The sequence below is a fragment of the Pseudomonas sp. BGI-2 genome, assembly GCF_004310295.1.
In the GTDB taxonomy this organism is placed as follows: Bacteria; Pseudomonadota; Gammaproteobacteria; order Pseudomonadales; family Pseudomonadaceae; genus Aquipseudomonas.
Genome location: NZ_SISB01000031.1, coordinates 1 through 55,863, shown reverse-complemented (window position 1 = coordinate 55,863; position 55,863 = coordinate 1). Strand labels below are relative to the sequence as shown.

Below are 55,863 nucleotides of genomic sequence, written 5' to 3'. Positions count from 1 at the left end.
GATTCATCGGGCGCTGTGGGAACGACTGGCCACACAGGTCGCGGTCAAACTCTACAAAGGCGAAATGACCAGCGACGGTTCACCGCTGCACGAGATGAACGCCTGCATCTCCGCCGGCATTCACTCCCATCTGATCCGGGTAGAAGGCCGGATCGTCGGGCATCCCGAACAGCAGGCCGGGCTGGTGATGCAACTGATCGACCCGAGTTACCGCAATCTGGCCGGACTGCCGAGCCTGGCGTCCTGTACCCGTGACGTCTATGCCGATGACACCCGTTTCAGTGCCGATGTGGCGCTGCGCATAGCTCGCGGCATCGCCTCGGTGGCCGAGCATTTGCACCGCCAAGGCATCACCCACGGTGATCTCTATGGCCACAATATTTTGTGGAACGAGCACGGTGATTGCCTGTTGGGGGACTTTGGCGCGGCGTCTTTTCATGCGACATGCGACAGCCTCGAAAGCCGAGCGCTGCAACGGATCGAAGTGCGGGCGTTTGGGGTTTTGCTGGGGGAATTGCTGGAGCGGATCGACTCGGGGTTGAGCGATGAAAGGCGCTTGCAGCTGGAGGAACTGGAACAGCGTTGCTGTCAGCCGGATGTCCTGGCGCGGCCGGGGTTCAGTGAGATTGTGGGATTACTTGATATCCAGTGACCGCTTCGCGGTCATTCGCGAGCAGGCTCGCTCCTACAGGGGTTTTGTGTCGTACACATGATTTTGTGATCAACACAGACCTACTGTGGGAGCGAGCCTGCTCGCGATGGCGGTATCACTGAAGAAGCAAATTACCCGGCCAAACCAACAAACATATCCTGCACATCATCATGGTTATCGAGGCCTTCCAGGAACGCCTCGACTTCAGCCATCTGCTCATCGCTCAAACCCGTCACCGGGTTTTTCGGCTGATAGCCCAACTTGGCCGACAACACGGTAAAACCTTGCTCAGGCAGTGCTTTCTGAACGGCGTCCAGGTCACCTGGCTCGGTCAGGAACAGGGTCGTGCCCTCTTCTTCACCTGGCTCAAAATCCTGGGCACCGGCTTCAATCGCGGCCATTTCCGGATCGGCGTCAGGGCTGTCCGGGGACGCTTCGATCATGCCCACATGGTTGAAGTCCCACGCCACCGAACCGGAAGCGCCCAATTGGCCCTTGCGAAATGCCACGCGGATTTCAGCGACGGTGCGGTTGATGTTGTCGGTGACGCATTCAACGATCAGCGGCACCTGATGCGGGGCGAAGCCTTCATAGGTCACGCGATGGTATTGCACGGTTTCGCCGAGCTGGCCGGAGCCTTTCTTGATCGCGCGTTCGAGGGTTTCGCGGGGCATCGACGCTTTTTTAGCCTGTTCAACCACCAGACGCAGGTGTGCGTTGGTCGTGACATCGGCACCGTTGCGCGCAGCAATGGTGATTTCTTTTACCAGTTTGCCGAAGATCTTGCCCTTGGCGTTAGATGCCGCTTCTTTGTGTTTAACCTTCCACTGTGCGCCCATTACTCACTCTCTTATCTGTGGCGCCGAGACATCTATTGGCCGACGCTTTGCGCAAGTTTATACGGCCTAAAGTTGGCAATCGACCAAAAATTCCACCCGGCTCACCGGCATGACGAATCGACATCTTCACCAGCGCTTGTAGGGCGATTCTGAAAAGTCGATTTGCGGTGACTATAAAGGGCCGTGGTTTCGTACCCTCTGCGCCCATATTCCATGGCAGAAGCGCGTTCGATGCACAACGACAAGGAAAGTCCCTACACCCTGACCCTCCTGGACAGCGGTTTGATTCTGCAGGTGCTGCAGTTCAGTGGCCGAGAAAGTATCAACCAGCCCTATCGTTTTGAGATCGAAGTGATCGGGCTGGCACCGGCCATGAACCTCGAGCAGTTGCTCCAGCAATCGGCGTTCCTGAGCCTGGGGGATGAAACCGGCATTCATGGCCTCTTGCACACCGCCAGTCGCGAGTATCGTGGGCCGCACCGGGTCGGCTACCACTTGGTGCTGGTGCCCTGGCTTCTACAGCTGGACCGGCAACCTTGTCGTCGGGTCTTTCATCAACTCGGCGTGCCCGCCATCCTGCGCCAGTTGCTCGCAGAAAATGCGATCCCCGAAGACAGCGTCCGCTTTGACCTGCCGAACGGGCGCTACCCAGTCCGTCCGTTTTGCATTCAGTTTGAAGAGACCGACCTGGCGTTCCTCCAACGGCTCTGCGAAGAAGAAGGCATCCACTACCACTTCGAACATCAGCGCGACAGCCACATGCTGGTGCTGGCGGATGACAGCCTGAGCTTCCCCCAGGAACCGCTTTTGATGCCCTTTTACGACGAGTCCCCCCATCGCACCAGCGCGCCGGTAATCAGTGAATTGTTCCAGCGTCACGCCTCGCCCCCACTCACCGCATCGCCTGCGCCGCAACAGCTCGAGCGTGAGCAATCGAGTCGTCGCTCACTTGAACGCCTGCGCTGCCGGCATCGGCAGATTCAAGGGCAAAGCAATCACTGTGATGTGCGCAGTGGAAGCATCGTGCAAGTGTCAGAACATCCCATCCCGAACTTCAACGATCAGTGGCTGCTGACCGAGATCCGGCATCAGGGCCAACAGCCGTCGATTCTCGCCGAGGACACATTCGACATGACCCGGCATTACAGCAATCAGTTCAGCGCCATTCCGTGGTCCACGGTGTTCCGGCCTGCGCTCACGCAGGCCAGACCGAGTATTCCGGGTTATCAGACGGCGCGAGTGCTGGGCCCGGTCGGGCAGCCGGCGGTGCTGGATGAACAAGGACGGATTGAGGTGCGGTTGTGGCCCACCGCGCAGGCCGATGACGATCAATCCACCGGCCTCTGGCTACCCGTGGCCCTCGCCGCGCCGGACGGTCGGATCGACCCGTCCAGGCTGCCACTCGCCGGCACCGAAGTGCTCATCAGTTTTCTCGACAGCGACCCGGATCGCCCTGTGCTGTGTGCCACTGCGAGCAACCCGCCAGCGCCTCGACTCGCTCGACCGCCACGCGGCGATGGCCGCTTGCTGCTCGATTGGCTGGTCAACCGTCAGGACTGATCAGCCCTTGTCAGCCTTGCCTGCCGCCGCCGCGAACTTGGCCAGACGCACATCCAGATGCCGCGGCCGACGGCCGTGGTCCTCGGCGCGCTCCTTGCGGCGAATGGCGTTGCGCACCATTAATGAGCCGAGGTAACGAATCGGTTCCGGCGGAAAGAAGCCCAACGGGCCATTCACCAAGGGCGAACGGGTCCAGGCGTTGTCCAGCCCCTGAACCATTGAGGCGAGGATCTGCCCGCCCATATGGCACGGACCGACGCCGCTGCCAGAATAACCGAAACCGTAAAACACGTTACCGCTGGCACTCATCTGGCCGAAGAACGGCAAACCGGTTACTGAACGGTCCGACGGGCCGTTCCATGTCGCCTCGACCTTGACCTCGGCAAACGCCGGAAAGAACTCGCTCAGGCTGTGTGTAGGCAGGTCTGGCCACTTCGCGAGCAAGCCCGCTCCCACAGGTTTGCGTCGTACACAACATTTTCGGCCAACATAAATCCCTGTGGGAGCGTGGCTTGCCCGCGAAGGTCGCACCTCGGTTTACCTGACTGGCGTCAACTCGAAAAACGCCCGAATCAAACGCAAATCCCGCCGCCGTTCCATGCACCCGATCATGTGCCGGTTAACCAACCCTTCACCCAGAATCGGCACCGCCGCCACCCTCGGGTCATGACTGACTTCCACAGACGACACCACCCCAACGCCCAACTCCGCCGCCACGGCCTCGGTCACCGCCTCGCGACTGTCCAGCTCCAGCAACACCCTGGGATTGACCGACGCCATCGCGCAAGCCTCATCGAACGTCCGTCGGGTAATCGAACTCGGTTCACGCAATACCATAATCACCTGATCCAGCTCCTTGAGCTTCACGCCCTTGGACGCCTTGGCCCAAGGATGACTTTCAGGCACCAGCGCGCAAATCCGTGATTCGTTCAACGCTTGCAGGTGCAGGCCTTTGCGCGGCTCGACTTCAGTCAACACGGCCACGTCGGCATGCTCGGACAACAACGCCGCCAGCGTTTCCTGAGCATTGCCCAACCGCAGATTCACGGTGATCCCCGGATACCGCGCCCGTAGACTTGCCAGCATCGGCATCACCATGTGCGGCCCGTCCGCCGCCACTTCCAAACGACCGGTCAGCAACTGTCGATTCGCTTCCAGCAGCACTTGCGCTTCCTCGGCCAGGCCGAACATCGCCCGGGTGATCGCCGCCAGCTTGGTGCCCTCCTCCGTCAGCTCCACTCGTCGCGCGGTGCGGCGCAGCAAGGTGATCTGGTAATGCTCCTCCAGGGCCTTGATGTGCCCGGTGACCGCCGGTTGGCTGATGAACAGCCGCTCGGCAGCGCGGGTGAAGCTGCCTTCGCGGGCCACGGCGTCAAAGGCTCGAAGCTGGAACAGGTTCATGAATAACTCTCACTGATGGCTGGCATAACAACAAACAATTTGATTGATAGCACCCGAAATTGCAATTTATGTCCCGTAGCTTCATCCCACAGAGAGCTTTTGCGAGGACACAAGAATGAGCACTGCCGAGCCAATCCTGCTCACCCCCGGCCCACTGACCACATCGGCCCGCACCCGTCAGGCGATGATGGTCGACTGGGGTTCATGGGATGACCGCTTCAATCAACTGACCGCCAGCCTGTGCGAGCAATTGCTGACGATCATCAACGGCGGCGACAGCCACCACTGCGTACCCCTGCAAGGCAGCGGCACCTTCGCCGTCGAAGCAGCAATCGGCACCCTGGTGCCCCGCGACGGCAAAGTGCTGGTGCTGATCAATGGCGCCTACGGCAAACGCCTGGCGAAAATCTGCGAAGTGCTCGGCCGCCCCTTCAGCACCTTCGAAACCGCCGAAGACGAACCGACCACCACCGCCGACGTCGACCGTCTGCTGCGGGCCGATGCGAGCATCACCCACGTCGCGCTGATTCACTGCGAGACCAGCACCGGTATCCTCAACCCGCTGCCGGAAATCGCCCGCGTCATCGCGCAACACGGCAAACGCCTGATCATCGACGCCATGAGTTCCTTCGGCGCGTTGCCGATCGACGCACAACAGGTGCCCTTCGACGCGCTGATCGCCGCCTCGGGCAAATGCCTGGAAGGTGTGCCGGGCATGGGTTTTGTCTTCGCTCGCAAAGACGCGCTGGCCAACGCGGCCGGCAACTCGCACTCCTTGGCGATGGATTTGTTCGACCAGCACGCCTACATGGCCAAGACCGGCCAGTGGCGCTTCACGCCGCCGACCCACGTGGTCGCCGCGTTGCACGAAGCCCTGCTGCAGTACAACGAAGAAGGCGGTTTGCCGGCGCGGCATCAACGCTATGCCAACAACTGCCAGGTGCTGCTCGATGACATGGCCAAACTCGGCTTGCACAGCTTTCTGCCCGCCGCGATCCAGGCACCGATCATCGTCACCTTCCACGCGCCGAAAGATCCGCGATACCAGTTCAAGGAATTCTACGAACGGGTCAAGGCCAAGGGTTTCATCCTCTACCCCGGCAAATTGACCCAGGTCGACACCTTCCGCGTCGGCTGCATCGGACACGTCAACCAGGCCGAGATGCACGCGGCCGTGGCGGCGATTGCCGAAGTGCTGCGCGAGATGGAAGTGTTAGAGATCTAAACAACACCACATTCCCCCTGTGGGAGCGGGCTTGCTCGCGAAAGCGGACTGACATTCAACTTGATGTCGACTGATACACCGCCTTCGCGAGCAAGCCCGCTCCCACAAAAAGCGGCTCCCAAACAGTCAGTTATCACAGGAATTTGATCACCATGAATTACAACAACCCAACCAAACTCCAGGCCGCCATCCTCGACTGGGCCGGCACCGTGGTCGACTTCGGCTCCTTCGCGCCGACGCAGATTTTTGTCGAAGCCTTCGCCGAGTTCGACGTCCAGGTGTCCATCGAAGAGGCCCGCGGGCCGATGGGCATGGGCAAGTGGGACCACATTCGTACCCTGTGCGACCAGCCGGAAGTTGCCGAGCGTTATCGCGCCGTGTTCGGCCGCACACCGACCGACGATGACGTCACCGCCATCTACAAACGTTTCATGCCACTGCAAATCGAAAAAATCGCCGAGCACTCGGCACTGATTCCGGGCGCACTCGACACCATCGCCACCCTGCGTCAGCAAGGGATCAAGATCGGTTCCTGCTCCGGTTACCCGAAACAGGTCATGGACAAAGTGGTCGAACTGGCCGCCACCAACGGTTACGTTGCCGACCACGTAGTCGCCACTGACGAAGTACCTAACGGCCGCCCATGGCCAGCCCAGGCACTGGCCAACGTGATTGCGTTGGGCATCGACGATGTCGCGGCTTGCGTGAAGATCGACGACACCGTGCCGGGCATTCTCGAAGGTCGTCGTGCCGGTATGTGGACCGTGGCGCTGATCTGCTCCGGTAACGCGCTGGGTCTGGACTACGAAGGCTTCCGCGCCCTTGGCAGCGACGAACTCGACAGTGAACGCAAACGCATCCACGCACTGTTCGAAGGCTCACGACCGCACTACATGATCGACACCATCACCGACTTGCCGCAAGTGATCGCCGACATCAACAAGCGTCTGGCCAAGGGTGAGATGCCGCAAAGCAGTTGATCCACCCAAAAGCACCGCTGTCCTCTGTAGGAGCGAGGCTTGCCCGCGAAGACGTTCTACCAGCCGACATCCCTGTTGAATGTGCAGACGCCTTCGCGGGCAAGCCTCGCTCCTACAAGGGACAGCGGTGCTTTTTTCTGTCTGTTACCTGAACCAGAGCATTGAACCTTGACCAGGATCAGGCAGACCCCTCGAATCAGGCTTACAGTTAAGGAACACCGTCGACCAAGAACGGTGGCCGACCTGTGAGGAACACCGTATGCCGTGGAAAAATTCCGACTCACGCTACAGCACTGTGTCGATCGCGCTGCATTGGTTGATGCTGGTTCTGCTGGCGCTGGTTTACGCCTGTATCGAGTTTCGCGGGATCTTTCCCAAGGGCAGCGGTGGCCGGACGTTGATCGTTGAATCGCACTTCATGCTCGGCTTGACGGTATTCGTGTTGGTCTGGTTGCGGTTGATCGCTCGCAGCCTGGGCCCGGCACCACAGATCTTCCCGGCCTCGCCGCACTGGCAGACCGTGCTGGCCAGACTGATGCACTGGGCGTTGTATATTTTCATGATTGCGATGCCGATTCTTGGATGGCTGGTAACCAGCGCCAAGGGTCATCAGGTGATGTTTTATGGCTTTGACCTGCCGTTGCTGGTCTCGGAGGACAAGGCGCTGGCCAAGCAAATCGAGGGCTGGCATGTGCTGGGCGGCACCATCGGGTATTGGCTGATCGGCCTGCACGCGGTGGCGGGGATTTATCACCACTATGTGGTGGGCGATAACACGCTGCTGCGGATGATGCCCAAGCGTGGATGAACAAGGGCACTGAAAACACTGACGCTGTGGCGATGCGTGCTTCAGGTTTTTGGGTGGAATCCCCGGCGGCCCTGCAAACCGCCGGTATGGATGAAGATCAGCCGCGTGCCCTTGTTGAATCTTCCAGCCTCGACTTGCTGCTTGAGCATCAGCAATGCTTTGCCGGTGTACAGCGGTTCGAGGGGGATACCTGTGGCCTGTTCAGTCTGGTCGATAAAGTCGAGTAACAGCTGATCGACTTTGGCAAAGCCGCCACGGCTGGCGTCGAACAGTTCATAAGCCGGTTCCTGCAAACCCGCCTCTCGCACAATCGATTCAACCTGCTGCGCCACGCCATGATCGTCGGGCACTGCGAGCGCGCCAAACACCGGATGTTCGCTCGCCTCGGCCAGTACCAGGCCGGCCAGAGTCGTTCCGGTTCCGCAGGCCAGCCACCAACCGTCGTAATCGCTCCAGCCCAGGTTGCCCAGTTGCTCGAGGACCATTGCCTTCAACGGCATGCAACCCCGCGCGCCACGCAGACCACCGCCACCTTCGGGCACCGGATGCAGGTCGGGATACTGCGCCTGCCACGGCTGCCAGAAACCCGGTTCGTGTCGCGCTCGATAGCCGCCATAACCCAACCAGTGCAACTGCATGCCGAACGCTTGCAAGTCCTTCACCGTCGGCGTCTCTTGCGCATGACCGCGCAGCAGGCCGACCGTTTTGAAATCGAAACGTTTACCGGCGGCTGCCAGTGCATGCAGATGATTGGAATGCGCACCGCCCAGGCTGATGATGCCCTGGGCACCGATCTGGTCAGCGGCGTTGAGGTGTTCGATGAGTTTGAACCATTTGTTGCCGCTGATCAGTGGGTCGATCTGGTCGAGGCGCAGGATGGCGACTTCGATGTTGGCTGCGGTGAGCCAATCGAGGTGAAGGGGTTCAAGTGGGGCTTGGGGTAGCCAGTTGTTCGGAGGGGGAAACATTGATGCCGGCTCTGGGTGAAGAGCCGGCATCTTAGCAGCCCTTGTGGCGAGGGGGCTTGTCGGACCGCCGCACCGCCCCGTTCGGCTGCGAAGCAGTCGCAAATAGGCAGATACGGTTTTGCAGGAAAAAGCGGTGGCCGCTTCGCGCCCAAACGGGGGCAAGCCCCCTCGCCACAGGGATTGAGTTGATTACAACTGCGCAGCCAACCGCGAACCCTGATTGATCGCGCGCTTGGCATCCAGCTCCGCCGCCACGTCCGCGCCACCGATCAAATGCACGTTCTGCCCCGCTGCCACCAAACCGTCCTGCAATTCACGCAGCGGATCCTGCCCGGCGCAGATCACGATGTTGTCCACCGGCAGCACCTGCGGCTCGCCGGTTTCGCCGATGCGGATGTGCAGGCCTTCGTCGTCGATTTTCAGGTACTCAACGCTGTTGAGCATCTGCACCTGCTTGTTCTTCAGACCGGTGCGATGAATCCAGCCCGTAGTCTTGCCCAGGCCGTCACCGACCTTGGACTTTTTGCGTTGCAGCAGGAACACTTCCCGCGCCGGTGCATGCGGTTCAGCCTTGATACCGGCGACACCGCCGCGCGCTTCCAGATGCGTGTCGATGCCCCACTCTTTCCAGAACGCTTCGCGGTCCTGACTGGTGGCCACGCCTTGGTGAACGAGGAATTCCGACACGTCGAAACCGATACCGCCCGCGCCAATCACCGCCACCCGCTTGCCCACCGGTTTCCGCTCCAGGATCACGTCCAGGTAGCTCAGCACCTTGGCGTTTTCAACGCCAGGAATCGCCGGAGTTCTTGGGGCAATGCCGGTGGCCAGGATGATTTCGTCGTAACCGCCCTCAACCAGTTTTGCCACGTCGACACGGGTGTTCAGGCACACCTCGACGTTGGTGGTCTGCAGCTTGCGGTTGAAGTAACGCAGGGTTTCGAAGAACTCTTCCTTGCCCGGTACACGCTTGGCAATGTTGAACTGACCGCCAATCTCGCTGGCCGAATCAAACAGCGTCACCGCGTGACCCCGCTCGGCCGCCACCGTGGCCGCGGACAGGCCCGCAGGACCGGCACCGACCACGGCGATTTTCTTGATGTGCTGCACCGGCAGGTAGTTGAGCTCGGTTTCATGGCACGCGCGTGGGTTCACCAGGCAGCTGGTCAACTTGCCGCCGAAAGTGTGATCCAGGCACGCCTGGTTGCAACCGATGCAGGTGTTGATTTCATCGCCACGGCCAGCGGCCGCCTTGTTGACGAAATCCGGGTCAGCGAGGAACGGCCGCGCCATGGAGACCATGTCGGCATCACCTTCGGCCAGAATCTGCTCGGCCACTTCCGGGGTGTTGATGCGGTTGGTGGTGATCAGCGGAATGTTCACCGAACCGCGCAGCTTGGCGGTGACTTTGCTGAACGCCGCACGCGGCACTTTGGTGGCGATGGTCGGAATCCGCGCTTCGTGCCAGCCAATGCCGGTGTTGATGATGGTCGCACCGGCCTGCTCGATGGCTTTGGCCAGGGTCACGATCTCTTCCCAAGTGCTGCCGCCTTCCACCAGGTCGAGCATCGACAGGCGGAAGATAATGATGAAGTTCGGGCCTGTGGCTTCACGTACGCGTCGGACGATTTCCACCGGCAGGCGCATACGGTTTTCGTAGCTGCCGCCCCAACGGTCGGTGCGGTGGTTGGTGTGGGCGGCGAGGAACTGGTTAATGAAATACCCTTCCGAGCCCATGATCTCGACGCCGTCGTACTCGGCTTTTTGTGCCAGGGTCGAGCAGGTGACGAAATCGCTGATCTGCTTCTCGATGCCTTCCTCGTCCAGCTCTTTAGGCTTGAACGGGTTGATCGGTGCCTGAATGGCGCTCGGTGCGACCTGTTTCGGGCTGTAGGCATAACGACCGGCGTGGAGGATCTGCATGCAGATCTTGCCGCCCGCCTCATGCACCGCACGAGTCACGATCTGGTGCTTGAGTGCTTCTTCCTCGGTGGTCAGTTTGGCCGCGCCGGAATACACCCCGCCCTCATCGTTCGGGCCAATGCCGCCGGTGACCATCAGGCCAACACCGCCGCGAGCACGCTCGGCGAAGTACGCCGCCATGCGTTCGAAACCGCCGGGCTTCTCCTCAAGACCGGTGTGCATCGAACCCATCAAGGTGCGGTTGCGCAGCGTGGTAAAACCCAGGTCCAGCGGGGCCAACAGGTGCGGGTAATGAGCGGCGGCCATTTGTAACTCCACATCGAGCGATCACGGAAAAAATGCAGGAGCTCTTCGGCTCCCGTCAGTCATGTTGGACAGACTAAGAGTCGCGCCCCTGTCACTCAATGACCGAAACTGACAACTTATTGATCCAAATGTGCAGCGCCCCTTGGCAAGCGCCGGCATGCGCCCTACCCTAGGCGCGAACCCTGCACACGACTGTCGACTGTTTCCCCATGCGCAAACTTCTGTACCTGACTTTCTCCATGGCATTGATTGCCGCCCTGACGACCTACGCCATGTGGGCCGCGGACCGTCCGGTGGGTCATTACCTGTCGGACCTGCGGATCAATCTCGCGGTCGATCAAGGCACACCCGCTGATCGTGGCAATCTGCTGGGCATCCAGCCCGAGCTGTTCCCCACCGACTATCAAAGCCCCGAACGCCTGCACCGCAAGCTTGCCGCCTATCTGCAGAAGGCTCAGGACCAAGGCTTGCTGAACGAGAAAACCATCGTCGTGTTGCCCGAACACATCGGCACCTGGCTGATGGTCAGCGGCGAGAAAGATGAGCTGTACCAGGCGACCACGCTGAAGGAAGCGATGAACTGGCTGGCGGTGAGCAATCCCGTGCAGTTCGTCCGCGCGCTGATCAGTGCCAAGGGCGAAAGCCGTCTCGACGACGCTCACTTGCGGATGAAGGCCAAAGGCATGGCCAAGGACTATCAGGCACTGTTCGGGGGGCTGGCGAAGGAGTTCCACGTCACCCTGGTGGCCGGCACGATTGTGTTGCCTGAGCCGAGCATCATCGACGGTACGCTGAAAGTCGGCCACGGCGCGTTGTACAACAGCAGCGTGGTGTTCGGTCGCGATGGACTGCCGGTCGGCCAGCCGCAACGCCAGATGCATCCGGTGTTTGCTGAACAAGACGTTATCGAAGCCAATGGCGAGCATACGCTCAACGTCGTCGACACCCCGGCAGGACGCCTGGGCGTGTTGATCGGCAGCGACAGCTGGTACCCGGACAACTACCGCAAACTTGACGCCCAAGGCGCCCACCTGGTCGCGGTTCCCGCGTATGTCGTCGGTCGTGACACTTGGGACAAACCGTGGCGTGGTTACAAGGGTTTGTCGACGCCTGGCTCGGTCAGTCTCAAGGCTGGTGAACTCAGTGAAGGCCAGGCCTGGCATCGTCTGACACTGACCGGCCAACCGCCCAGCAGCCAAACGATTGCCGGCATGAGCGTGTTTCTGCGCGGTCAGTTCTGGGACAAGGGCAGCGCGGGTCAAAGTTTTCTCAGCAACAATGGGCAACAGTTCGCCGACGGCAATGCCCGTGGTGCGCGGTTGCTGAATCTCTGGTTGTAAGCCATGAAACCGCTGCCGATGCGCCTTGGGGATTTGTCGGTGGGCTTCGTTCATAGCCTGACCGACGCCGTGCGCAGCCATGGTATGGACCCGCAACCGTTGCTTGAACAATACGGCCTCGATGCAGCGCGCTTGGCCGAAGCGGGGGCCCGGCTGTCGATCCCGCGCTACATGCGCCTGGGCCACAGTGCCATTCAACTGACCGAAGACCCGGCGCTGGGTTTGCGCATGGGCCAGCTCAGTCGTCTGAGTCAGGCCGGTCTGGCGGGAGTCACCGCCGCTCAGGCACCGACGGTTCGAGAAGCGGCGCGCTGCCTGATTCGCTTCGAAGCCTTGTATGGCTCCAACTATCGCGGCCAGTCGAGTTTCCACGAAGACGCTCAGGGCGCATGGCTGCGGTTCTACTCCATCAGCCCTTACAACGCCTACAACCGCTTCGTGGTGGATTCGATCATCGCCGGGTGGCTGCATCAATTGTCCAGCGTGAGCCCTGCCCCGCTTCGCGCCGAGCGAATCGAAATCGAGTTCTGCGAGCCGGATTACCGTGAGGCGTATGCGGTGCTGGGCGACTGTCCGATTCAGTTCGGCGCCGAACACAACCAACTGCGCCTGAGTCTGGCCAGCCTCGCCCAGCGCAATCCGGAGCACTGCCCGAGCACCTGGCGACACTTGCTGCAACTCTGTGAACGGGAACTGGAGCAACTGACGCGCACCCGCAGCCTGCGTGAACGCATCACTCAGTTGCTGGGGCCATTACTCAATGGTGGCCGAGAACCCGACCTGGAAGAAGTGGCGGCACGCCTGAAGCTGCCAACCTGGACCTTGCGTCGCAAACTCGCCGAGGAAGGCACGCAATTTCGCGCCATTCTCAACGACACTCGCCGCGACCTGGCCATGACCTACATTCGCGACACTGAACTGGCGTTCGGTGAAATCGCTTACCTACTGGGTTTTGCATCGGCCGAAGCCTTCCAGCGAGCTTTCAAACGCTGGAACGGCCAGACACCCGGCGAGTTTCGCCGCAGCCATCGCCAATCCGCATGATGCTTACAGCTCTGTAGCGTCTTCCGCTGGTTCCAATGGGTCCAGTTCAAACGCCTGATACTCAAGCAACTCTTCTTGATAATCGTCCATTGTGAAATCCCCCTACCGCTCGTTTAAAAATGCCTGAATTAATGACCAACGCCTTGAGCATAAAGTGCCCGCATGAAAGAAAAATGACGCGGGCGCACCGCTCAGCGGCTACTTATAAAACGTAGCAGGCGGTCAGGAATTTATCACAGGATTTTTTCGATAGAGGCTGTAGGACTACAGCCCGGGTTGACGCGGATCAATTTAAAAGCCATTTCGGGAACGGTGTCATCTGACACGGTCCCGAATGCATACCGATTACTGGCTGGTGGTCGGCATGGCCGAAATAGGCTCGCTCGGTGGCGGCAGGCTGGATTGCGGCGGTGGCGTAACGGTTTCCGACGACGGAGCTGGTTCCGGGCTTTCAACCGGGGTGATCGGCGCTGTTTCAGGCGGTGGTGCGACTGGTTCCGAGGCAGCAGGTGCTGGAGCAGGTTCAGCCGCAGGCGCTGGTGCGGGTGCCGCCGCAGGTGCCGGCGTCGGCGTCGGCGTCGGGGCCAAAGGCGCCGGAGTAGCCTTGGCCTCAGGCACGCCCAGGTCGGTTTTCGGCTTCTCGGTGATGTGCGCGGCCTTCTTCGCTTCCGGCGGCAGGAACAGTTCCACCAGTGCAAAGAAACGCTCGTAGAACTTGGCCGACGAGACGGTTTCGCTGGCGACCTTGACCATCGAATCGTCGGACGAGCCGATCGGCATCGACACCGAACCCAACACGCCCACACCAACGCTGGCGGAGTTGTTGGTCTTCTTCAGTGCATAGCGATCCTGCAGGGCGTTGGCGAACATGGTCGCATGATGACCCTCACTGCCGTCATCGGCACAGACCACACTGAAGCTGATCTCCATGTGCGTTTCGCCGGTCTGCTGGAAGCTTTTGTGTCCGCTGACCAGTTTCGGGTCGGCGCTGGTGATGATGTAGCCCTGGCTGAGCAACGCCCGACGGGCGGCTTCGCACGTCTGCGCATCAGTCACCGGGTAATTGCGCGAAAACGTCCCGGAGTCATCGAAGTTCTCATGCTCATAGATGGGGGTTTTCTTCGACGAGCAGCCGGCAACAGCGGCCAGCAACAGCGCCAGCCCGGCAACACGCATGGGAATTGATTTAAACATTGAACATCCTGAGGAAAACAGTCCGGGGCGTATTGTGCAACAGATCGATGCTTAGCGGAGCATCGATTAGGGTCTTAAAACATTTACATGTTTACTGACTGTCAGTTACGGGAAAAAGTCCCGTTCGAGGCTAGATCAAAGCTCCCACAGGGGATTGCATCCAATCTCGGAATCGCACGCATAAAAAACCCCGGCCTTTCGGCCGGGGTTTTTGTGTAGCAGGCAACTCAGTCGAGCATCAGAAACGCTTGATCTCGGCCTGGCTTTCCAGCTGTTTGCGGTAGGCCGCAAAGTCCTGCTGGCCAATGCGCGAGGCGAGGAAGCGACGGTATTGAGCCTTCTCTTCGTCGGTCGGCGCTGTGGCTTCGTTCACGCCGTTCAGACGCACGATCACCAGGCTACCATCGGCCAGGGTCACGCTGCTGAAGGTCGGCTTGTCCTTGGCGGCAGGTTTAGGCATGCGGAACAGCGCTTGCAGCACAGTTGGGTCAATCCCTTCCTGAGCGCGAGTAGCGGCTTCAGTCACTTTCCAGTTCTGACCGTCGATCGCCTTGTTCAGCGGGGTCTTGCCATCGCGCAGGCTGGCGATCAACTCATCAGCCTTGGTCTTGGCGGCAGCACTGGCGTGCTCCTTGGCCAACTGCGCACGAATGCTGGCATTCACGCTTTCAAGCGGCAGTTGCGCAGGCTTCAAGTGCTCCTTGGCACGCAGCACGATCACGGTTTCCGGGTCCAGCTCGATGGCGGTGCTATTGGCACCTTCATCCAGCACTTCAGGACTGAACGCAGCGGTGATCACGGCACGGTTGGCCGAAACACCCTCGCCACCCTCACGACCAAACGGCTTGGAGGTGTGAACAGTCAGCTTCAGGTCTTGCGCCGGCTGGGCCAGATCGGAAGATTCGAACGAGGAGTCTTCCAGTTGCTTGGTCGCCTCGACGAAACGCTGCTCGACCTGCTGGGTTTTCAGCTCGCGGGTCAGCTTGTCTTTCAGGCTGGCCAGCGTTGGAACTTCCGGTGCTTCAACGCCCAACAGCTTGATCAGGTGAAAACCGAAGTCGGTGCGAACCGGTACCGATACCTGATCCTTGGCCAACGCATAAAGCGCTGTTTCGAACGCTGGATCGTAGACGCCAGGGCCTGCGAAGCCCAAGTCACCGCCATTGTTCGCCGAACCTGGATCCTGGGAGAATTCCTTGGCCAGTGCCTCGAACTTCTCGCCTTTGGCCAGACGTGCCTGGATGTCTTCGATCTTGGCCTTGGCTTGCGCCTCGGTCACCTTATCGTTCACTTCGATCAGAATGTGCGCAGCCCGGCGTTGCTCGGACAAGTTCGCGATTTCTTTCTGATACGCCGCTTGCAGGTCTTCGTCCTTGACGGCGACCTGATCAAAGAAGGAAGACTTTTTCAATTCGAGGTAATCGATGATTACCTGATCCGGCGTCATGAATTCCTTGGCGTGCTCGTCGTAGTAGGCCTTGACCTCATCGTCCGTCAGCTTCACCGCTGCCGGGTCAACCTTGACGTTCAGGGAAGCGAAATCGCGGGTCTGTTTTTCCAGACGGGCGAAGGCCAGAACCTGTGCGTCGGTGACGAAGCCGCTACCCGCCAGGCCAGCGCGCAGCTGACCGATCAGCATTTCCTGAGCCAGCATCTGGCGGAATTGCATGCGGCTGTAGCCGAGTTGACGAATCACCTGGTCGAAACGCTCTGGACTGAACTTGCCATCCACCTGGAATTCAGGCGTTTGCAGGATCACTTGGTCCAAAGCCGCTTCGGAGAAAGCGAATTTCGAGTTTTCTGCGCCTTGCAGCAGCAGCTTGCGGTCGATCAAGCCTTTGAGGGCCGATTCGCGCAGCATTTTTTCGTCGAGCAAGGAAGCATCGAAATCCTTGCCCAGCTGTTGCATGAGCTGACGGCGTTGCATATCGACCGCCTGGCTCAGCTCGTTCTGGCTGATTTCTTCGCCGTTCACCTTGGCCGCGTCATTACGACTGGTCGTGGCCTGAAAAATGGCGTCGAAACCAGTCAAAGCCATCAGTGCAACGATGACCCCGATAATGGTCTTGGCAATCCAGCCTTGTGAATTGTCCCTGATATTCTGCAGCATGCGTCCCCCAGAAACGGTTGAACTTCAAAATTAGGCAACCGTGGAGCGTGGGTAGAATCCGGATAGAAGAAAGGCGCATCCGAGGATGCGCCTTCTCGTAACTGGCGGAGCGGACCAAGGGTTCGAACTTGCGACCCTCGGTGTCTCGGACCGGCAACTTGCCGACTGGACTACCGCTCCGCTGCCAGGTCAGGCATGACCCCGACCCGGATAGGCAAAAACCTGAAGTGAACTTAGTTGACAGCTTCTTTCAGTGCTTTACCGGCTTTGAAACCTGGTTTTTTGGCTGCTGCGATTTCCAGCGTCTTACCGGTCTGTGGGTTACGACCAATGCGAGCTGGACGATCGGTGACGGAGAAAGTACCGAATCCAACCAGAACAACAGAGTCGCCAGCCTTGAGAGCGCCAGTGACGGATTCGATTACAGCGTCCAGCGCACGGCCAGCAGCAGCTTTCGGGATATCAGCGGATGCAGCGATAGCATCAATCAGTTCCGACTTGTTCACTCTAAGTCCCCTTATATCTATTTGAGTATGATTCTAAGTTTTTTGGTGAAAGCAAAAACGAGTGCTGAATGGCCTACAGACACTTAAGAGCCGCTTTATAACAAGGGCTCTAAAAAGCTGTCAACAAGCCACCCAGGCAAATGCGTACTAATGCGTGCTAATTCTTTCCTTAGAGTCAGACTCGCGTTTTTCATCCTTTGCAACTATCTCTGGAACCACATCAGGCAGCGGCTCCGGCGCGTATTGCAGCGCAATTTGCAGGACCTCGTCAATCCATTTAACCGGTTTAATCTGCAGATCTTGCTTGATATTGTCAGGAATTTCCTTCAGATCGCGTACGTTCTCTTCAGGAATGATCACTGTCTTGATTCCGCCACGGTGAGCAGCCAGCAGTTTTTCCTTGAGACCGCCGATCGCCAATACCTGACCACGCAGGGTAATTTCGCCTGTCATGGCGACATCCGCACGTACCGGAATCCCGGTCAATGCCGACACCAGGGCCGTGCACATGCCTACACCGGCGCTAGGGCCATCTTTCGGGGTCGCCCCTTCCGGCATATGGATGTGCGTGTCGCGCTTCTCGTGGAAGTCCAGAGGAATCCCCAGGCTCTTCGCGCGGCTGCGGACAACGGTCAGCGCGGCGGTGATCGATTCGACCATCACATCGCCCAACGAACCGGTCTTGATCAACTGGCCTTTACCCGGCACGACAGCGGCTTCGATGGTCAGCAATTCGCCACCCACCTGAGTCCAGGCCAGCCCGGTCACCTGACCGATCTGATCCTGCGATTCAGCCAGACCGTAGCGGAATTTGCGCACGCCCAGGAAGTGTTCCAGCATCTCGGCAGTGACCTTCACCGAGAAGCGTTTTTCCATTGCATGCTCTTTGACCGCCTTGCGGCAAACCTTGGCAATCTGGCGTTCCAGCCCACGCACACCGGCTTCGCGAGTGTAGTAGCGGATAATGTCGCGAATCGCTTCGGCGTCGAATTCCAGCTCGCCTTTCTTCAAGCCGTTGGCCGTAATCTGCTTTGGCGAAAGGTATTTGACGGCGATGTTGATCTTCTCGTCTTCGGTGTAACCCGGCAGACGAATCACTTCCATCCGGTCGAGAAGCGCCGGCGGGATGTTCATGGAGTTCGAAGTGCAAAGGAACATCACATCGGACAAGTCGTAGTCGACTTCCAGATAGTGATCGTTGAAGTTGTGGTTCTGCTCAGGGTCGAGCACTTCCAGCAACGCCGACGCCGGATCGCCGCGCATGTCGCTGCCCATTTTGTCGATTTCGTCGAGCAGAAACAGCGGGTTGCGGACGCCCACTTTTGTCATCTTTTGAATCAATCTTCCTGGCATCGAACCGATGTAAGTCCGGCGATGACCACGGATTTCCGCTTCATCACGTACGCCACCGAGGGCCATACGGACGAATTTGCGGTTAGTGGCGTGAGCGATGGACTCTGCCAGAGAGGTTTTACCCACACCTGGAGGACCGACCAGGCACAACACAGGCCCGCGAATTTTCTTCACGCGCTTTTGCACGGCGAGGTATTCGAGGATCCGCTCTTTGACTTCTTCCAGACCGTAGTGGTCTGCATCGAGAATATCTTCTGCGCGCGCAAGGTCCAGACGCACTTTGCTCTGAGCCTTCCACGGCACTTGTACCAGCCAGTCGATGTACGAACGCACCACCGTCGCTTCCGCGGACATTGGTGACATTTGTTTCAGCTTGTTCAGCTCACCCTGGGCTTTGGCCAAGGCATCTTTCGGCAGGCCGGCGGCATCGATGCGCTTTTTCAGCTCTTCGATTTCGTTGTGGCCTTCGTCGCTGTCGCCGAGTTCTTTCTGAATGGCCTTCATCTGCTCATTCAGGTAGTACTCGCGCTGGCTGCGCTCCATTTGTTTTTTGACACGACCGCGAATGCGTTTTTCGACTTGCAGCAGATCGATCTCGGCATCCAGCAACGCCAGGACGTGCTCGACCCGGGCCGACAAATCGATGATTTCGAGGATTTCCTGCTTCTGCTCGATCTTCAGGGCCATGTGGGCGGCCATGGTGTCGACCAGGCGACCCGGCTCGTCGATGCTGTTGAGCGACGACAGGACTTCAGCCGGGACTTTCTTGCCCAGCTGCACATATTGTTCAAACTGAGCCAGCAGGCTGCGTACAAACACTTCCGACTCGCGCTCAGGCGCGTCGACTTCGTCGATCAGCGAGACTTCGGCACGGCAGTGGCCGTCCACTTCGCTGAAGCGCTCCACGGCGCCCCGCTGCTCGCCTTCGACCAGAACCTTGACGGTGCCGTCAGGCAGCTTGAGCAGCTGCAGAACGGTCGCAATTGTACCTACGCGATAAAGTGCATCTTCACCGGGATCGTCGTCAGCAGGGTTTCTCTGAGCCAGCAGAAGGATCTGCTTGTCGCCCGTCATCGCGGCCTCGAGGGCTTCGATGGATTTCTCGCGCCCCACGAACAGCGGGATAACCATGTGCGGATAAACCACAACATCACGCAATGGCAGGAGAGGCAATTCGATGGTTGTCTTCATGATTTCGCCTCTACGGCGGCCATAAGGCCGTAAACAGATGGAAGTAAGCTTGAAACCAAGATGGGGGCTAGTTTCGAAAAAAACAAGCGGATAAAAGAACCACTTAAAAGATTGTCCAATTGCGGCCCGCAACCTGTGGCAGCTTCAGAAAATAGTCGGCTGCAAGGCCGTCTTCGCGGGCAAGCCTCGCTCCCACAAAAGAAAAGGGGCCCGAAGGCCCCTTCTTAGTTCCAGCTGCCTGACGCTTAAGCGTCTGGCGCAGCCTTGGCAGCAGGCTCACTGTTTTCGTAGATATACAGTGGCTTGGACTTGCCTTCTATAACGCTTTCGTCGATCACTACTTTACTCACCTCGGACTGCGAGGGGATTTCATACATAGTGTCGAGCAATACACCTTCGAGAATCGAACGCAGTCCACGGGCACCGGTCTTGCGTTCCAGGGCACGTTTGGCGACCGATTTCAGCGCGTCGGCCCGGAATTCCAGGTCCACGCCTTCCATCTCGAACAGCTTGGCATACTGCTTGGTCAGAGCGTTTTTCGGCTCGGTGAGAATCTGCATCAACGCAGCTTCATCAAGCTCGTCCAGCGTGGCAAGGACCGGTAGACGACCGACGAATTCCGGGATCAGACCGAACTTGACCAAATCGTCAGGCTCGACTTCACGCAGGGATTCACCGACTTTCTTGCCTTCTTCCTTGCTGCGAACTTCCGCGTTGAAGCCAATGCCGCCCTTGGTGGAACGGTTTTGAATAACCTTTTCCAGACCGGAGAACGCACCGCCGCAGATGAACAGGATGTTACGGGTGTCGACCTGAAGGAATTCCTGCTGCGGATGCTTGCGACCACCTTGAGGTGGAACGGAAGCGACCGTGCCTTCGATCAACTTGAGCAGGGCCTGCTGCACGCCCTCACCGGAAACGTCTCGGGTGATCGACGGGTTGTCAGACTTGCGCGAGATCTTGTCGATCTCATCGATGTAAACAATGCCCATCTGGGCTTTTTCTACATCGTAATCGCACTTCTGCAGCAGCTTCTGAATGATGTTCTCGACATCTTCACCCACGTAACCCGCCTCGGTGAGGGTGGTTGCGTCGGCAATGGTGAACGGAACGTTCAGCAAGCGAGCCAGTGTTTCGGCAAGCAGGGTTTTACCCGAGCCTGTCGGGCCGATCAGCAAAATGTTGCTTTTGCCGAGTTCGACGTCGTCATTCTTTTTGTCACGCTGGTTCAGACGCTTGTAGTGGTTGTACACCGCTACGGCCAGAACCTTTTTCGCACGCTCCTGACCAATCACGTACTGATCAAGGATGCCGCTGATTTCTTTAGGCGAAGGCAATTTATGCGCGCTGCTTTCGGCCTGAGCTTCCTGCACCTCCTCACGGATGATGTCATTGCACAGGTCAACGCACTCGTCGCAGATAAAGACCGAGGGGCCGGCAATCAATTTGCGCACTTCATGCTGGCTTTTGCCACAGAAGGAGCAATAGAGCAGCTTGCCGTTGTCCTCGCCGTTGCGGGTGTCAGTCATTCGTTCGATCCAAATCCGATAGGCTTGCAACACAAGATGAAGGCTATTGCGGGCTTTTTCAAGCCCGCAGGTGATCGGACCAGCCGACCAACCCTATTTTGAGCTGCTTATTTTAAGCGGGGCGCTGGCTGATCACTTCATCGATCAACCCGTACTCACGCGCGGCTTCTGCACTCATGAAGTTATCGCGGTTGGTATCACGCTCGATCTCTTCAAGAGTGTGCCCGCTGTGCTTGGCCATCAGCGTGTTGAGACGCTCACGAATGAAGAGGATTTCCTTGGCATGGATTTCGATATCCGACGCCTGCCCCTGGAAGCCGCCCAGTGGCTGGTGAATCATCACGCGTGAGTTCGGCAGGCAGAAGCGCTTGCCCGGAGCACCGGCCGTCAGTAGAAACGCGCCCATGCTGCACGCCTGACCGATACAGGTGGTCGATACGTTGGGTTTGATGAACTGCATGGTGTCGTAGATCGACATGCCCGCTGTCACCGAACCGCCCGGGGAGTTGATATAGAGATGGATGTCCTTGTCCGGGTTTTCCGCTTCAAGGAACAGCAATTGCGCACAAATCAGGTTAGCCATGTAGTCCTCTACCGGGCCAACCAGAAAGATCACTCGCTCCTTGAGAAGACGCGAGTAAATGTCGTAGGCGCGCTCGCCACGAGCGGACTGCTCGACAACCATCGGGACCAGGCCGCCTGCGGCCTGGATATCAGAGTTCTGCTGAATATACGAATTACGGAACATGCTCTGCAGTCACTCCCAAATAGTTATGTCTTGAATACGCATAAGCCAGCACGAAGGCTGGCTTATGGTGTGTGCTTCTTACCGCAAAAACGATCAGTCGGCTTGTGGAGCTTCTACCGGCTTGACTGCTTCTTCGTAAGAGACCGATTTATCGGTCACGCTAGCTTTCTGCAGAACAGTATCCACAACTTGTTCTTCCAGCACAACCGAACGGACTTCGTTCAGTTGCTGGTCGTTCTTGTAGTACCAGGACACAACCTGTTCAGGCTCTTGGTAGGCCGAAGCCATTTCCTGAATCATTTCGCGAACGCGGGCGTCGTCAGGCTTGAGGTCGAATTGCTTGACCACTTCAGCCACGATCAGACCCAGCACAACGCGGCGCTTGGCTTGTTCTTCGAACAGCTCGACCGGCAGTTGGTCAGGCTTGATGTTGCCGCCGAATTGCTGAACAGCCTGCACGCGCAGACGGTCAACTTCGTTGGACAGCAGAGCCTTAGGCACTTCGATCGGGTTGGTGGCCAGCAGACCGTCCATTACCTGATTCTTGACCTTGGATTTGATCGCCTGACGCAGCTCGCGCTCCATGTTCTTGCGAACTTCGGTGCGGAAGCCTTCCAGGCCAGTTTCCTTGATGCCGAATTGAGCGAAGAATTCTTCGTTCAGCTCTGGCAGTTTTGGCTCGGAAACAGTGTTCACGGTAACGGTGAACTCAGCGGTCTTGCCGGCCAGGTCGAGGTTCTGATAGTCCTCTGGGAAGGTCAGGCTCAGAACGCGCTCTTCGCCGGCTTTAGCACCAACCAGACCGTCTTCGAAACCAGGGATCATGCGGCCGGAACCCAGAACCAGCTGAGTACCTTTGGCGGAACCGCCAGCGAACACTTCACCGTCAACCTTGCCGACGAAATCGATGTTCAGTTGGTCGTTGTTCTGGGCAGCGCGATCGGCCACTTCGAAACGGGTGTTCTGCTTGCGCAGGACGTCCAGCATTTTGTCCAGATCGGCATCAGCCACGTCAGCGCTCAGGCGCTCTACGGTGATACCGTCGAAGCCAGCAACGGTGAACTCAGGGAACACTTCGAAGATAGCGACGTATTCCAGATCTTTGCCGGCTTCCATCGATTTAGGTTCGATCGAAGGAGCGCCAGCCGGGTTCAGCTTCTGCTCGACAACAGCTTCGTAGAAGGAAGACTGGATCACATCGCCTACGGCTTCCTGACGCGCATCAGCACCGAAACGGCGCTTGATTTCGCTCATTGGCACTTTGCCTGGACGAAAGCCAGCAATCTTGGCCTTTTGGGCAGTCTGCTGCAGACGCTTGTTGACCTGAGTCTCGATGCGCTCAGCCGGCACGATGATGCTCATGCGGCGCTCAAGAGCAGAAGTATTTTCAACAGAAACTTGCATGGATATTCCTCGTTGCACAGACGTTAGCCGGCCGTTTCCGACCCCAGAATCAAGGGCATGCATTCTAGTGGGTCAAACTCAAGAAGTCACCCTACTGAAAACGGGTAAAAAAGCAGCAGGCAATTTATAGGCGAGGGACAAACGGTTGCGCCTCGCCCTGTTAGCAAATACAGCCAGTCATGCCAGGGCTCTGCGCCAATCCTTCTATATATAGAAGAACTGCCAATCATCTCCCTGACAGCCGATCTTGCGAGCAAGGTCGGCGGGTGGCGCGGCATCATCGAGAAACATAAATACGACGAAACACCCCGCCCCTGCGACCCAGGACATGCAGCCGCTTAACACTCGAACCGCTAAAACAAAAAAGGCGCCAGACTGTTAAATCTGGCGCCTCTCGAAATATGGGGTGGACGAAGGGGATCGAACCCTCGACAACGGGAGTCACAATCCCGTGCTCTACCAACTGAGCTACGCCCACCATATTGCCTTGCAAAGAAGCCAAACACTTCCTTGCTGCGCCCCAACCAAGCCAGCCGGCTTGTGTGAAGCTTTATTTGGTGCGGATGAAGAGACTCGAACTCTTACACCTTGCGGCGCTGGAACCTAAATCCAGTGTGTCTACCAATTCCACCACATCCGCGTTTGAAGCTGTTAAAGCAAAGGCGCCAGACTGTTAATCTGGCGCCTTTTGAAATATGGGGTGGACGAAGGGGATCGAACCCTCGACAACGGGAGTCACAATCCCGTGCTCTACCAACTGAGCTACGCCCACCATATTGCGCTACTTGTGCCAAAGCTGCCTAATGGCGCACCCGGCAGGACTCGAACCTGCGACCATCCGCTTAGAAGGCGGATGCTCTATCCAGCTGAGCTACGGGCGCCTTATTAATCTGTACTCTTGGAGGACTACAAACTAAGAGCTTTCCAGCCTCACAGAACCGTAATTCCGCTTGACCTTCTCATCCAGTGCTAGGCTGTGCCCGACAAGTGCGACGAATAGTATAGAGCGCCCCGAAGGCCGTCAAATCCTTTTTATAAAAAATTCATTTAATTAAAGGGCTTAGAGGAATTTGCAGACCAAGCGCCTTTGCCCTCACCTCATGACATGCGAGAATGCGTTCTCTTTTTTTCCCCTCTCGATGGTTAATCACGCGCAATGACTGCACAACTAATCGACGGCAAATCGATCGCCGCCAGCCTGCGCCAGCAGATCGCCAAACGAGTCACCGAGCGTCGCGAGCAAGGCCTGCGCACACCGGGCCTCGCGGTGATCCTGGTCGGCAGCGATCCTGCCTCTCAGGTTTATGTCTCGCACAAGCGTAAAGACTGTGAAGAGGTCGGGTTCATTTCCCAAGCCTACGACCTGCCTTCCGAAACCACTCAAAAAGCACTGACCGATCTGATCGATCGCCTGAACGACGACCCGGCAATTGACGGCGTTCTGCTTCAGCTTCCTTTACCTGAACACCTGGATGCCTCCAAATTGCTGGAACGTATTCGTCCGGACAAAGACGTCGACGGTTTCCATCCCTATAACGTCGGTCGCCTGGCCCAACGCATTCCACTGCTGCGCCCATGCACCCCTAAAGGCATCATGACCCTGCTGGAAAGCACCGGTGCCGATCTTTACGGGATGGACGCCGTCGTGGTCGGAGCGTCCAACATTGTTGGTCGCCCGATGGCGATGGAATTGCTGCTCGCCGGTTGCACCGTAACCGTCACTCACCGCTTCACCAAGGATTTGGCCGGCCATGTCGGCCGTGCCGATCTGGTCGTCGTAGCCGCCGGCAAGCCGGGTCTGGTCAAAGGTGAGTGGATCAAGGAAGGCGCGATCGTGATCGACGTCGGCATCAATCGCCAGGAAGACGGCAAACTGGTCGGTGACGTGATCTACGAAACCGCCCTGCCCCGCGCCGGCTGGATCACTCCAGTCCCGGGTGGTGTCGGCCCGATGACGCGTGCTTGCCTGCTGGAAAATACGCTGTACGCGGCGGAAACACTGCACAGCTGAGTGCCCGCTTCGACATAAGCGACGAACAAAAGACCCCCGCCAATGGCGGGGTTCTTTTTGTCTGAAGTGAAATATCGACCATCCGCCGGAAAATGACTTTTTTTTCACATTTCCAAGGACTTTCACCTCCTCCTTGACCAACCATCGACAGTTATTCAGCCATACTCCAGAATGTCGCGCTTTTACGAAATAGCCCGTTACATAACGGCTTATCAACACCTTATGAGTCTGCCAGCGTGAAAATCCGTCTTTCCATCCTGAGCCTATTGTTTGCATTTACAGGGACGTTCATCACGCCAACCGTTAATGCCGCGGAGACCACCGCGCCCCCCCGAGATACGAAACAACTCAAGCTCGCTTCCGGCAGTTCTTTGCTGCTGGATATGCAGACCAACAAAGTCATCTATGCAAGCAATCCCGACGTGGTTGTCCCTATCGCCTCTGTCAGCAAATTGATGACCGGCCTGGTCGTGGTTGAGGCCAGGCAGAACATGGACGAATACATCAACATCAACATCAGCGACACACCAGAAATGAAAGGCGTGTTTTCCCGGGTCAAACTCAAAAGCGAATTGTCGCGCAGGGAAATGCTGCTGATCGCCCTGATGTCTTCGGAAAATCGTGCAGCCGCGAGCCTGGCCCATCACTATCCGGGCGGCTATGTCGCATTCATTGCCGCGATGAACGCCAAGGCCAAGGCGCTGGGCATGACCAGCACCCACTTCGTCGAACCGACCGGACTCTCCCCTCGTAACGTCTCCACTGCCCGCGACCTGAGCAAATTGCTGATCGCCGCACATAAATATCCGTTATTGACCGAGCTGAGCACCACCAAGGAAAAAACCGTCACGTTCCGCAAACCCAAGTACAGCTTGGGTTTCCGTAACACCGACCATTTGGTCCGCAAGCCAAACTGGGACATCAAGCTCACCAAGACCGGGTTCACCAATGAAGCCGGTCACTGCCTGGTGTTGGTGACCAGCATGGGCAATCGCCAGGTGGCGCTGGTGATCCTCGACGCCTTTGGCAAGTACACGCATTTTGCCGATGCCGCCCGCATCCGCAGTTGGGTGGAAACCGGCAAAGGCGCAGACGTGCCATCGGTAGCCTTGCAGTACAAATCGGACAAGAACCTCAAGCATCGTCAGAGCGGCGTGGTTGAAGCTTCGAAATAAGTCAGCGACAGCAAACAAAACAAAGCCCCGATCATTCGGGGCTTTTTTTCGTCTGGCGTTAATCGTTGGGTAAAGGCATCTGATCGTCATCCGGAATGCCATCCCCGACGCTTGGATCTTTCATGCCATGGGGATGCTCCGTCGGGACCACCATCGGACGCGCCAAAGGATCCCTTAACGGATCGTTCGGATCCATCACCGGATCAACTCCCTTTTCGGGCGTTGTGGGAACACTGTCCGGACGTTTGTCGTTGAAACTCGAATCAGTAGACATACGCACCTCACCAGGGGTTAGGGTTTCAGATCAGCGAGTGGGTCGTAAGGCTTCGCCGGCGACCTGGGATTGTCGCCCGGCTTCACATCCCTGGGCGCCTTGGCGGGCCCGATGGGATCGACCTGAGGGTCGGCGAGGTCCGGCGAATCGGGGTCGAAACCCAACTCGTCGCCCGAAGAATGCTCAGACGAATGCGGGCCGTCGGGGGTATTGGAATGTGCCATGGGGCGCCTCCTGGGATCTGGCCCGGAGAAACCGGGCCTTGTCCTTTAGAGGCCAGACATGCTCGGCGGTGCCGGGCACGTGACGAACGGCCTACTGCGCGGTCAGCGCCTTCTTCGCACGTGCAGCGGCCTGTTCCTGACCGGCCCGACCAAGATCGCTCGCTGCCTTCAGCCAGCGCTGCTGATCGACGTTGGCCGGGATCTGATTGGGCTTTTGAATCAATATGGCCCAGCCGCCGGCGTCCTTGAAAGATGACTCAAAAGAACTGAAGCTCATCAAATTGCGGCGATTCATGCCAGCACGCAGCAACACCGTCTGCTTCTGGCGATTGTAGCCGGCGAGAATGGCGTAACGCGGTTCAGCCCACAGCGCCGAGCCTTCAGTGAAGCGCACCATCACCGGATAGCCGGCCGCGACCTGGGTCAACAGCGCAGGCAGATTGCTGTCGAGGGGATAAACCACCATCCCGTACTCACGAGCAAGGTTCTGCATGTTCTGCTGCAACTGTGCTTCGGCGCCCGGCACATGCAGGGGTTTTTCGAGTAACCCGGGCGTAATCACGACGCCCTGCTGCGACAGCATGCTGGCCAGCACCTGAGGCCCGCTTTGATAGTCCTGGCCCCGGTAGAACGTGCCGCTGAGTTCGACACGTTCCGGCAGACGCTTGATCTCCGGCGCCACACTCCCCGCGCAGCCTGCCAATCCTGCAACGCAGCCGACAATCAGCGCCGCCGTTCGAATTCGAGAAAATACCCGCACGATCATCACTCTCTTGTTCAGACGCCAGGCAACACGCTCCCGGCTTGGCCGTCGATCATAGGACGCCACGCGACGGCGGTATAGCCTTAACCTGCAGTCGAGCGCATTCGATAGAGCGAACTGGTTGATGACGCCGACCTTTGGTCAATAGCCTGAAACACAGCAACGACTAGACTGTCATTTGCAGAGAGTGTGTGCCCACGGCAGGGCAAAGAGGAGGCACTGATGAGCCTGACAATGACAATCGTGATGTTGATTTCCGGCTGGCTGGCGGTGGCCGCCGCCATGTTGTGGGGCGTTTTGCGGATTACCCGGCGGCACCATCACCACCCCGCTCAATCGGCGCCTGTGGCGCAAACCGATAAACCGCCAGCACGTCACGTGACCGCGCACTGACCTATTTCGAATTCATAAACAAAAACGGCCGCCTGGGCTCTTTCGAGCGCAGGCGGCCGTTTCGTTTATCGCCGGTTAAGCTTCAGCCGCTATTTTCTTCTGCTTGGCCCGACGCGACATCATGTTCAACCCCTCGATCGTCGCCGAGAAGGCCATGGCGGCGTAGACGTAGCCCTTAGGCACATGGGCACCGAAACCTTCAGCGATCAGCGTCATGCCGATCATGATCAGGAAGCCCAGCGCCAGCATCACCACCGTCGGGTTGTCGTTGATGAACTTGGCCAGAGGGTCAGCCGCCAGCAACATCACCAGCACCGACACCACCACGGCGATGATCATGATCGGCAAGTGCTCGGTCATGCCCACTGCGGTAATGATGCTGTCGATGGAGAACACCATGTCCAGCATCAGGATCTGACCGATCGCAGCAGCAAAGCCCAGGGTCACAGTCGAGGTCGCCGACTTCGGATCATCCGGTGCCGGGTCCATGCTGTGATGGATCTCGGTCGTCGCCTTCCACAACAGGAACAGGCCACCAGCGATCAGGATCATGTCCTTCCAGGAGAACGCGTGGCCGAGAATATCGATCACCGGCTCCGTCAACTGAACGATGAACGCAATGGTGCTCAGCAGGCCCAGTCGCAGAATCAACGCCATGCCGATCCCGATGCGGCGTGCTTTCTGCCGATGCTGCTCGGGCAGCTTGTTGGTCAGGATCGAGATGAAGATCAGGTTATCGATGCCGAGTACGATTTCCATGACGATCAGCGTGGCCAGGGCGACCCAGGCAGTGGGGCTTGCAGCAAGTTCTAAAAGGTATTCCATGGGTCAGTCCTGACTCGTTAAACGGTTTAGATTTCCTGGGACGAAGATTCGGTTTTCTGCTCGTCTTCGCTCGATGATTCTTTCTTGCTGATCAGTCCGCCGGTGGCATCGCTGATCGCTTGTTCGGCGGCTTTGTGGGTGTCGTCGATCGCTTGTTTGGCGGTTTCGGCGGCCTTGCCCATCAATTGCTGTGCGCTCTTCTCGGCCTGGTCGCAACCGGCCAATACCAGCAAAGACGTAATCAACAGCGCCGTGGTTTTAAGCTTCATGATGCTTTCCTCGATAGAACAAAACGGGCCGAAACGATGGCCCGTTGATAGCGAGGCATTCTAGGGAGGCAAACACTTCAGGAAAATTCGTATTTTCAGCGGTTATACTTCGTTTTTCACGAACTGTAGGTCGTCATGCTCAACTATCGGCAATTGCATTACTTCTGGGTGGTGGCCAAGACCGGCAGCATCGTGCGCGCCTGTGAGCAGCTGAACCTGACGCCGCAGACCATCAGCGGGCAGATTTCCTTGCTCGAACAAACCTATGGCATCGAGCTGTTCCGACGCGTCGGCCGGCAGCTTGAGCTGACGGAGGCCGGGCGTCAAACCCTGCCCTACGCCGAGCAAATGTTTCAGCTGGGTGGCGAACTGGAGTTGATGCTGCGGGCGCAACCCAACGAACAGCAGATCCTGTTTCGGGTTGGCGTGGCGGATGTGGTGCCCAAATCCATCGTCTATCGCCTGATTGCGCCGACCATGGAATTGAGTGAACCGCTGCGCATCACCTGTCGCGAAGACAAACTCGAACGTTTGCTCGCCGACCTGGCGATCCAGCGCCTCGACCTGGTGATTTCCGACAGCCCGATGCCATCGCACCTGGACATCAAGGGTTACAGCCAGAAACTCGGTGAATGCGGGATCAGTTTCTTTGCCACCGCTGAACTGGCGGCGCAGTACGGTCAGGATTTCCCGCGCAGCCTGCACGGCGCACCGCTGCTGATTCCTGGGCCGGAAACCGTGGTACGCAGCCGTTTGCAACGCTGGTTTGCCGAACAGCAGATCCAGCCGCGCATCGTCGGCGAATTCGACGACAGCGCGCTGATGCAGGCTTTCGGTCAATCCGGCAGCGGAATTTTCATCGGCCCGAGTGTGATTGCCGACGAAGTGAAACGCCAGTATGGCGTGGAGTTGATTGGCCAGACCGATGCCGTGACGGAGTCGTTCTACGCCATTTCGGTGGAACGCAAGGTCAAGCACCCCGGCATTGTGGCGATTACCGAAGGTGCCCGACGCGAACTGTTCACCGAGCTGTGAAGGGTCAGGCGCAGACTTCGCGCGGCTTCATGGTCATCAGCGCCATGGCCAGGAGAATCGAAACCAGGATAAAAACCGCCGCCGCAAAACCCAGCCCGCCCAGGCCAACGCTGTCAATCACGCGTCCGCCGACCATCGCGCCCAGACCGATGCCGAGGTTGGCCCCGGCAATGTTCAGCGACGCGGCAAAGGCCGGAGCCTCGGGCGCCGCCTTCATCAATCGCACATGGCTGACCAGGAACAACGCGGCCTGGGTCACGCCCCAGATCCCCATCGCCGCCGCCAGACCGAGCGGCGAATGAATGTTCGGCACCAACGCCACCATGCCGGCGATCATGAACGCGCAGAACATCATCGAGGCGATCAGCGGATGACGGTCCACCGCGCGACCGCCCAATGAGTTGCCGATCAAACCGACCGCGCCAAAGCCCATCAAGCACCAGCCGACCACCGTGCCGTTGAAACCGGCGAGGCGTTCAAGGATATCCGCGAGGTAGGTGTAAGCGGTGAACATGCCGCTGAACACCAGGACCGACAGCAACACATGCCCCAGCATCAACGGGCTGCGCAGGATCTTGAACTGCGAACGGAAGCTCACCTGGTGCTGATGCAGGTTGGTTTTCGGCAGGTAGATAAACAGCAGCAACGCCTTGGCAAACGCGATCACCGCCAGAATGCCAAAGGCACTGCGCCAGCCGAACGCGTCGGAAATCAGTGTGCCGACAGGAATGCCGAACACCGTGGCGCAGACGATGCCAAAACCGATCTTGGCGATGGCCCGACCGGCGTAGTCCGGCCCGACGATGTCCACGGCGGTTTCACTGGCCAGCGCCCAGAACACCGGCAGCCCCAGCGCGGGGATCAGCCGGGCGACGGACATCACCCAGATGTTCGGCGCAAACGCCGCAAGGGTGTTGGCCAGACCGAACATGATCAGCACCGAGATGAACAGCTTGCGCCGCTCGAACCTGGCGAAGTACGCGGTCAGGAACGGCCCGAACGCCGCAACGGTGAAGGCGAACAAGGTGACCAGCAAACCCGCCTGGGGAATGCTGACTTCAAGGTCTCGGGCAATCGCCGGCAACAGGCCGACGATGATGAATTCCGTGGTCAGCACGGTAAAACCGGCGGCCGACAACAGAAGGATGGGCAACAGCATGCAGAACTCCAGAAAAACGACGACACCAGCGATAGCCCGAAGGCCCACTGGCATGACTTGAAAATGAGGATGCGCAATGTTAACAGAGTGTTTCCGATCAGGGTTGCACGAACCTGCCGATCTCGTTGATCACGCGGGCGACAGATCGTCACAGGTCTGAAGGATGAAGACCACGCTGTGATAAAGTCCGCGCCCTGCGATTCGTACACCCTGTTCATCCGCCCTTTAATGGCCGCGATGTCGCGACACCCCCGCACCTAATAATCAGAGATGCCGTTTTATGACTGCTTCATCCCCTTCGCTATTGCAACGCTTGAAACGCTTGAGCCTGGTCTCGCAAATCATCATCGGCCTGATCGCCGGGATTGCCCTGGCACTGTTCGCGCCGGACGTGGCGAAGTCCACGGCGTTCATCGGCAAGGTCTTCGTTTCGGCGCTGAAAGCCGTCGCGCCGATTCTGGTGTTCGTGCTGGTCATGGCCTCGATCGCCAACCATAAGCACGGCCAGGAAACCCACATCCGGCCGATTCTGTTCTTGTACCTGCTGGGCACGTTTGCCGCCGCGGTCGTGGCGGTGGTTGCCAGTACGTTGTTTCCCTCCAGCCTGGTATTGGCCACACAGGACGTCGCGGTGACCGCGCCGGGCGGCATCAGCGAAGTGCTACAAAGTTTGCTGCTCAGCGTGGTCGACAATCCGGTCAGCGCGCTGATGAACGCCAATTTCATCGGCATTCTGGCCTGGGCGATCGGCATGGGCGTTGCGATTCGCCATGCCGGTGACACCACTCGTGAGGTGCTCGGCGACTTGTCCAATGGTGTGACCCTGATCGTGCGCCTGGTGATTCGGTTCGCGCCGCTGGGGATCTTCGGCCTCGTCGCGTCGACCCTCGCCACGTCCGGCTTCGGCGCGTTGCTCGGTTACATGCATCTGCTGGCCGTGCTACTGGGCTGCATGCTGTTCGTGGCGCTGGTGATGAACCCGGTGATCGTGTTCTGGAAACTGCGTCGCAATCCGTATCCGCTGGTGCTGACCTGCCTGCGGGAAAGCGGCATCACCGCGTTCTTCACCCGCAGCTCGGCGGCTAACATTCCGGTCAACCTGGAATTGAGCAAGCGCCTGGGCCTGCACGAAGACACTTACTCGGTGTCGATTCCGCTCGGCGCCACCATCAACATGGCCGGCGCGGCGATCACCATTACCGTGCTGACGCTGGCGGCCGTGCATACCCTGGGCATCGCCGTGGATATTCCGACCGCCATTCTGCTCAGTGTGGTGGCGGCGATCTGTGCGTGTGGCGCTTCGGGTGTAGCCGGCGGTTCGTTGTTGCTGATTCCGCTGGCGTGCAGCCTGTTTGGCATTCCGAGTGAAATCGCCATGCAGGTGGTGGCGGTCGGTTTCATTATTGGTGTGTTGCAGGATTCGGCGGAGACCGCGCTGAACTCGTCCACCGATGTGCTGTTCACTGCTGCTGCGTGCCTGGGTGAAGACGCGAAAGCCGAACGCCTGGCGTAACACCGCCCCTTGTAGGAGCCAGGCTTGCCGGCGAAGGCGTCCTCATAATCGCCTTCGCCGGCAAGCCTGGCTCCTACAGAGGGCAAAAACAAAAAGCCCGCCAAGGCTTGCACCTTGGCGGGCTTTTTAGTGCGCGGGGCGGTTTAGAACGCGCCCATGTAATCGCGCTTGCCCACTTCAACACCGTTGTGACGCAGCAATGCGTAAGCGGTGGTGACGTGGAAGAAGAACTGCGGCAGGCCGTAGGTCAACAAGTAAGCCTGTCCACTGAAGCGCTTCTCTTTCGGCGTGCCTGGACGAGTCACGATCTCGATGCCTTCCTTTCCGTCGATCTGCTCAGGTTTGATCTCGCCGATGTAAGCCAGGACCTTGGCGATCAAAGCTTGCAGTTCGGCGAAGGTGGTTTCGGTGTCGTCATATTTCGGCACTTCGATCTCGGCCAGACGCGAGGAAACGCCTTTGGCGAAATCAACGGCGATCTGCACCTGACGCACCAGCGGGAACATGTCCGGGTACAGGCGGGCTTGCAGGAACGCGTTCGGGTCAATGTTCTTGGCGGTAGCGTGGGCTTCAGCCTTGTTCAGAACGTCGCTCAGGGCGCTGAGCATTTGTTTGAAAACCGGAACGGAAGCGGCATACAGGGAAATAGTCATAACAGTCTCGTGTGGTGACAGGAGGGAAACGTGGGCCGATTATAGCCATGCCCGCCCCTCCTGCGGCTTGTCTTTTATCCAGCAAGGATTAGGCTAGGCGGCTTCGACTGCATGCTTCGACTGCATAGGGAAAAGCGCGATGAGCACTGAGCAAGAAACGACCTTCGACGAGCCGCGGCTCAACAGCGCGGAAATCCGCATTCTGGGCTCGTTGATCGAGAAGCAGGCCACCAGCCCGGAAACGTATCCGTTGACCCTTAATGCGCTGGTGATTGCCTGCAACCAGAAAACCAGTCGCGAACCGGTGATGAACCTCACCCAGGGTCAGGTCGGCCAGAGCCTGCGCGCCCTTGAAGGTCGCGGCTTTACCAAACTGGTGATGGGCAGCCGTGCCGATCGCTGGGAACATAAGGTCGACAAGGCGCTGGAACTGGTGCCGGCACAGGTGATTCTGGCGGGGCTTCTATTTCTGCGCGGTCCGCAGACGGTCAATGAACTGCTGACCCGCAGTGGCCGCATGCATGATTTTGAAGACGCCGAACAGGTTGTGCATCAACTGGAGCGCTTGATTGCTCGTGGTCTGGCGTTGTTGATTCCACGTCAGGCCGGGCAGCGAGAAGACCGCTATATGCATGCGTTGGGTGATCCGGCGGATATCGAGGTCATCCTTGCGGCCCGGCAAAACCCGGCTGAACGCGGTGCCGGCAGCGGCGTGTCGGTTGAGCGGATCGAAGAGCTTGAAGCGCGGATTGCAGCGCTGGAAGAACGCCTGGCCCGCCTCGAATAACCAACGCGATCCCCTGTAGCAGCTGTCGAGCCTGCGAGGCTGCGTCCGGCTGCGCAGCAGTCGTAAACCCGGTAAGCAAGATTTACCTGACACTCCGCAGCGCATGATTTAACGACTGCTGCGCAGCCGGACGCAGCCTCGCAAGCTCGGCAACGGCTACAGGGATCCGCGCCATGCCTGGAAGGTTATTCGCCATCCCAGTAATCCACGCCGTCACCCGGTCGGGCGATGGCGACGAAGCCTGAGGCATTGCCTTCGGCGTCGACCATGAAGTCGTCCATCACAGCGTATTTGCCGGAATCCGGGTACTCGCAAATCTCCGGCGATTGCTGGGTGCTGACCGCCAGGTAGCGCAGTTCGCCATTGCTGTTGTTGATGATCTGGTGCGCGGCTTCAGGACCGCCCGGCGGGCACGCGATCACGTCACCGGCGCGGATCGGAAAACGTTCTGCACCGAGGCGAACCTCCCCTTCCCCGGCCACGACGTAAAACATCTCCTCGTTGACCCGATGACTGTGAAACGGGCTGCCACGCATGCCGGGTTCCAGCACATATAGGCGATATCCCAGTTTCTGAGCCCCCAGCTGCTGACCGACGCGGGCCATTCTCTGCTGATAGCGGTTGGCGGTTTCACCGGTGGGCGCCAGGGCTTCGGGCAACGGTTCGAGTTCGACCTGATTCAGGTTGAGAATGGGGGGATGCATGGAAACCTCGGTCACGGTTTGTTTGTTGGGGGGGGGCAAGTCTTTGCTTGCTGGCGAGGAGTATAGGCGGGGAATGTTGCGGCAACCGAATGGGCTAGCCCGGAGACCGAGTTGCGGCATTCGCGAGCAAGCCCGCTCCCACAGGGGTTCTCCGCCAATCACAAAGTTTGTTTACGGCGCCGATCTACTGTGGAAGCGGGCTTGCTCGCGAAGGGGCCGGTACAGTCAACAGACAACCTGACTGATCAGCTACGGGCAAACTCCACCGCTTTATGAAACTGCTCATCCGTCGGCCGTACGCCGGTGTACAGGACAAACTGCTCAAGCGCCTGGATTGCGATCACTTCCAGTCCGGTAATAACGCGTTTCCCCTCGGCACGACCACGCACGATCAGCGGTGTTTCCGAGGGAATCGCCACCACATCGAAGACCGTCTCCGCAGCAGCAATGGTTTCAGCGTCGAACGCCAGTTGATCGGCCTCAGGTCCGCCACTCATGCCAATCGGCGTAACGTTGATCAACATCTGTGGGCGCTGCGTGCCCAGTTCCGCTTGCCACTGATAACCCAGCGATTCAGCCAACGCACGTCCGGCGCGCTCGTTACGGGCCACGATCAGGCCATTTTTATAGCCGCCATCGCGCAGGGCACTGGCCACGGCCTTGGCCATGCCGCCGCTGCCGCGCAGGGCAAAGGTCGATTCCTTCGGCACCTGATGGGTTTCAAGCAGCTGGGCGATGGCGATGTAATCGGTGTTGTAGGCCTTGAGGTGGCCATCGGTGTTGACGATGGTATTGATCGATTGAATGGCCGCAGCGGACGCGTCCAGTTCATCAACCAGCGTAATGCAGGCTTCCTTGAACGGCATCGACACGCCACAGCCACGAATGCCCAGTGCACGAATGCCGCCAACAGCACCTGGCAAGTCCTGACTGTTGAACGCCTTGTAGTAGAAATTCAGGCCCAGTTGTTCATACAGATGATTGTGAAACCGCAGGCCGAAATTGCCGGGACGCCCGGAAAGCGACATGCACAGCTGGGTGTCTCTGTTGGGGTTCATCTGCATGAAACATCTCCTTCTATAACCACTTTCAGATGGACGGGATTAGCCATTCCATCGCGTTCTGATCGATCATGACAGCGTGCCTGCGCAGGTTCGCAAGAGCCGTAAAGAAGCCGGTACAGACCTTACACAAAATTTACCCAACGGCCGTGCTGATTTTCAAAAAACCGCTGTCTTAGATGTATCCCTGCGGCAATCCTTGGGTCTATTGCAGACGCAAGCGCCGGGTCGAAGAACCGAGGAATGATCATGATCCGGAAAATCCCCACAGTTGCCTTGCTGCTCGGTGTTCTTGCTATTACAGGGCAGGCAGAGGCTGGCGGCGGTCACGGCTGGCAGGGTCCAGCGGTATTTGGCGCGATCGTTGGTTCGGCAATCGTCGGCTCGGCCATCATCAACAGCAACCGGCCTGTCTATGTACAGCAACCGGTATACGCCCAGCCACAGCCGGTTTACATACAACAGCCGCCACCGGTTTATTACCAGCCTGCACCGGTCTACGTGCAGCAACCGGTCTACTACGCGCCGCCACCGGTTTACTACGGCCCGCCACGTGGTTATTACGGTCCACCGCGTGGTTACTATGGCCCTCCCCACGGTTATGGCCGCTGGTAACAGACTTATCAGGCCCCGCCTTGTCAGCGTAATGCTGTTCACTTATGACAATCATCAGTAGAGCGAGAACCTGTGGCGAGGGGCTTTTTTGTGACCGTTCGTCGGCGAAGGTCTGGAAAAATCGCGTCAAGGTCGCTGTCGGGACAGTGTTGGCAGTGCAAGTCGGCAAGATTGACTCGACCACCCTTCCCCCGTATCGGGAAAAACGGTCATATTTATGTCATGGCAGGTCCGCAAGCTTGGACCGGTCCGTAAATAACAGGTTGATAAAAACAAGGACGACCTCATGCCCACGCAAAACCCCCACCGCATTGTCGGCTTGTGCACTTCCAGCAAGGTGTACAACGCTTTGACCGAACTCAAGCACCTGGAAGGCCATCGCAGCGCCAAGTTTCTTTCGCTGCTGGCAGAAAATCTGGTGCGCAAAGGCCTGCTCAACGAGCAGGAAGTGGTCCATATGCTTGATCTGGTGGTCGACTGAGCCCAAGACTCACTGGCGTCAATGACGACTATCGAAAGCGTTGATTGTCCGTTCGAGTGGCAGGTCCGTAAGTTAGCTCCATAGATTGATGGAGGTACTTATGTCCCAGGTTCAAATCATGTCCGTAATCGGCAGCGCCGTTCCCGCACCGCTCAGAGAACTAGGATTGCTCGCCTGTTGGTATCTGGTGCAGGACGGCGAACCGATCAGCGGACCGCTCACTTCGCTGCCGGCCGCCAAGGCACTGTCGCAACGGATCGGCCAGGGTCAGCTCAGCGCCTAAGGCAGCTGAATCCTCGGCTTGGTCTCGAGGAAGATGTCCCAGCTCGACATGAACAACGCCGCGATCAGCGGCCCGATGACAAAGCCGTTCAGGCCGAAAATCGCCAGGCCGCCCAGGGTCGAGATGAGGATCAGATAGTCCGGCATCTTCGTATCCTTGCCCACCAGGATCGGTCGCAGCACGTTATCCACCAGTCCGATCACAAAAATCCCGAACAACCCCAGCACCACTCCCTGCCAGATCGCCCCGGTGAACAGGAAAAACGCCGCCACCGGCGCCCAGACAATCCCCGCCCCCACCGCCGGCAACAGCGATAGAAATGCCATCAATACCGCCCAGAGCAATGCGCTCGGGATGTCCAGAAACCAGAAAATCAAACCGCCCAGCGCGCCTTGTGTGATCGCCACCAGCAGGTTGCCCTTTACGGTCGCCCGAACCACGCGGTTGAACTTGAGCTGCAAGCGGCGCTTCTGGTGCTCCTGCAGTGGTATGGCGGAACGAACTTTACGGGCCAGTTCAGCGCCGTCCCGCAGAAAAAAGAACAGCAGGTAGAGCATGATTAAAAAGCCCACCACAAAATCGAACGTGCCCTGACCGACACTGAAGACTTGCGTGGCGAAAAACTCATTGCCCGTCACCGCACTCTTGATGATTTTCTCCCGCAGCCCATCCAACTCGCCGACCCCTGCCCGATCAAGCAAATGCTGGAAGTACGACGGCAAGCTGTGTTTGAAGTTCGTCACGTACCCCGCGATATCCAGTTCGCCGCTTTCGATACTCTTGTAAAGCGAAGCCCCTTCCTGGACCAGCAAGATACTGAGGATGATCACCGGCAGAATCGCGATCACCAGGCAGACGCTCAGGGTGAGCAGTGACGTCAGGTTGCGCTGCCAGCCGAACTTCAGTTGTATCCGCCGTTGCAGGGGCGCGAAAAGAATCCCGAGGATCACCGCCCAGAACACCGCGCCATAAAACGGCAGCAAAATCCAGATAAAGGCGACAGTGACCACACCGAGCAGGATCACCAGCGATTTGTTGTGTACCGTCTCTTCGTTCATGTTCGATCCATGTCAGCGCGCAGGGGCAATACTCTTTTATTGAAGAGCCATCCTGATGCTTAGTCCGCCACGGTTCGCGCGAGTGCCATCCGTTTGTTCATCAAGCATAGATCCAGATCAATGAACCCCGCGGGCAAGCCGACTACCCTCCCGGTCTTTTGCGACCGACACAGCCATGACTCTCCTTGCTCCAGAACTGCTCGCTCCCGCCGGCACCTTGAAAAACATGCGCTACGCCTTCGCCTACGGTGCCGATGCGGTCTACGCCGGCCAGCCACGTTACAGCCTGCGGGTGCGCAACAATGAATTCGATCACGCCAACCTCGCACTCGGCATTCACGAGGCGCAGGCCCAAGGCAAACGCTTCTATGTGGTGGTGAACATTGCGCCGCACAACGCCAAGCTCAAGACCTTCCTCAACGACCTGGCACCCGTGATTGCGATGGCCCCGGACGCGCTCATCATGTCCGATCCCGGCCTGATCATGCTGGTACGCCGGCACTTCCCGCAGATGCCGATCCACCTGTCGGTGCAGGCCAATACGGTGAACTGGGCCAGTGTCGAGTTCTGGCAGCAACAGGGCTTGAGCCGGATCATCCTTTCTCGGGAACTGTCACTGGAAGAGATCGCCGAGATCCGCCAGCAAGTCCCGGCGATGGAGCTGGAGGTCTTTGTCCATGGTGCGCTGTGCATGGCCTATTCCGGCCGCTGCCTGTTATCGGGTTACATGAACAAGCGCGACGCCAATCAGGGCAGTTGCACCAACGCCTGTCGCTGGAAGTATTCGGCGACGCAAGCCACGGAAAACCAGCTCGGTGAAATCGTTCAGCAGTTCCGGCCTGAACCGACCCTGGGCATCGGCGCGCCGACCGACCAGGTGTTCCTGTTGCAGGAAGCCAATCGCCCGGATGAATTGATGCCGGCCTTCGAGGACGAGCACGGCACCTACATCATGAACGCCAAGGACCTGCGCGCCGTGCAGCATGTTGCACGCCTGACGCAGATGGGCGTGCACTCGCTGAAGATCGAAGGCCGGACCAAATCGCACTTCTATTGCGCACGCACCACGCAGGTCTATCGCCGCGCCATAGATGATGCGGTTGCCGGTCGCGAGTTCGATCGCAGCTTGATGACGGACCTGGAGTCCCTGGCCCAGCGCGGCTACACGGAAGGTTTCCTGCGTCGGCATGTGCATGACGAATACCAGAACTATCAGCACGGCAGCTCGGTTTCAGAGCGCCAGCAGTTTGTAGGCGAGTTGACCGGTGAACGTCGTGATCGCTGGGCGCAAGTGAAGGTAAAGAACCGGTTTAGCCTGGGCGATCACCTGGAACTGATGACACCCCAGGGTAACTTCCACTTCGATCTGCATCAGTTGCAGAACATCAAAGGCGAGCCTATCGACGTAGCGCCAGGGGATGGGCATACGGTGTACGTGCCGATTCCGGATGCGGTGGATTCGCAGTTCGGGTTGTTGATGCGGGATGTGGGCGTTACGCAATAACCAGGAATTCTGTGGGAGCGAGCCTGCTCGCGATGACAGACTTTCAGCCAACATCATTGTTCAGTTTTGAGCGGCTTTCGCGAGCAGGCTTGCTCCCACAGGTAATCGGTTAAGCGAACTCCTCACGCAACATCGCCACAAACGCTTCCCGCGCCGGGTGAACCCCGGCGTTTTCATGCCAGTAAAACAAGTTGTCGATGGCCGTCAGCTCAGGAAATTCAAACCCCGCGCACCCCGCCCCTTTCGCGTACTGGTCAAACACTCCCTTGGGCACCAGCGCGACCCCGGCCCCGGCGCTGACGCACCCGACAATTGCCCCATAACTCGCCAGGCTGACAATCGGCAGCGCCTGCCCCTGCCGCAACAACCAATGCTCCAGCGCCGCCCGGTAAGGACAGCCTTGCGGCCACATGAACACGGTCTTGTCCTGCAAATCGGCGATATCGCGCACGGGCCCCAGGGATGTCGAGGCAATCAACAGCAGCTCTTCGCGGTACATCGGCGTGCGTTTAAGCTGCGAGCGTTCGACATCCACCGCCACGATCGCGCCGTCGAGCCGGTGATTGAGGGTGTCATCGAGCAGTTGGCTCCACGTGCCGGTAGTCAGTTCCAGTGCAACGCCGGGATAACGCTTGTGAAACTTGGCCAGCAGACGCGGCAGACGACCGGTGGCCGAGGACTCGATGGCTCCAATACGCAGCGGCCCGGACGGTTCGGCCGAAGGGTCCACCGCGCGCTTGGCTTCAACGGTCAGCGCCAGTATCTTCGAGGCGTATGACAGAAACGTCTGCCCCGCCGGGCTGATGCGCAAGCCTCGGCCCTCGCGTAGAAACAACGCAACACCCAACTCCGCTTCCAGTGACTTGATGCGCGCGGTGATGTTCGACGGCACGCAATGCAACAGCTCCGCCGCCCGGGCGATGCTGCCGACCTCGGCAACGGTTTTGAACATGCGAATCTGCGCCAATTCCATACATCACCAAAAGTGAATAGTTGACGCAGTATAAGTCAGTTGTGGCGAATGATCAGGCTTCCGATACTCGGTGCATCAACCCACCGGTGATCGACCATGAAGCCTTCTACGCCCGCCCTCAAAATTCTCCTGGCCATGGCGTTTGTCGTCGCCTGCTGGGGATACTCACCAACCGGCATTCACATCGGATTGCAGGCCTATGACCCCGGTCACCTGGCGCTGCTGCGCTTTCTGATTGCGTCCGTGTTCATGGCAATCGTCGCCGCGGTCAAAGGCATCAGCTTGCCGAAGCTTCGAGATCTGCCGCTGCTGTTCGTCCTCGGTTTCTTTGCCGTGAGCCTGCACCACGTCGCTCTGAACATCGGCCAGCAAAGTGTCAGTGCCGGCGCGTCCAGTGTGCTGGCGCAATCGACGCCGTTGTTCAGCACCTTATTGGCGCGGTTCGTGTTCAGGGACCGGGTCAGCGTCTGGCGCTGGGCCTGTGTTCTATTGGGATTGATCGGCGTGGTGATTGTGGTGGCCGGTGATCGCTGCCTGGGCAGCATTGATGCGCACGGCTTGCTGATCTTGCTGGCGGCGGTGTCGTGGAGTTTTTACTTCGCACTACAGAAGCATCATTCCAGGCGCTACGACGGGTTGACGCTGGTCTGTTACACGGTCTGGTCGGGCACGGCGCTGCTGCTGGTTTATCTGCCAGGGTTGGCCGACAAGGTCCTCAACGCACCGATGCCTGTGCAATGGGCAGTGTTGGCATTGGGCGTGTTTCCCAGCGCCCTCGCCTACCTGGCTTGGGCATTTGTGCTGGCCCACGTTGACCTGAGTCGGGCCACGATGACGCTGTACCTGATTCCGCCGACCGCCATGGCCATTGCGGCTTTTGCCCTGAGTGAGCAGCCGACGTTGATGGTCGGGGTCGGTGCACTGGTGGTGCTGATCAGCGTGCTGGCGTTGAATCTGGAGCGGCGTCCTGCGGTCATCGCGGCACAGCCCGCACGGCCATGACTGCACGCAATGCCAACTAAAGAATTGCCGGGTGATGCCGACCACCTCAGTTCACATGTATGTGGCGCGTATCGCCTGGAATGCCTATGACCCGCTTCGCTGTTGTCGGTTTGTTAACGTTGCTTTCAGGTTGCGCCAGTGCGCCTGCACCCGTGGCCAAGGCACCCTCAATGACGGTGGAGGAAGTGCTCAAGGAGCCGCTGCTGCCCAACTCGATAATACGCGATGGGGAGATGCTCAGCTTTCAGGTGAGCATTCCCGCGCGAGACCTGAAAACCACGCAATCGACGTTGCAGATACAAGCAAGCTGCGACGCCACCCACGCAAGCCTGATGTTCATGCAGACAACATTTGTCTCCAGCACACGACCACTATTTCGCAAGTTGGCAATGAACAACCCGTTGTCCCCGGCACTGGCGGCAATTCTGGCGCAGAACCCGAGCTTCACCACCGCCTGCGCTCAGACCTCCCCATCGGACTGGCGGATTGTTTCGGCAAGCGGCGCGGAACGCCGACTGGTGATCGACCGCAACAGCATCAAGGTCGAAGGACCTTCCCGACTGTTCTGGGGCGCGATTGATGAGCCAGCCCTTCTGACCGATGCCGATTACAAAGTGCTGTTTGGTCAAACCCGCAACCGTTATCAGGTCGATTGCACGCGCCAGACCTACCGAGTGTTGAGCGTTTTCAAACTGGACGAAAAAGACCAGATCGCCCGGGGAACGTTGCTCTCCGACAGCGCGGAAAAAACCTTCGGGCAAAGTGCTGACGTCCGCGATTTGCTGAATGCTGCCTGCACGCCGACACAGCAACTCTCGACGCTGGCCCTCTACTCGCCCCGCAGCAAAGTCGCGCTGTCTTATGAGTCCGGCCCCGTTAAAGCCGACGTGCTCAAGTCGATTGCCGATCTGAATCTGCCACCGCCGCAGAAGGCGATCAAACATCTCGTCCTCAAATCACACAATGCTGGCTACCTGGGCAGCGCGCCCTCGCAGAGCGAGCAACGCTATGAAACCGATCCACAGAGCGGGCAACTGCAATTGCAGTGGCCAGGCAAGGTGTCGGATACCCGTTCGGTCAACTTCAGAGGATTGCTGACCCTGCGCCTCGACAGCCATCACACCGACCGTCAATTACCGGTGTCGTATGCAGTCGATACTGAAAAACTGACGTTCACCGGCGACTGGCGAGCGATGGTTGTCGGTTCATCGTTGGGGTATCAGATCACCCAACAACGTCGCAGTACGCTTAAAGGCAACTCGGTTGATGTCGAGAGCGTTAACTGCGTGGTCGAGCGTCAGATCGAGGCTTCGCAGCTCAACTCATCGTTGCAGGGCAGCGCCAAGGAGTTGGGGTGCAAGCTTGAAGGTGGCGAGCTGAAAGCAACCGCCACGATGTACTACCTTCAGGATTATGGTTACTTCTTCCGGACTCGCTATCAAGTCGGGTGGATAACGGATGTGCGAACGAACCTGGTCAGCGTCGAGTGAAACACACGTCATAAAAAACCCGGCACATTGGCCGGGTCCTTTTTATCGTCTGTCATCGGATAAAGGGGTTGGCTCATCCGCTGGCGGTACATCCTCATCAGCGGCCGGATCCTTCCAGTCTTCAGGTCGATCAGTGTCTGCGGCAGCCGGGTCCAGCGAAGGGTCCCTGCCGGGCGGAGCATCCTGATCCAGCGTCGGCTCGTCGGTGCCGGGCATGGGTCTGGTAGGGTCGGTATTGGGTGTTCCACCCTGGAACATCGAGTCGTTAGCCATGACGCACCTCACTGATGAGGTCCAGCAAATCTGGGCCGTACTCGTTGGAAGCGAGCGCTCGAATGGCGTGCTATCGACTAGACAAACGGTCGTCAGGCACCGGCCGAAAACCGGTCTCGGCTGTTGGTCAGGTGCAGCCACATGGCGGCGCGCGCGGCGTCCGGGCCTTGCCTTTTGATCGCGTTGAGAATCGCCTCATGTTCCGCGTGTTCCGCAGCTTGAAAACTGAATGGATACCGACCACGGGCTACAAAACTGCTCAAGAAGCCCAACGCGATATCAGCCATTTCTTGATGCATCGGTACAACTGGATTCGGCCCCATCAATTCAACGGTGGGCTGGCGCCAGCTCGGGCCGAAGAAAAACTTAACGTCGTGTCCGGGATTAGTTGACCACTACAAAAGGAGCAAAGCGAATACCGGCCGAAAGCCGGTTGAGGGCTTCCCCTCAACCATAGAATCTCCCACAGAGGTGGGATTCGTCAGTTCATCTCGGTCGCTTGCAGCAGCCAATCCTTGAACATCGTCATTGCCGATGTCTCGGGGCGCGACTGCAAGCGGGTCAGCCAATAGCTGCCGGTGGTGATGCCGATGTCGAACGGTTGCTCGATCGCACCCGCCGCCAGTTGCCGGGCGAACATCAGCGGCGGCGCCAAGGCAATTCCGGCGCCCTGTAACGCGGCCTCCATCATGGCGAGCGAGGAGTCGAAGACGATGCTCTTGGGCGGCGGTGTATTGGCCGGCAACCCGGCGGCCAGAAACCACTCGGGCCACTCGTCCGTGCGGTAGGAGCGCAACAGCGTCTGCTTGAGCAAGTCGGCGGGCTCTTGCAACTGAGCGGCTATTAGAGGAACGCAGAGCACCGACAACGGCGCTTCAATCAGCTTTAAAGCCTCGATCCCGTGCCAGGCGCCGGCGCCAAATCGGATGGCGTAATCCAGCCCTTCGGCGGCCACGTCCACCCGGTTGTTGTTGGTCGACAGGCGCAAATCTATGTGCGGATGTTTCGACTGGAAGTCCGCCAGTCGCGGCAACAGCCAACCCACCGCAAACGTCCCCACGGCACCCACGGTGACCACTTCACGAAAATGCCCGCCCTCGAATCGCTCAAGGGTTTCGGCAATCCGGTCGAATGACTCGCGCAATACCGGCAGCAAGGTTTCGCCTTCACTGGTCAGCATCAAGCCGCGGGGCAAGCGTTTGAACAGCGTCACGTTAAGCTGGGCTTCTAGGCTTTTGACTTGATGACTGACCGCCGCCGGCGTAACGAACAACTCCACCGCCGCCCGCGTGAAGCTCAAATGGCGTGCGGAAGCCTCGAAGGCGCGCAATGCATTCAGCGGCAGATGAGGACGAATCATGCCTACTCCCAAATTTTTCTAATGGCTAACCCGAAATATCGTAGTTTGTCGATTGTCGCCCGACTGCCTAGATTTGGCGCGCCCGTCATCCGTCCGGTTCTGAATCCGTTCGGAGTGTAGCGGGTAAAGTAGTGACAACTCATGGAGAGTGGTTCCAACCATGTACAAATTTCATCTGCCAAGACTTGCGTCCTTTAGCGCTTTCGCTCTGTTGCTCGGTGCAAGTCACTGTATGGCCGCAACAAAATCCGACGATCAACTCGATGCCTTGGTGAAAGCCGCCATCGGGCCGGTCATGCAGGAACAAAATATCCCTGGCATCGCGGTCGCGATCACCCTGAATGGCCAGCAGCATTACTTTAACTACGGCGTGGCCTCGAAAGAGGACGGCAAAGCGGTCAGCAAGGACACGCTGTTCGAAATCGGTTCGGTGAGTAAAACCTTCGCCACTACGCTGACTGCCTACGCCCAGGCCAGCGGCAAACTGTCTTTGTCTGACCGGGCCAGCCAGGTTTGGCCAGCGTTGCGAGGCAGTGCGTTCGACACCATCAGCGTGTTGCAACTGGGCACTTACACCGCTGGAGGGCTGCCGCTGCAATTCCCCAATGAGGCCGATCATCCAGACAAAATGCTCGCCTACTTCAAACACTGGAAACCTGTATATGCAGCGGGCACCCACCGACAGTATTCAAACCCCAGCCTTGGGCTGTCCGGTTATCTGGCGGCCAAAAGCATGGGCCAGCCGTTCGATGAGTTGATGGAAAAAAACCTGCTGCCGAAACTTGGGCTCAAGCACACCTACCTCACCGTACCGCAGGATCAAATGGGGCTTTACGCCCAGGGTTACGGCAAGGATGGCAAACCGGTACGTGTGAGCCCGGGTGCGCTGGATTCAGAGGCGTATGGCGTGAAAACCAGCGCCGCGGATTTGCTTCGTTATGTTGAAGCCAACCTGAAACCGGCAACGCTGGAAAAGCCATTGCAGCAAGCGATTGCCCTCACCCACACCGGTTACTACACCGTGGGCGAGATGACGCAGGGGTTGGGTTGGGAGCTCTATAACTATCCGGTCAGCCTCGATACCTTGCTAAGTGGCAACTCGACGGAAATGGCGATGGAAGCTCATAAAGTCCAGTGGCTGAACCCGCCGCAACCTGCGAAAGACACGGCATGGTTCAACAAGACCGGGTCGACGGGTGGTTTCGGCGCTTATGTCGCGTTCGTGCCTTCGAAAGACATCGGCGTCGTGATTCTGGCGAACAAGAATTACCCGAACTCCGAGCGAATCAAGATTGCTCACAACATATTGAGTGCCTTGACCGAATAACTAAAAGCGACCCAAGTCTCTGTAGCAGCTGACGAGCCTGGGAGGTGTGGCGAGGGGATTTATCCCCGTTCGGCGGCGAAGCCGTCGTAATCCATTGGACGCGATGTGGCTGGAAAAACAGGGGCCGCTTCGCAGCCCAACGGGGATAAATCCCCTCGCCACACCTCGCAGGCTCGGCAGCTGCTGCAAAATACGCAGTGACACATAAAATGGGCGACCCCTTTGAGGTCGCCCATTTTCGTTATTACATCAGCTCAATGCCGAGTCGGCGGCTGAGCGTCAGGCGCATCGTTCCTCGGATCAAGATTGTCCCGAGCCTGATTCACCAACAACTCCGCAATTCCCGCCAACTGCTGAATCGCCCCCAGCACAATCCGGTTCGAGCCATCCAGCTTGCCGGCAAAAGTCACAATCACGGCATTCAGGGAAGCCAGGGTTTCGCTGGCCTGATGCAACAGGGTGATGGTGTCGACGCCGGGGGCGACGGTCAAGATCTGGCTGATCGGGACGGAACGCCTGGGCTTGCGCACACGAATGCTGGTGTCGCGCCCGGTCGTTTCGCCAAGGCGAACGAGCTTCAGGTGACTGGCATCGGTTGGGCGTTGCGCATCATTTTTGCCAAACTTCTTCATAGACGAGGCTCCTTTCTGGCCATTGGTATTGTTCGTCCCTGGATCCCTCAGTGTTGCGGACTCCCACGTCCTACCGCGAGTTTTGCGGTGGCTGACGAAGGCTAACGGTGCGCTCTGACAGAAACCAGTTCATGAAGTCCGACAGAACTTGCAGGAAATTTCCGAGGCCAATGAAATCAGTACATCCCCCCACGGTACACCCGGTTTTTTTTGTAGCAGCTGTCGAGCACGAAGCGGTCGCAATCCAGAGAATGCGGTTTGCCTGAAAGCAAGCAGTTGCAGGTTTTACGACTGCTGCGCAGCCGGACGCAGGCTGCGCCAGCTGCTACACGGGGATCTTCAATCGTCCGGCATTTCCGGGGGCTTGGTGGGTTTCGCCGGTTTAACCGGTTTTGCGCCCTTGGCGCCTTTGGCGGCCGGTTCGGCGACAACGGGCGTCGCGACCGTCGGTGGTGCGGCTTCTTTCTCGGTCGCTGGGAGGGCATCAATGGTGTCGAAGATTTTCTTCAAATCGACCGACTTTGATTCATCCCCCGAACTCTCGAACTTCTTCTCGCCGTCCTTGCCCACCAGGATGACTTTGGGCAACGCCCCCGCGCCGAGTTTCAGCGAGCGAATCAATGCCATGGTGTCCTGTGGGCCGAGGTCCTTGCCGTCGAGCTGACCGGACATGTTCAGCACCGTGTACACCCTGATATTGCGCTGGGCGATACCTTCCTTGTTGGCCGGATCGTTCAACGCATTTTTCAGGCCCACCCAGACGGGGTTAACGGTGTTCGGAGCAATCACAATCAGTGGCCGGGCCCTGCCCTTGTCTATGTCCAGAGGTGAGCCGTCTTCGGCGGCGAGCAAGGAGCCGGCGATAGCCAGCAAGGTAGTCAGGGTCAAAGACCTGATGAGCATGCGCATCTCCTTTTGATATCCACGCTCTAATGATTGCGCATCGCGGCGATCGTTCCGGGTGACGCACCGCGATTGTGTTCCGCCTTGACCCAAGCTTAGGTCAGGGCGGTCATTGCGCAACAGGTTGAGCTAATCTCATCGCTCATAACGAGCCGTCTGATCCGCCGTGAGGACCCGCCATGAGCGCTCAGTTGAACCACACCATCGTCTGGTGCCGAGACAAGCAGATCTCGGCCCATTACCTCGCCGAGATCCTTGGCCTGCCCGGTCCCGAGCCGTTCGGGCCGATGCTGATCGTCAGGCTCGACAATGGCGTGTCGCTGGATTTCTACGACAACGACCCGCCGATCGCCTCCCAGCACTATGCGTTTCTGATCGGCGAGGATGATTTCGATGCGGCCTTCGCTCGCCTGCAAGCGCGCAAGCAGCCCTGGTGGGCTGACCCCGGCAAGCAACGGCCTAACGAAATCAACGATTACGGCGGTGGCCGGCGGGTTTATTTCGATGACCCGGACGGGCATCTGCTGGAGATTCTCACGCGTCCCTGAGGCAGGAAGCCGTGCCGGTTCAGAACGCCAGTTTGTAGCCGATCAGCACCAGCATCGTCGCCAGGCACGGGCGCAGCACTTCGTCGGAGATGCGACCGGTCAAGTGACTGCCCAAGTAAATCCCCGGCAGCGAACCGATCAGCAAGTAACCCAGCACATGCCAATCCATGTTGCCCATGCTCGCGTGGCCCAGGCCGGCGACCAGGGTCAGGGGGACGGCGTGGGCGATTTCGGTGCCGACGAGGCGCCGCGTCGGCAGCAGCGGATAGAGGATGAACAACGCCACGGTGCCGAGGGCGCCGGCACCAATGGAGGTCAGCGCGACCATGGTGCCCAGGACCAGGCCGGTGATGACCGTCAGGACATTCAGGCGCGAACCGCTGGGGTTGTACTGGCCGCCCGCACGTTTGTGGGCGAAATCGAGCAGGCGTTTCTTGAAGAAAATTGCCAGTGCCGTGGCAAACAATACGAAGCCCAGCGCCTGTTTGATGACGGCGTTCATCGCATCGGGTGAGGCCTGCAAACTGCTCAGAAACCACAGCGTCAGCGCTACCGCCGGCACACTGCCGAGGGTCAGCCAGCCGGTAATTGCCCAGTTGATGTTGTTGTTCTTGCGATGAACCAGCACACCGCTGGATTTGGTAATGGCCGCGTACAGCAAGTCGGTGCCCACCGCCGTGGCCGGGTTGATACCAAACCAGAGCAGAATCGGCGTCATCAACGAACCACCACCCACGCCGGTCATGCCGACGATGAAGCCCACGACCAATCCTGCAACCACCAACCCGAAGTTAACGAAATCCATTAACACGCCCGCACAAAACACATGAAAAAACTGGCCCGCAGCATAGCGATTTTTCTTATAACCACTTATATCGATGCGGACTATCGTTATTCCACAACACATCATTCACCCCTGTGTACCCAATTCCCCTGTGGGAGCGGGCTTGCTCGCGAAAGCGGACTTTCAGCCAACAGTTTTATTGAATGTTCGACCGCATTCGCGAGCAAGCCCGCTCCCACAAAGAGATCTGCTGTGTCAGTGAGTGTGGTGAGGTTGGTCTACTGCACCGGCAAGAAATTCAGAAACAGCAAACTCTGCGCATAGTTCAAGCCGATCCGCCGATAACGCTCGTCCAGCATCTGCGTCAGCAGGTCCAGCCGCGCGACGATTTTTCCGAACTCCACGGCAAAACTCAGGTTGCTGCCCTCCTCCGAAATTTCGTTGGAGAACAGCAAGGGCTCGCCGTTTTTATTTTGCCGCTGGCTCAGGATCCAGGTGGCTTTCTCGATGTTGCGGGCGGCGTTACTGACGAAGGTCGGGTTGATCGCATCGGTCATGTAGAACTCAAGGCGATTGCCGTGCGCGGTGACCAGCATGCTGCCGATGGCATAGATGAAGGCACCGACCCGGTCGCCGAGAAACTCCGGGCTCATGGCATAGCTCAGTGCCGCGAGGTCTTTCTTGCCGCCGAGGGTGGGCAGCGGCTGTTGTTGTTCGATGGCCAGGCGCACTTGCTTTCCGGCGGTGCGGGCGTCGAGGAAGCCGGACTTTTTCAACTCCTCCGGATTGCGCAGGTAGAGCTTGCTCATCAGCAAGTAGAGGCTGTCGAGGTTGTCGCGCATCGCCAGGGTCGCCATGCGGTCGACGCTGGTCTGGAGGAATTCCTGGGGCGTGCCTTCGCGGAACTGGCTGACGATGTCGCGGCCCTGTTGCTGGCTGCAACCGCTGGCGAAGAGCATCGACAGACTGGCCAGCAGCAGGCATTGACGACGTATTGATGACATGAAAAAGGGTAGAACTCGAGCCATGGGTGCTTGAACTTGGGCATTGGCCGACGGTGGGGATCACCGCAGGCTGGCCAAGGATAGAGCCGCCAAAGCTGAAAAAGTGCAGTGCCGACTGATCACCGGCCCCATTTTGTTGCAGCTGCGTTGTGGCGAGGGGATTTATCCCCGTTCGGCTGCGTCGCAGTCGTAAACCGATGAAAGCGGTTCACCTGAAAAACCACAGCGCCTGATTTCACGACTGCTTCGCAGCCGGACGGGGATAAATCCCCTCACCACAGCGTGCTGCTCGGCAGCTGCTACAAACCGGGTTATTTAGTCATACTTTTAATGGATTTTATTGAGCAACAAGCTATAAATCTTCTCCAGTCGAATATTTAGTATGACTACTAGATATTTTACTGCCCTATGAAAACAACAATAAGGAAGGTTTACCATGCTGCAATCCCGACACCTGCTCTCCGGCCTTGGACTGTCCCTGATGATCGCCACCCTCCCCACCCAAGCGGCTGGCCTGTCCAGCGAACACAAAGCGTTCGGCAAGACCAACGACGGCACACCCGTCGAGCAATACGTCTTGCGTAACAGCCATGGCCTGCAAGCCACGATCATTACTTACGGCGGCATTTTGCAGTCGCTGAAGGTGCCGGACAAAAACGGCAAGCTCGACGATGTGGTCCTGGGCTTTGACGATGTTCAGGGCTATCAGAGCGGCACGGCGTACTTTGGCGCGACCATCGGACGTTTCGGCAATCGCCTGGCCAACGGCGCGTTCGAGCTGGACGGAAAACGCTATCAGGTGCCGCTCAATGACGGTTCCAACTCGCTGCACGGCGGCCCGCAGGGGTTTGACAAGCACGTGTGGAAAGCCCAGCCGAGCAAAAGCAAGGACTCGGTGGGCGTGACCCTGACGTACCTATCGGTGGACGGTGAAATGGGGTTCCCCGGCAACCTCAAAACCGAGGTCACCTACAGCCTTACCGAGAACAATGAACTGCGCATCGAGTACAAGGCCAGCACCGATAAACCGACCGTGCTGAACCTGACCAACCACAGCTATTTCAACCTCGCCGGCGCGGGTAACGGTGATGTGTTGAAACAGCTCGTCACCCTGCATTCGACCCACTACACACCGGTCACCGCCAAGCTGATTCCAACCGGCGAACTGGCCCCGGTCGCCGGTACGCCGATGGACTTCACTCAACCCACCGCCATCGGCAAGCACATCAAGGCCGGTCACCCGCAACTGAAATTCGCCGAGCCAAAACAGGGTGGCTTCGATTTCAACTGGGCACTGGACGCCAAGGGCGACGTGGGCAAACTGGCCGCCGATGTCAGCGATCCACTCTCTGGGCGCCGCTTGCAGCTCTACACCACCGAACCCGGCGTGCAGTTCTACACCAGCAACTTCCTCGACGGCACGGTCAAGGGCAAGGGCGGCAAGGTCTATCCACATTGGGGCGCGTTCACGCTGGAGACTCAGCACTACCCTGACTCGCCGAACCAGCCGAACTTCCCGTCCACCCGACTCGACCCGGGCAAGACCTATACCCAGAACACAGTGCTGAAGTTTTCGGCCGACTAAACATCCGGCCACGACACAATCCGTGTAGCTGGCCTGTGGCGAGGGGATTTATCCCCGTTCGGCTGCGAAGCAGTCGTCAATCCTTCAAGCGCTGTACGTCTGAAGGAATGTAGGGGGCCGCTTCGCAGCCCAACGGGGATAAATCCCCTCGCCACAGGGCCGCTGCTACTCGCTACGGAACCACCGGGGTATTCTGCTGCCAACTAATGAACACTTATCGATTCGAACCAAGGAGGTTTTCATGCGGACCCTCGAATTGGCCGGCATCAACGTACCGGTCATCGGCCAAGGCACCTGGCGCATGGGCGAAGATCCCTCGCAACACTGTCAGGAAGTCGCCGCGCTGCGCCTGGGCATCGAGTTGGGCATGACCCTGATCGACACCGCCGAGATGTACGCCGAAGGCGGCACGGAGGAAGTGGTCGGCGAAGCCATCGCTGGTCTGCGCGACAAGGTCTTTCTGGTCAGCAAGGTCTACCCGCATAACGCCAGCCGCAAAGGCATCCCCCAGGCCTGCGAACGCAGCCTGCGGCGTCTGAATACCGATTACATCGATTTATACCTGCTGCATTGGCGAGGCCAGTATCCGCTTGAAGAAACCGTCGAAGCCTTCGAACGCCTGCGTGAAGATGGCAAGATCGGCCGTTGGGGCGTGTCCAACCTCGACGTCGAGGATCTGCAGGAATTGAACTCACCGGCCTGCGCCACCAATCAAGTGCTGTACAACCTGGAAGAGCGCGGCATCGAATTTGATCTGCTGCCATGGTGCCAACAGCATCAGCAGCCGTTAATGGCATACTGTCCCATCGGTCAGGGAGGAACGATGCTGGCCCATCCGGCGCTCAAACAGATTGCCGCCCGTCACGCGGTGACGCCAGCTCAGGTAGCACTGGCATGGATTCTGCGACAGACGGGCGTGATCGCCATCCCCAAAGCGGTCAAACCTGAACATGTGCAACTGAATGCGCAGGCCGCACAATTGCGGCTCGAAGACGAGGACCTGAAGGCGCTGGACCACGCGTTTCACGCGCCACAACGCAAGCACCGGTTGGCCATGGTCTGAGCCATCGCGGTTCTGTCAGAGGGCTTCTGCATGAGAAGCACTGATCAGCTCGACGCCTTTAATTTGCCGCGTTTTATCCAGGCTCAAGACCCGGTATTCGACCGGGTTCAAGAAGAGCTGCACGCTGGCCACAAACGCAGCCACTGGATGTGGTTCATCTTCCCGCAGTTCGCCGGGTTGGGTGGGAGCGAGATGTCCCGACACTTTGCCATTCGCTCCATCGAGGAGGCCGTGGCTTATCTGAATCATCCTCTGCTCGGTTCACGATTGCGCACCTGCACGCAACTGGTGCTGAACATCGAAAAGAGCTCGATTGCAGGCATATTCGGCCATCCCGACGATCTCAAGTTTCACTCATCCATGACCTTGTTCGCCCAAGTGGCCCCCGAAGACAACCTCTTCAATCAGGCACTGGATCAGTACTTCCACGGCATTCTGGATGACTGGACGCTGGTGTTGCTGGACTCAAAACAGGCCCAGTTGCCCACCAATCAAGGTTGAGAAGTCGTCGTCCACGAAGGGCAGAATCGCATCCGCCACCGGCTGCAGTTGTCGGGTGACGTAATGGTCGTAATCGATGGGCGCGCTGCGAATCTCCAGCGGCTCGGGCCCGACGACGCTGATCACGTAGCTGATCCAGCCGCCGTTCTGGTATTGCCGCGGGCGGCCCTGCTGATCGTTGTAGTCATCGGCGATCCGCGCCGCACGGACGTGGGGCGGCACGTTACGCTCATAGTCATCCAGGGTACGGCGCAGGCGCTTGCGGTAGATCAGGCGGTCATCGAACTCACCGGCCAGGGTTTTGCGCACGTAGTCGCGCACGTAGTCCTGATAGGGCTTGCGATAAAAAATACGCGAGTACAGCTCCTGCTGGAACTGCCGGGCCAGCGGCGACCAGTCGGTGCGCACGGTTTCCAGTCCCTTGTAGACCATTTCGTCGGTGCCATCGGCGCGGGTGACCAGCCCGGCGTAACGCTTCTTGCTGCCCTCCTCGGCACCGCGAATGGTCGGCATCAGAAAGCGTTTGTAGTGAGTCTCGAACTGCAACTCCAGGGCACTTTCCAGCCCGTATTCCTGCTGCACATGCTCGCGCCACCACTGGTTGACGTGGTCCACCAGCGCACGGCCGATCTGCGCGGCTTCCTCCTGGCCATGAGCGCGACGGAGCCAGACGAAGGTCGAGTCGGTGTCGCCGTAAATCACCGTGTGCCCCTGGGCTTCGATCAACTGCCGGGTGCGCAGCATGATCTCGTGGCCGCGCAAGGTGATGGACGAGGCCAGGCGCGTATCGAAGAAGCGACAGCCGCTGGAACCGAGCACGCCATAGAAGGCGTTCATGATGATCTTCAGCGCTTGCGACAGCGGCGCGTTGTGTTCGCGCTTGGCGGTCTCGCGACCTTCGGCAACCCGGGCGACGATCGCCGGCAGGCAATGCCGGGTTCTTGAAAAACGCGCGCCACGGAAACCCGGCACGGACTCGCTGTCGTCGGGATGCTGCAAGCCTTCGATCAGCCCGACCGGGTCGATCAGGAAGGTGCGGATAATCGACGGATAGAGGCTTTTGTAGTCGAGCACCAGCACCGACTCGTACAACCCCGGTTGCGAGTCCATGACAAAACCGCCGGGGCTGGCCTGCGCAGGCTTGTTCCCAAGATTCGGCGCCACGAAGCCCTGGCGGTGCATCAGCGGCATGTAAAGGTGGGTGAATGCCGCCACCGAACCGCCGCTGCGGTCTGCCGGCAAACCGGTGACGCTGGCGCGCTCCAGCAGGAAGGTCAGCAGTTCGGTCTTGGCGAAAATCCGCGTCACCAGTTCACAGTCCTTGAGGTTGTACTTGGCAAGCGCCGGTTTGTCCTCGGCGAACATGCGGTTGATTTCGTCCATGCGCTGGTACGGCGTGCTGATCGCCTTACCCTCGCCAAGCAGGGTTTGCGCGACGTTTTCCAGGCTGAACGAGGGGAAGCTCCAGGTCGCCGAGCGCAGCGATTCGATGCCATCGATGATCAACCGGCCGGCGGCCGAGGCGAAGTAATGGTTGCGGCTGCCGTGTTCGCGCCATTGCATTTCTTCGCCGCCACGCCCCAGTTTCAGCGGTACGCCCAGCTGCCGGGCGTGTTGATGCAACACGCGCAGGTCGAACTGCACGACGTTCCAGCCGATGATCGCGTCGGGGTCATGGCGGGCGAACCATTCGTTGAGCTTTTTCAGCAGCAGGGTTCTGGAGTCGCAGTATTCGAGCTGGAAATCCACCTCGCTGTCGTCGCCATTCGGCTGGCCAAGCATATAGACCTGGCGCTCGCCGCAACCTTCCAGGGCGATGGAGTACAACTCGCCCTGAGCGGTGGTTTCGATGTCCAGGGAGACCAGTCTGAGTTTAGGCCGATAGTCAGGGGCCGGTTTCATTTGTGCGTCGAGCAACAGCCCTTCGGCGCCTGGCGTGCCACCGAACAGGACGGGCGCGGTGATGAAGCGCTCCATCATGTAGCGTTCCGGCGGGCGCACGTCGGCTTCGAACATCTCGACGCCGGATTTGCGTAGCGCAGTTTCCAGGCGCATCAACTGACCGTGTTGCTGGCAATACAGGCCGAGCACCGGGCGGTGCTCGAAATCCTGAAGGGCCAATGGCTTTAGCTCGACATTTTTTTCGCCGCGCAAGACAGCCTCGGCCTGCTCGCGCTGGACTGCCGGGATGAAGGCTACCGACGGTTGATGAGGCAGGCGGATATGCTGGGGACCGATGTCGGTCGCCAGCCAGAACTCGACTTGGGTACCGGCCGGGGTGTCGCGCCAATGCCGGGTCAGGACGAAACCCTGCTGTAAATCCACCACTGCAACCTCAAGATTTGATTCAGGCGGCAATTCTACGCGTCATTGCGGGGGATAGCCCCATCGAGAGGTGGATGCACTCCCTGTGGGAGCGAGCCTGCTCGCGATATAGGTAGTCCGTTCCTTTCTCTTCCATACTGATATCGCTGGAAGTCAGTTGTCGGCGAGGAAGGAACATGCACCTGTGGGCTACGAATATGCTCGCGCAGCACTCGATGATTACGC

52 protein-coding genes, 5 tRNA genes and 4 pseudogenes (1 of these 61 only partly in view) are annotated in these 55,863 nt (G+C 58.6%); 25 read left to right on the top strand and 36 right to left on the bottom strand.

The genetic code is table 11. The features are described 5' to 3' along the window. On the top strand, positions 1-652 hold the 3' portion of the coding sequence (locus EYC95_RS20465; protein ID WP_131061976.1) for a leucine-rich repeat-containing protein kinase family protein. It extends 653 nt beyond the left edge of the window; 652 of the gene's 1,305 nt are visible here — the last part of the coding sequence; its start codon lies beyond the left edge, outside the window; its stop codon occupies positions 650-652. Between the two features lie 131 nt (positions 653-783). Here the strand turns inward: EYC95_RS20465 and EYC95_RS20460 are convergent, their stop codons facing one another. Then, entirely contained in the window at positions 784-1,491 is a 708-nt protein-coding gene (locus tag EYC95_RS20460; protein ID WP_131061975.1) for a YebC/PmpR family DNA-binding transcriptional regulator, read from the bottom strand. Between the two features lie 231 nt (positions 1,492-1,722). Here EYC95_RS20460 and EYC95_RS20455 point away from each other — a divergent pair, with 231 nt between their 5' ends. Continuing rightward, positions 1,723-3,051 (top strand): type VI secretion system Vgr family protein, encoded by a 1,329-nt coding sequence (locus tag EYC95_RS20455; protein ID WP_131061974.1) that lies wholly within the window; start codon positions 1,723-1,725, stop codon positions 3,049-3,051. Here EYC95_RS20455 and EYC95_RS20450 read toward each other — a convergent pair. Both EYC95_RS20450 and EYC95_RS20445 read right to left on the bottom strand, forming a co-directional pair. Continuing rightward, positions 3,052-3,462 (bottom strand): annotated as a pseudogene (locus EYC95_RS20450) (FAD-dependent oxidoreductase); the annotation flags it as partial. It lies immediately after the preceding gene. Positions 3,463-3,588: 126 nt separating this feature from the next. Next, positions 3,589-4,452, bottom strand: coding sequence for a LysR substrate-binding domain-containing protein (locus EYC95_RS20445; protein ID WP_131061973.1), 864 nt, complete (start codon positions 4,450-4,452; stop codon positions 3,589-3,591). Between the two features lie 115 nt (positions 4,453-4,567). Here EYC95_RS20445 and EYC95_RS20440 point away from each other — a divergent pair, with 115 nt between their 5' ends. From EYC95_RS20440 to EYC95_RS20430, 3 genes are all read left to right on the top strand, one after another. Next, on the top strand, positions 4,568-5,677 hold the full coding sequence (locus EYC95_RS20440; protein ID WP_131061972.1) for a 2-aminoethylphosphonate--pyruvate transaminase: 1,110 nt from the start codon (positions 4,568-4,570) through the stop codon (positions 5,675-5,677). Between the two features lie 152 nt (positions 5,678-5,829). Then, positions 5,830-6,657 carry a phosphonoacetaldehyde hydrolase gene (phnX, locus tag EYC95_RS20435; protein ID WP_131061971.1) on the top strand — a complete coding sequence of 276 codons (828 nt, stop codon included), beginning with the start codon at positions 5,830-5,832 and terminating at the stop codon, positions 6,655-6,657. A gap of 259 nt (positions 6,658-6,916) precedes the next feature. Further along, positions 6,917-7,465: a cytochrome b gene (locus EYC95_RS20430; RefSeq protein WP_131061970.1), complete on the top strand. Its 549-nt coding sequence runs from the start codon at positions 6,917-6,919 to the stop codon at positions 7,463-7,465. Positions 7,466-7,506: 41 nt separating this feature from the next. On the opposite strand, the gene EYC95_RS20425 is transcribed toward EYC95_RS20430, so the two are convergent. Both EYC95_RS20425 and EYC95_RS20420 read right to left on the bottom strand, forming a co-directional pair. After that, complete coding sequence (locus EYC95_RS20425; RefSeq protein ID WP_131061969.1) at positions 7,507-8,433, bottom strand: 1-aminocyclopropane-1-carboxylate deaminase/D-cysteine desulfhydrase; 927 nt, start codon at positions 8,431-8,433, stop codon at positions 7,507-7,509. Positions 8,434-8,622: 189 nt separating this feature from the next. Further along, complete coding sequence (locus tag EYC95_RS20420) at positions 8,623-10,662, bottom strand: FAD-dependent oxidoreductase (protein ID WP_131061968.1); 2,040 nt, start codon at positions 10,660-10,662, stop codon at positions 8,623-8,625. 209 nt (positions 10,663-10,871) lie between these two features. On the opposite strand from EYC95_RS20420, the gene EYC95_RS20415 reads away from it, so the two are divergent. Together EYC95_RS20415 and EYC95_RS20410 are read left to right on the top strand one after the other, a co-directional pair. Continuing rightward, a complete protein-coding gene (locus tag EYC95_RS20415; RefSeq protein WP_131061967.1) occupies positions 10,872-12,002 on the top strand; it encodes a carbon-nitrogen hydrolase family protein in 1,131 nt (376 codons plus the stop codon). A 3-nt stretch (positions 12,003-12,005) separates the two neighbouring features. Further along, a complete protein-coding gene (locus EYC95_RS20410; RefSeq protein ID WP_131061966.1) occupies positions 12,006-13,046 on the top strand; it encodes an AraC family transcriptional regulator in 1,041 nt (346 codons plus the stop codon). Between the two features lie 345 nt (positions 13,047-13,391). On the opposite strand, the gene EYC95_RS20405 is transcribed toward EYC95_RS20410, so the two are convergent. From EYC95_RS20405 to EYC95_RS20355, 12 genes are all read right to left on the bottom strand, one after another. Next, a complete protein-coding gene (locus tag EYC95_RS20405) occupies positions 13,392-14,240 on the bottom strand; it encodes a DUF2242 domain-containing protein (protein WP_131061965.1) in 849 nt (282 codons plus the stop codon). Between the two features lie 238 nt (positions 14,241-14,478). Continuing rightward, on the bottom strand, positions 14,479-16,350 hold the full coding sequence (locus EYC95_RS20400; RefSeq protein WP_131061964.1) for a SurA N-terminal domain-containing protein: 1,872 nt from the start codon (positions 16,348-16,350) through the stop codon (positions 14,479-14,481). Positions 16,351-16,452: 102 nt separating this feature from the next. After that, positions 16,453-16,530 (bottom strand) — tRNA-Leu (locus EYC95_RS30195). Between the two features lie 53 nt (positions 16,531-16,583). Continuing rightward, positions 16,584-16,856: an HU family DNA-binding protein gene (locus EYC95_RS20395; protein ID WP_002552737.1), complete on the bottom strand. Its 273-nt coding sequence runs from the start codon at positions 16,854-16,856 to the stop codon at positions 16,584-16,586. Positions 16,857-17,003: 147 nt separating this feature from the next. Next, positions 17,004-19,400, bottom strand: coding sequence for an endopeptidase La (gene lon / locus EYC95_RS20390; protein WP_007946894.1), 2,397 nt, complete (start codon positions 19,398-19,400; stop codon positions 17,004-17,006). A 245-nt stretch (positions 19,401-19,645) separates the two neighbouring features. Next, positions 19,646-20,929 carry an ATP-dependent Clp protease ATP-binding subunit ClpX gene (gene clpX / locus EYC95_RS20385; protein ID WP_007946893.1) on the bottom strand — a complete coding sequence of 428 codons (1,284 nt, stop codon included), beginning with the start codon at positions 20,927-20,929 and terminating at the stop codon, positions 19,646-19,648. A gap of 112 nt (positions 20,930-21,041) precedes the next feature. After that, on the bottom strand, positions 21,042-21,677 hold the full coding sequence (clpP, locus tag EYC95_RS20380; protein WP_054053844.1) for an ATP-dependent Clp endopeptidase proteolytic subunit ClpP: 636 nt from the start codon (positions 21,675-21,677) through the stop codon (positions 21,042-21,044). 93 nt (positions 21,678-21,770) lie between these two features. Continuing rightward, positions 21,771-23,081 (bottom strand): trigger factor, encoded by a 1,311-nt coding sequence (gene tig, locus EYC95_RS20375; protein ID WP_131061963.1) that lies wholly within the window; start codon positions 23,079-23,081, stop codon positions 21,771-21,773. A 402-nt stretch (positions 23,082-23,483) separates the two neighbouring features. Continuing rightward, positions 23,484-23,559: transfer RNA gene (locus EYC95_RS20370), tRNA-His, on the bottom strand. Between the two features lie 77 nt (positions 23,560-23,636). After that, positions 23,637-23,721: transfer RNA gene (locus EYC95_RS20365), tRNA-Leu, on the bottom strand. A 56-nt stretch (positions 23,722-23,777) separates the two neighbouring features. After that, a tRNA-His gene (locus EYC95_RS20360) sits at positions 23,778-23,853 on the bottom strand. A 32-nt stretch (positions 23,854-23,885) separates the two neighbouring features. Continuing rightward, a tRNA-Arg gene (locus tag EYC95_RS20355) sits at positions 23,886-23,962 on the bottom strand. Positions 23,963-24,237: 275 nt separating this feature from the next. Here EYC95_RS20355 and folD point away from each other — a divergent pair. Both folD and pbpG read left to right on the top strand, forming a co-directional pair. After that, complete coding sequence (folD, locus tag EYC95_RS20350) at positions 24,238-25,092, top strand: bifunctional methylenetetrahydrofolate dehydrogenase/methenyltetrahydrofolate cyclohydrolase FolD (RefSeq protein WP_131061962.1); 855 nt, start codon at positions 24,238-24,240, stop codon at positions 25,090-25,092. Positions 25,093-25,328: 236 nt separating this feature from the next. Further along, positions 25,329-26,267, top strand: coding sequence for a D-alanyl-D-alanine endopeptidase (pbpG, locus tag EYC95_RS20345; RefSeq protein WP_131061961.1), 939 nt, complete (start codon positions 25,329-25,331; stop codon positions 26,265-26,267). Positions 26,268-26,325: 58 nt separating this feature from the next. Here the strand turns inward: pbpG and EYC95_RS20340 are convergent, their stop codons facing one another. The 3 genes and pseudogenes from EYC95_RS20340 to EYC95_RS20330 form a co-directional block, all read right to left on the bottom strand. Then, positions 26,326-26,541, bottom strand: coding sequence for a hypothetical protein (locus EYC95_RS20340; RefSeq protein WP_131061960.1), 216 nt, complete (start codon positions 26,539-26,541; stop codon positions 26,326-26,328). Between the two features lie 17 nt (positions 26,542-26,558). Beyond that, on the bottom strand, positions 26,559-26,765 hold the full coding sequence (locus EYC95_RS20335; protein WP_131061959.1) for a DUF6021 family protein: 207 nt from the start codon (positions 26,763-26,765) through the stop codon (positions 26,559-26,561). A 91-nt stretch (positions 26,766-26,856) separates the two neighbouring features. Then, positions 26,857-27,584: pseudogene (locus tag EYC95_RS20330) on the bottom strand (peptidase C39 family protein). A gap of 166 nt (positions 27,585-27,750) precedes the next feature. Between EYC95_RS20330 and EYC95_RS30190 the strand changes: the two are divergent. Further along, a complete protein-coding gene (locus EYC95_RS30190) occupies positions 27,751-27,921 on the top strand; it encodes a hypothetical protein (RefSeq protein ID WP_165557481.1) in 171 nt (56 codons plus the stop codon). 75 nt (positions 27,922-27,996) lie between these two features. Here EYC95_RS30190 and EYC95_RS20325 read toward each other — a convergent pair whose 3' ends face one another. Together EYC95_RS20325 and EYC95_RS20320 are read right to left on the bottom strand one after the other, a co-directional pair. After that, positions 27,997-28,746 carry a TerC family protein gene (locus EYC95_RS20325; RefSeq protein WP_131061957.1) on the bottom strand — a complete coding sequence of 250 codons (750 nt, stop codon included), beginning with the start codon at positions 28,744-28,746 and terminating at the stop codon, positions 27,997-27,999. Positions 28,747-28,772: 26 nt separating this feature from the next. Next, positions 28,773-29,015: a hypothetical protein gene (locus tag EYC95_RS20320; RefSeq protein ID WP_131061956.1), complete on the bottom strand. Its 243-nt coding sequence runs from the start codon at positions 29,013-29,015 to the stop codon at positions 28,773-28,775. A 135-nt stretch (positions 29,016-29,150) separates the two neighbouring features. Here EYC95_RS20320 and nhaR point away from each other — a divergent pair, with 135 nt between their 5' ends. Then, complete coding sequence (gene nhaR, locus EYC95_RS20315; RefSeq protein ID WP_010458685.1) at positions 29,151-30,050, top strand: transcriptional activator NhaR; 900 nt, start codon at positions 29,151-29,153, stop codon at positions 30,048-30,050. Positions 30,051-30,054: 4 nt separating this feature from the next. Here nhaR and EYC95_RS20310 read toward each other — a convergent pair whose 3' ends face one another. After that, on the bottom strand, positions 30,055-31,209 hold the full coding sequence (locus EYC95_RS20310) for an MFS transporter (protein WP_131061955.1): 1,155 nt from the start codon (positions 31,207-31,209) through the stop codon (positions 30,055-30,057). 280 nt (positions 31,210-31,489) lie between these two features. Between EYC95_RS20310 and sstT the strand changes: the two genes are divergently transcribed. After that, a complete protein-coding gene (gene sstT, locus EYC95_RS20305; RefSeq protein ID WP_131061954.1) occupies positions 31,490-32,722 on the top strand; it encodes a serine/threonine transporter SstT in 1,233 nt (410 codons plus the stop codon). A 143-nt stretch (positions 32,723-32,865) separates the two neighbouring features. Here sstT and EYC95_RS20300 read toward each other — a convergent pair whose 3' ends face one another. After that, positions 32,866-33,375 carry a DUF1993 family protein gene (locus EYC95_RS20300; RefSeq protein WP_131061953.1) on the bottom strand — a complete coding sequence of 170 codons (510 nt, stop codon included), beginning with the start codon at positions 33,373-33,375 and terminating at the stop codon, positions 32,866-32,868. 139 nt (positions 33,376-33,514) lie between these two features. On the opposite strand from EYC95_RS20300, the gene EYC95_RS20295 reads away from it, so the two are divergent. Next, positions 33,515-34,162, top strand: coding sequence for a YceH family protein (locus tag EYC95_RS20295; protein WP_131061952.1), 648 nt, complete (start codon positions 33,515-33,517; stop codon positions 34,160-34,162). 185 nt (positions 34,163-34,347) lie between these two features. Here EYC95_RS20295 and EYC95_RS20290 read toward each other — a convergent pair whose 3' ends face one another. Together EYC95_RS20290 and EYC95_RS20280 are read right to left on the bottom strand one after the other, a co-directional pair. After that, the gene (locus tag EYC95_RS20290; RefSeq protein WP_131061951.1) at positions 34,348-34,866 is read right to left on the bottom strand and encodes a cupin domain-containing protein; all 519 of its coding nucleotides are present in this window, start codon (positions 34,864-34,866) and stop codon (positions 34,348-34,350) included. Between the two features lie 245 nt (positions 34,867-35,111). Further along, positions 35,112-35,930 (bottom strand): shikimate 5-dehydrogenase, encoded by an 819-nt coding sequence (locus EYC95_RS20280; RefSeq protein ID WP_131061949.1) that lies wholly within the window; start codon positions 35,928-35,930, stop codon positions 35,112-35,114. A 246-nt stretch (positions 35,931-36,176) separates the two neighbouring features. Here EYC95_RS20280 and EYC95_RS20275 point away from each other — a divergent pair, with 246 nt between their 5' ends. The 3 genes from EYC95_RS20275 to EYC95_RS20265 all read left to right on the top strand — a co-directional run bounded on the left by EYC95_RS20275 (position 36,177) and on the right by EYC95_RS20265 (position 37,306). Then, a complete protein-coding gene (locus EYC95_RS20275; protein ID WP_131061948.1) occupies positions 36,177-36,542 on the top strand; it encodes a hypothetical protein in 366 nt (121 codons plus the stop codon). A gap of 286 nt (positions 36,543-36,828) precedes the next feature. Then, entirely contained in the window at positions 36,829-37,023 is a 195-nt protein-coding gene (locus EYC95_RS20270) for a hypothetical protein (protein ID WP_003179723.1), read from the top strand. Between the two features lie 100 nt (positions 37,024-37,123). Beyond that, positions 37,124-37,306 carry a hypothetical protein gene (locus tag EYC95_RS20265; protein WP_131061947.1) on the top strand — a complete coding sequence of 61 codons (183 nt, stop codon included), beginning with the start codon at positions 37,124-37,126 and terminating at the stop codon, positions 37,304-37,306. Here the strand turns inward: EYC95_RS20265 and EYC95_RS20260 are convergent. Next, entirely contained in the window at positions 37,303-38,364 is a 1,062-nt protein-coding gene (locus EYC95_RS20260; RefSeq protein WP_131061946.1) for an AI-2E family transporter, read from the bottom strand. The two genes, EYC95_RS20265 and EYC95_RS20260, sit on opposite strands and share 4 nt — an antisense overlap. A 175-nt stretch (positions 38,365-38,539) precedes the next feature. Here EYC95_RS20260 and yegQ point away from each other — a divergent pair, with 175 nt between their 5' ends. Then, positions 38,540-39,868, top strand: coding sequence for a tRNA 5-hydroxyuridine modification protein YegQ (yegQ, locus tag EYC95_RS20255; protein WP_131061945.1), 1,329 nt, complete (start codon positions 38,540-38,542; stop codon positions 39,866-39,868). A gap of 109 nt (positions 39,869-39,977) precedes the next feature. On the opposite strand, the gene EYC95_RS20250 is transcribed toward yegQ, so the two are convergent. Continuing rightward, the gene (locus EYC95_RS20250) at positions 39,978-40,841 is read right to left on the bottom strand and encodes a LysR substrate-binding domain-containing protein (protein WP_131061944.1); all 864 of its coding nucleotides are present in this window, start codon (positions 40,839-40,841) and stop codon (positions 39,978-39,980) included. 96 nt (positions 40,842-40,937) lie between these two features. On the opposite strand from EYC95_RS20250, the gene EYC95_RS20245 reads away from it, so the two are divergent. Together EYC95_RS20245 and EYC95_RS20240 are read left to right on the top strand one after the other, a co-directional pair. Next, positions 40,938-41,843 carry a DMT family transporter gene (locus tag EYC95_RS20245; protein ID WP_131061943.1) on the top strand — a complete coding sequence of 302 codons (906 nt, stop codon included), beginning with the start codon at positions 40,938-40,940 and terminating at the stop codon, positions 41,841-41,843. Between the two features lie 86 nt (positions 41,844-41,929). After that, positions 41,930-43,333, top strand: a complete 1,404-nt coding sequence (locus EYC95_RS20240; RefSeq protein ID WP_131061942.1) for a surface-adhesin E family protein — start codon at positions 41,930-41,932, stop codon at positions 43,331-43,333. Positions 43,334-43,375: 42 nt separating this feature from the next. Here the strand turns inward: EYC95_RS20240 and EYC95_RS20235 are convergent, their stop codons facing one another. After that, positions 43,376-43,606, bottom strand: a complete 231-nt coding sequence (locus EYC95_RS20235) for a hypothetical protein (protein WP_131061941.1) — start codon at positions 43,604-43,606, stop codon at positions 43,376-43,378. A gap of 92 nt (positions 43,607-43,698) precedes the next feature. Beyond that, positions 43,699-43,809 (bottom strand): annotated as a pseudogene (locus EYC95_RS20230) (FCD domain-containing protein); the annotation flags it as partial. On the opposite strand from EYC95_RS20230, the pseudogene EYC95_RS20225 reads away from it, so the two are divergent. Beyond that, a pseudogene (locus EYC95_RS20225) lies at positions 43,792-43,998 on the top strand (integrase core domain-containing protein); the annotation flags it as partial. The pseudogenes EYC95_RS20230 and EYC95_RS20225 overlap by 18 nt on opposite strands. An 89-nt stretch (positions 43,999-44,087) precedes the next feature. On the opposite strand, the gene EYC95_RS20220 reads toward EYC95_RS20225, so the two are convergent. Beyond that, positions 44,088-44,966, bottom strand: coding sequence for a LysR family transcriptional regulator (locus EYC95_RS20220; protein WP_131061940.1), 879 nt, complete (start codon positions 44,964-44,966; stop codon positions 44,088-44,090). 160 nt (positions 44,967-45,126) lie between these two features. Here EYC95_RS20220 and ampC point away from each other — a divergent pair, with 160 nt between their 5' ends. Continuing rightward, positions 45,127-46,293: a class C beta-lactamase gene (gene ampC / locus EYC95_RS20215; RefSeq protein ID WP_131061939.1), complete on the top strand. Its 1,167-nt coding sequence runs from the start codon at positions 45,127-45,129 to the stop codon at positions 46,291-46,293. A gap of 254 nt (positions 46,294-46,547) precedes the next feature. Here ampC and EYC95_RS20210 read toward each other — a convergent pair whose 3' ends face one another. Then, positions 46,548-46,925 carry a DUF6124 family protein gene (locus EYC95_RS20210; protein ID WP_131061938.1) on the bottom strand — a complete coding sequence of 126 codons (378 nt, stop codon included), beginning with the start codon at positions 46,923-46,925 and terminating at the stop codon, positions 46,548-46,550. A gap of 339 nt (positions 46,926-47,264) precedes the next feature. Next, a complete protein-coding gene (locus EYC95_RS20205) occupies positions 47,265-47,828 on the bottom strand; it encodes a DUF4174 domain-containing protein (RefSeq protein WP_131061937.1) in 564 nt (187 codons plus the stop codon). Positions 47,829-48,007: 179 nt separating this feature from the next. Between EYC95_RS20205 and EYC95_RS20200 the strand changes: the two genes are divergently transcribed. Beyond that, the gene (locus EYC95_RS20200) at positions 48,008-48,376 is read left to right on the top strand and encodes a VOC family protein (RefSeq protein ID WP_131061936.1); all 369 of its coding nucleotides are present in this window, start codon (positions 48,008-48,010) and stop codon (positions 48,374-48,376) included. Between the two features lie 19 nt (positions 48,377-48,395). On the opposite strand, the gene EYC95_RS20195 is transcribed toward EYC95_RS20200, so the two are convergent. Together EYC95_RS20195 and EYC95_RS20190 are read right to left on the bottom strand one after the other, a co-directional pair. Further along, the gene (locus tag EYC95_RS20195; protein ID WP_131061935.1) at positions 48,396-49,181 is read right to left on the bottom strand and encodes a sulfite exporter TauE/SafE family protein; all 786 of its coding nucleotides are present in this window, start codon (positions 49,179-49,181) and stop codon (positions 48,396-48,398) included. Between the two features lie 257 nt (positions 49,182-49,438). After that, complete coding sequence (locus EYC95_RS20190; RefSeq protein WP_131061934.1) at positions 49,439-50,188, bottom strand: hypothetical protein; 750 nt, start codon at positions 50,186-50,188, stop codon at positions 49,439-49,441. A 412-nt stretch (positions 50,189-50,600) separates the two neighbouring features. Between EYC95_RS20190 and EYC95_RS20185 the strand changes: the two genes are divergently transcribed. The 3 genes from EYC95_RS20185 to EYC95_RS20175 all read left to right on the top strand — a co-directional run bounded on the left by EYC95_RS20185 (position 50,601) and on the right by EYC95_RS20175 (position 53,313). Then, complete coding sequence (locus EYC95_RS20185) at positions 50,601-51,749, top strand: aldose epimerase family protein (RefSeq protein WP_131061933.1); 1,149 nt, start codon at positions 50,601-50,603, stop codon at positions 51,747-51,749. Between the two features lie 241 nt (positions 51,750-51,990). Further along, on the top strand, positions 51,991-52,812 hold the full coding sequence (locus tag EYC95_RS20180; protein ID WP_131061932.1) for an aldo/keto reductase: 822 nt from the start codon (positions 51,991-51,993) through the stop codon (positions 52,810-52,812). A 30-nt stretch (positions 52,813-52,842) separates the two neighbouring features. Continuing rightward, the gene (locus EYC95_RS20175; protein ID WP_131061931.1) at positions 52,843-53,313 is read left to right on the top strand and encodes a DUF1810 domain-containing protein; all 471 of its coding nucleotides are present in this window, start codon (positions 52,843-52,845) and stop codon (positions 53,311-53,313) included. Here the strand turns inward: EYC95_RS20175 and EYC95_RS20170 are convergent. Beyond that, entirely contained in the window at positions 53,278-55,638 is a 2,361-nt protein-coding gene (locus EYC95_RS20170; protein ID WP_165557482.1) for a DNA polymerase II, read from the bottom strand. The two genes, EYC95_RS20175 and EYC95_RS20170, sit on opposite strands and share 36 nt — an antisense overlap. Positions 55,639-55,863 lie beyond the last annotated feature (225 nt).

Excerpts from the sequence above, each read along its gene's own strand:
- EYC95_RS20460 (WP_131061975.1), bottom strand. The coding sequence starts at position 1,491 with ATGGGCGCACAGTGGAAGGTTAAACACAAAGAAGCGGCATCTAACGCC.
- EYC95_RS20455 (WP_131061974.1), top strand. The coding sequence starts at position 1,723 with ATGCACAACGACAAGGAAAGTCCCTACACCCTGACCCTCCTGGACAGC.
- EYC95_RS20445 (WP_131061973.1), bottom strand. The coding sequence starts at position 4,452 with ATGAACCTGTTCCAGCTTCGAGCCTTTGACGCCGTGGCCCGCGAAGGC.
- EYC95_RS20440 (WP_131061972.1), top strand. The coding sequence starts at position 4,568 with ATGAGCACTGCCGAGCCAATCCTGCTCACCCCCGGCCCACTGACCACA.
- phnX (WP_131061971.1), top strand. The coding sequence starts at position 5,830 with ATGAATTACAACAACCCAACCAAACTCCAGGCCGCCATCCTCGACTGG.
- EYC95_RS20430 (WP_131061970.1), top strand. The coding sequence starts at position 6,917 with ATGCCGTGGAAAAATTCCGACTCACGCTACAGCACTGTGTCGATCGCG.
- EYC95_RS20425 (WP_131061969.1), bottom strand. The coding sequence starts at position 8,433 with ATGTTTCCCCCTCCGAACAACTGGCTACCCCAAGCCCCACTTGAACCC.
- EYC95_RS20420 (WP_131061968.1), bottom strand. The coding sequence starts at position 10,662 with ATGGCCGCCGCTCATTACCCGCACCTGTTGGCCCCGCTGGACCTGGGT.
- EYC95_RS20415 (WP_131061967.1), top strand. The coding sequence starts at position 10,872 with ATGCGCAAACTTCTGTACCTGACTTTCTCCATGGCATTGATTGCCGCC.
- EYC95_RS20410 (WP_131061966.1), top strand. The coding sequence starts at position 12,006 with ATGAAACCGCTGCCGATGCGCCTTGGGGATTTGTCGGTGGGCTTCGTT.
- EYC95_RS20405 (WP_131061965.1), bottom strand. The coding sequence starts at position 14,240 with ATGTTTAAATCAATTCCCATGCGTGTTGCCGGGCTGGCGCTGTTGCTG.
- EYC95_RS20400 (WP_131061964.1), bottom strand. The coding sequence starts at position 16,350 with ATGCTGCAGAATATCAGGGACAATTCACAAGGCTGGATTGCCAAGACC.
- lon (WP_007946894.1), bottom strand. The coding sequence starts at position 19,400 with ATGAAGACAACCATCGAATTGCCTCTCCTGCCATTGCGTGATGTTGTG.
- clpX (WP_007946893.1), bottom strand. The coding sequence starts at position 20,929 with ATGACTGACACCCGCAACGGCGAGGACAACGGCAAGCTGCTCTATTGC.
- clpP (WP_054053844.1), bottom strand. The coding sequence starts at position 21,677 with ATGTTCCGTAATTCGTATATTCAGCAGAACTCTGATATCCAGGCCGCA.
- tig (WP_131061963.1), bottom strand. The coding sequence starts at position 23,081 with ATGCAAGTTTCTGTTGAAAATACTTCTGCTCTTGAGCGCCGCATGAGC.
- folD (WP_131061962.1), top strand. The coding sequence starts at position 24,238 with ATGACTGCACAACTAATCGACGGCAAATCGATCGCCGCCAGCCTGCGC.
- EYC95_RS20340 (WP_131061960.1), bottom strand. The coding sequence starts at position 26,541 with ATGTCTACTGATTCGAGTTTCAACGACAAACGTCCGGACAGTGTTCCC.
- EYC95_RS20335 (WP_131061959.1), bottom strand. The coding sequence starts at position 26,765 with ATGGCACATTCCAATACCCCCGACGGCCCGCATTCGTCTGAGCATTCT.
- EYC95_RS30190 (WP_165557481.1), top strand. The coding sequence starts at position 27,751 with ATGAGCCTGACAATGACAATCGTGATGTTGATTTCCGGCTGGCTGGCG.
- EYC95_RS20325 (WP_131061957.1), bottom strand. The coding sequence starts at position 28,746 with ATGGAATACCTTTTAGAACTTGCTGCAAGCCCCACTGCCTGGGTCGCC.
- EYC95_RS20320 (WP_131061956.1), bottom strand. The coding sequence starts at position 29,015 with ATGAAGCTTAAAACCACGGCGCTGTTGATTACGTCTTTGCTGGTATTG.
- nhaR (WP_010458685.1), top strand. The coding sequence starts at position 29,151 with ATGCTCAACTATCGGCAATTGCATTACTTCTGGGTGGTGGCCAAGACC.
- EYC95_RS20310 (WP_131061955.1), bottom strand. The coding sequence starts at position 31,209 with ATGCTGTTGCCCATCCTTCTGTTGTCGGCCGCCGGTTTTACCGTGCTG.
- sstT (WP_131061954.1), top strand. The coding sequence starts at position 31,490 with ATGACTGCTTCATCCCCTTCGCTATTGCAACGCTTGAAACGCTTGAGC.
- EYC95_RS20300 (WP_131061953.1), bottom strand. The coding sequence starts at position 33,375 with ATGACTATTTCCCTGTATGCCGCTTCCGTTCCGGTTTTCAAACAAATG.
- EYC95_RS20295 (WP_131061952.1), top strand. The coding sequence starts at position 33,515 with ATGAGCACTGAGCAAGAAACGACCTTCGACGAGCCGCGGCTCAACAGC.
- EYC95_RS20290 (WP_131061951.1), bottom strand. The coding sequence starts at position 34,866 with ATGCATCCCCCCATTCTCAACCTGAATCAGGTCGAACTCGAACCGTTG.
- EYC95_RS20280 (WP_131061949.1), bottom strand. The coding sequence starts at position 35,930 with ATGCAGATGAACCCCAACAGAGACACCCAGCTGTGCATGTCGCTTTCC.
- EYC95_RS20275 (WP_131061948.1), top strand. The coding sequence starts at position 36,177 with ATGATCCGGAAAATCCCCACAGTTGCCTTGCTGCTCGGTGTTCTTGCT.
- EYC95_RS20270 (WP_003179723.1), top strand. The coding sequence starts at position 36,829 with ATGCCCACGCAAAACCCCCACCGCATTGTCGGCTTGTGCACTTCCAGC.
- EYC95_RS20265 (WP_131061947.1), top strand. The coding sequence starts at position 37,124 with ATGTCCCAGGTTCAAATCATGTCCGTAATCGGCAGCGCCGTTCCCGCA.
- EYC95_RS20260 (WP_131061946.1), bottom strand. The coding sequence starts at position 38,364 with ATGAACGAAGAGACGGTACACAACAAATCGCTGGTGATCCTGCTCGGT.
- yegQ (WP_131061945.1), top strand. The coding sequence starts at position 38,540 with ATGACTCTCCTTGCTCCAGAACTGCTCGCTCCCGCCGGCACCTTGAAA.
- EYC95_RS20250 (WP_131061944.1), bottom strand. The coding sequence starts at position 40,841 with ATGGAATTGGCGCAGATTCGCATGTTCAAAACCGTTGCCGAGGTCGGC.
- EYC95_RS20245 (WP_131061943.1), top strand. The coding sequence starts at position 40,938 with ATGAAGCCTTCTACGCCCGCCCTCAAAATTCTCCTGGCCATGGCGTTT.
- EYC95_RS20240 (WP_131061942.1), top strand. The coding sequence starts at position 41,930 with ATGACCCGCTTCGCTGTTGTCGGTTTGTTAACGTTGCTTTCAGGTTGC.
- EYC95_RS20235 (WP_131061941.1), bottom strand. The coding sequence starts at position 43,606 with ATGGCTAACGACTCGATGTTCCAGGGTGGAACACCCAATACCGACCCT.
- EYC95_RS20220 (WP_131061940.1), bottom strand. The coding sequence starts at position 44,966 with ATGATTCGTCCTCATCTGCCGCTGAATGCATTGCGCGCCTTCGAGGCT.
- ampC (WP_131061939.1), top strand. The coding sequence starts at position 45,127 with ATGTACAAATTTCATCTGCCAAGACTTGCGTCCTTTAGCGCTTTCGCT.
- EYC95_RS20210 (WP_131061938.1), bottom strand. The coding sequence starts at position 46,925 with ATGAAGAAGTTTGGCAAAAATGATGCGCAACGCCCAACCGATGCCAGT.
- EYC95_RS20205 (WP_131061937.1), bottom strand. The coding sequence starts at position 47,828 with ATGCTCATCAGGTCTTTGACCCTGACTACCTTGCTGGCTATCGCCGGC.
- EYC95_RS20200 (WP_131061936.1), top strand. The coding sequence starts at position 48,008 with ATGAGCGCTCAGTTGAACCACACCATCGTCTGGTGCCGAGACAAGCAG.
- EYC95_RS20195 (WP_131061935.1), bottom strand. The coding sequence starts at position 49,181 with ATGGATTTCGTTAACTTCGGGTTGGTGGTTGCAGGATTGGTCGTGGGC.
- EYC95_RS20190 (WP_131061934.1), bottom strand. The coding sequence starts at position 50,188 with ATGGCTCGAGTTCTACCCTTTTTCATGTCATCAATACGTCGTCAATGC.
- EYC95_RS20185 (WP_131061933.1), top strand. The coding sequence starts at position 50,601 with ATGCTGCAATCCCGACACCTGCTCTCCGGCCTTGGACTGTCCCTGATG.
- EYC95_RS20180 (WP_131061932.1), top strand. The coding sequence starts at position 51,991 with ATGCGGACCCTCGAATTGGCCGGCATCAACGTACCGGTCATCGGCCAA.
- EYC95_RS20175 (WP_131061931.1), top strand. The coding sequence starts at position 52,843 with ATGAGAAGCACTGATCAGCTCGACGCCTTTAATTTGCCGCGTTTTATC.